This is a genomic window from Mucilaginibacter yixingensis, from assembly GCF_041080815.1.
Taxonomy (GTDB): Bacteria; Bacteroidota; Bacteroidia; order Sphingobacteriales; family Sphingobacteriaceae; genus Mucilaginibacter; species Mucilaginibacter yixingensis.
On record NZ_CP160205.1, the window covers coordinates 4037005 to 4094675 of the forward strand.

Here is a 57671-nt window from a genome sequence, read left to right on the forward strand (position 1 = left end):
ATACTCAGTTTACGATCTGCCACGTGCAGCATATTGCCCTCTACCGCTTTTACATGGTCTACGTTAACAATGCTGCTTTTATGTACCTGCATAAAGTTTTTAATGGGCAATTGCTCCAGCAGGGCCTTAATGGTAAGATAGACGATGTGCTTGCTCTGGGCAGTATAAAGCACCACGTAATTGGCCATCCCTTCGGCATACAATAAATCGCGATAGCAGATCTTTTCAATGATGCCATCGGCCTTTACAAAAAAGTGATCGACGGCAGTGGATGGCAGTGCGGCCGGTTTTTGTCGCAACGTTTTTAGCTCCAGAGCTTTCTGGCTGGCTTTCAGGAACCGCTCTAAAGAGAACGGTTTTACCAGATAATCTACCACCGACAATTCAAAGCCGTCCAACGCGTATTGTCCGTAGGCGGTAGTCATAATAACCATTGGCAAGTTGACAGACGAGCGCAGAAAATCCATCCCGTTAATGCGCGGCATGTTAATATCCAGAAAGATGAGGTCGACCGTGTTTTCGCTCAACAGCTTACCCACCTTAAGCGGATTTTCGGCCGTGCCGGCCAGCTCCAGGAAATCTATCTCTTCAATATATTCCTGCAGCAGTTTGCGCGCCATCGGCTCGTCGTCAATTATGATACAATTCAGTTTCATAAGCCCCAAAGGGTTAAGTTTACGGTAAAGGCGGCGCCGTCATCATTGATCTTTAAATTGTGCCGATCTGGATACAGCAGTTCCAATCTACGCTTTACATTGGCAATGCCCAATCCACTGGCATCTTCCGGCAGCTTGGACAGAAAGCCGTCTTTGGTATTAAAAATAGCAAATTCCAATCGCGCCTCACTGTATTTTAGTTGTATGGTGATGCGGTTATCCTGCTGCTCATCAAAACCTACATACTTAAACGCATTTTCTATAAAAGTGATAAGCATCAACGGAGCAATGCAAACATGGCCGTCAATCTGATGGCTAAACTGTACGTTGATGCGGTCATCCATCCGGCTTTTTTGCAAGGCAATATAGTTGCTGATGTAGGCTATTTCTTTATCCAGCTCAATCTGCTCTACATTGCACTCATATAGCTGGTAACGCAGCATTTCTGAGAACACCAGCAGCATGTTGCGCGCTGTTTTGTTAGAGCGGTCAATATGCGCGTAAATGGAGTTGATGGAGTTAAACAAAAAATGTGGGTTAAACTGCGCACGCAGAAAATTCAGCTCGTTGGCAGCACGTTCGTTCTCAATCTGCTCAATGTAGCGTTGCGAGCGGATACGGTCGGCAATTAACTTAGCAGCCAGGATCAGCACCGTCCAAAACAGGATATTAATGAACGATTCCAGGAATACGCCCGTTATATTGAAGTGCGCCACATTGCTTTTAAACACAAAACGGTTAACCCAGTAAGATACCGGCACCCGTAGCGCCGCCCCCACTATTACACCGGCCAGAAACGCGGCCCCAAAAGCCACATAACGCTTACGGCTCAGCAACCGAGGCACCGTATACAACTCATTGAAGTAATAATTGCTCGCTATAAACACCAGGTAACAAAACTGCACGGTAATGGCGTGGCTAAGCACCAGCGTAGTGTTCCGGAAAATAAAGATCCAGAAAACGTAGGCCAGCAGCCAAAAAAGGAGATGGTATGTATAGCGGTGCGGTTTCAAAAGATGTTTATAAATTTATAATATCCAGTTGGAATAAAGTAATCACCTCATATGTCATTCTGAGCGATAGCGAAGAACTATCTCTTGAGCGCAGGCGAAAAACTATCTCTTGAGCGTAAGCGAAAAATCCAGGATGACAAGCTAACAGGATCGTCTTCAGAGAGGCTTCGTTCCTCGCAATGACGTGGTGAGTAATCTGCCCTACTCCGGAAAAGCCTGCCCTTTATGGCACGTGTTACAACTCACCACCAAGGCACTCCCTGTCAGCATGGGATGCCTCACCTTCAGGTACTTTTTGTTGAGGCCGAGCGTCATGCGCATCATCTGGCGGGTAATTTCCTTTTCGGGCTTGGCGTCACTGGCATAATCCAAACCGTGGCCGTCGGCATTTTGCGCGTGGCAAAAGCTACAGGTTACGCCCAGCGCATCCTGAAAATCGTCGGCCATTAAACTGTTCAACTCTTTTGAGCTGATGTTTTTAGGCAGCACTTTCAGGTTTTTATACCGTACATCGGGCGCTTTGAAAGACATAGCCGCCAGGCCCCCGCAACAAACCGAAAGCAATAGCACAATGGTTAATTTCTTATTCATCTCTGCTTAATCAAGCTTTGGTTACAGGTATATTGAGCGTAATTTCTACCTCATTTGAGATAGTACTGGTACCGCCAATGTCAAAATCTTTACGGTTGATCTTAAACGAACCTTTAAACAGCCAGCCATCGCCAGAGGCCAAGGCTGTGAACGGAAAACTGATCTTTTGCGACTTGCCTTTCATCGTCAGCGTTCCCATAAAAACGTAGGTATTCTTTCCATTCCCCGTTATCGAACTGGAAACTAACTTGATGCGCGGATAGGTTTTCACACTAAAATATCCGTCTTCCTTCAAGTGGGCATCGCGCAAGTTATTATCGGTGTTTACTGTAGCCGCGTCAATACTGGTATCAAAATTACTTTTGGCTGGCGCCGATGGGTCAAAAATGATGACGCCTTCCACCCCGGTAAATGATCCATTTACGCCAAACCCCAGGTTAGTTACCTTAAACTGAACGGTGCTACCCACCGCTGGTTTATAGTTTTGTGCCGATGCGCGGAAACCTATACAGGTTATAAGCAGCGCTATTATTGTTGTTTTCATGACCTCTCCTAAATCCTCTCCAAAGGAGAGGACTTTATATAAGTTTATTAATGTTAATTGATCGGCGCTCCCTCTCCTTTGTCCGAAGGACTCCTTTGGAGGAGGGGGCTGGGGTGAGGTAAAAGCGGGAATCGCACAAAGCCCCTCGCAAACCACACCTTTCCGGCTTGTTATTTACTAGCGTCAGCTTTTATTAGAGGGATGTCTGTTATGGCCAGGCTATGGTTGTGCTCCACATAATTTACGCTGGTTAATCCCAGCATGGTACGCAATTGCTCGGCCGGCACTTTCATTGGCCCTAGTGCCGGGGCTGTGCCGGGCGCAGGCTGCGGAAACGCCGTTGATGTGGCCGTATGAAAAGTAATGTTACCCTCTACTTTTTGAATAGTTTGATGGATATGCCCGTTTAGTACCGACACCGAACCAAACCTGCGCAACATGGCCAGCGCCTGCTCGCTATCCTGCGTACCCCAACCCCATTGCGGGTAAATAGCCCACAGTGGTATGTGTGCAAATACCACTATCGGGGTGCTGTTGCTCAGGCTTTTCAGATCATCGGCCAGCCATTTCAATTGATCGGGACCAAGATAGCCCAGGCCGCCATCAACCTGGTTGGTTACATTCACCAAACCAATGAAGTGCACCCCGTTACTGTCAAAACTGTACCAGCCGCCCCCCTTTGTGTCTTTACCAAAACACTCATGATAAAGTTTACCCCCATCAGTTACGTCGTGCTCGCCAGGCACGTAAAATATATTGCCGGTTTTCACACTTTTGAGCGATTGCTCCAGTGTGTCAAACTCATCGGCCTGGGCAAGATGGGTAAGGTCGCCGGTGTGCAACACAAACGACGGCGCTTTGGCCATAGCATTAATTTTATCTATAGTAGCCTGCAGGGTGGCCGTAACATCAGGGTTGGCGGGTTTGCTGAAACCGATGTGGCTATCGCTGATCTGCACAAAACTGAAATCAGCGGCGGGCATCACCAGTCCATCTTTCAACTTGCCGGATGCATGATCAATGAGCTGACTCATACCGTATGATTTCAGGATCCCGCCAGACATCATCCACAGCACGCCGGTACCGGCCCAGGCCATACATTGCAGAAATCCGCGGCGATCGATGCCGTCTTCGCCTGGCTGATGATCGTGATCGTGGTGGTGGTGAAAAGGATGTTTCATGTTCTTTCTTTTTTGTTGATACGAAGAAAGCCAATGGGCACCGCCCCTGCCATTTTTTTACACCAACACCAGGAAACACTTGACGAAAAGCTCGAATACGTCAAACGTCGTGTTTGATCTGAGGCCGTTAAACCCCTCCCGGCCTCCCCAAAAGGGGCGGGACTAAAACAGGTCTATCGTATTCCTTACCTACCGTTTGGGGAGGCCGGGAGGGGCTGAGTTAATCCGGTTACAAAATCTGTTATCAACCCAAACAAATGCTTGTACTCATTCAAAGGGAGGGTTTTACTAACGTCGAACACATCATGATAGGCTTTGATGCCGCCCATGGTATAGATAAAAAATGCCGGTACGCCTTTCTCGGTAAACCAGTAATGATCGCTATTGGCGGCCTTCCCGCGGGATGCCACCTTACTTAGATAATGGCCTTTGGCGTTGGCTTGCTGCAACAGGGCAAACTCTTTGGGGTAAACCGTAGCATTAACAGCGGTGATGCCTTCTTCGCCCGTCCCCATGATATCCATATTGAGCAGAAAGTGGATGCTGCTGAGCGGTAGTTCGGGATGTTCGGTAAAATACTTTGAACCTAAAATGCCGGCCTCCTCCCCGCCGAAACATACAAAGGCCATGGTATAGCGCTGCGGATGCGTGGCATAGTACCGCGCCAGACTAAGCAGCATGGCCATGCCGCTGGCATTATCATTTGCACCGGGGAAATATGTCTGGCTCCCCATCCCACCCAAATGATCATAATGCGCGGTGATCATAATCACAGAATCGGGATGATCGGTGCCCTGCACCGTGGCACAAACGTTATTGGCTTTAAAGTTTTTGACGAATTTATTATCTACGTTAATGTCGATAGTTGCAGGCTCGGCAGTAAGTGCTTTCTTATCAATAATCACACGAGTAAAATCAGCCTCCTCCTGCGCGGCAGACCAGGTTAGCTTTTTATCCAGCGACACCATCAGCCGGTGATCTGGATCGATATACGTAACACTGTCTTTTTTGAACAATTTGCCCGATGCTCTCAATCCCCGGCTTTCCTCGCCAATGATAAAATCCTTACCGGGTGCAAGCTTAACGCCATTAATGCTCACCTCCATATTACCCGGAAAAGTGTTGACATTGTAGGTGAACGGCTGTTGAAAATCCTTGCCATCCATCGGTTTCAAGCCAAATTCTTTAAACTCACTACTAATGAAACGCGCGGCCTTGCCCATACCATCATTAGTATAGCCGCGCCCCCAGAAATAAGGAGATGTCAACGTATCAACCATACGCCGGGCAAAAACAGAGTCCTGCGCATGGGCGGTAATTGCAAATAGAAGGAGGATGAAGGTTAGGCGGATTTTCATGATGGGAAGTTAAGGAAAGTTATAGCCAATATAAAAAATCCCTTGCTGTCATTACGAGGAGGAACGACGAAGCAATCTCGTCGTAGGACTATAACATGCGACGAGATTGCTTCGCGCTCAACTCACCCCACACCCCTGCTCGCAATGACAAAACTTTAAATAAGACATCATAACCCAATGCTATTATCATTAAATTAGTAAACCAACCCTAATCAATCCCAACATGAAAAAGATACTGTTCCTGGCTGCACTGCTAACGGCCACTATTACTTCCCACGCGCAAACCCAAAAAGATTTCGGCAAGCTGCACTGGCTGGCAGGCACCTGGCAAAGCACTAATAACAAACCCGGCGAAATAGATACGGAGACCTGGCAAATAGCATCAACAACCACAATGACGGGTACCGGCATCACCCTAAAAGGTAAAGACACCGTTTTTGTAGAGCACTTACAATTGGTGGTTAACGGTAATGCTATTTACTACATGGCCCGAGTGGGTAAAAGCCTCAAAGCCGTACCTTTTAAGTTGACGCAGATCACCGCCGACAGCTTTACCTGCGAAAACCCTGAGCATGATTTCCCTAAAAAGATCACTTATCAATTGGAGGGCAACCGTATAAAAGCTGCTATCTCGGGCGATGGAAAAGCAATTAACTATGAGTTTGTAAAGCTGCCTGCGCACAAACAATAACGCCTAAAGCCGTTCCTGGTAATTGATAATAAAATTGGCTACTTGTTCCTGCTCAGTCACGCTGAGCAAGTCGCCGTCATAGATCCAGTAGCCTTTGACATCAAACAGTATACTGCCCAGAAAATCATGTGTCTGATCATAGGCTGTGTACAAATGATAGGCGGTTACCGGTCCGTGGTTTTCCAGCGAAGGCACCACGCGGATCACCTCGTCTGGCCCATGCTTTCTCTTTAACCAGGCTTTGGCCTCCTGCAGCAAGCGGATATTTTTGGCAATCATCCTTCAAAGTTGAAAAATATTTTACAAAAGTACTAATATTATTAGCAGTATATTTAATTGTTAAATTATCTGCCATGACATCTTTTTCTTAAAGAGAAAGTTTACATTAGCTATCATGTATTGATTACGGCTCAGCCATCGTTGCAAAACAGCCGCCTAAACCACTGCCTAAACATTATGCTAGTTGCCATCAACAAAATTGCCGACTACGTCCAGGAAAATCCCGAAGCAAAATCAGAGTTGCTTACCTGGCTAAAAAATCATCCTTACAGACGCCATCAAATAACTTCTGATCCGGAGAGGCCTTATGACGAAACCGGAATTAGTCCGGGAATAGGTGATTTTAGCATCAGGTATATTAGTAATTATGCGGCCGGTATTGAGTTAATTACTTGGGTAGGTACACCTGCTGAATACGAGGCCATGGTATTGCTGCAATATCCCAATTCTGTAAAACGGGTGAAGGTTATAGAAAAAGTAATAGCACCACCACCTGTAATGGCCTATAAAACAAAAGAAATTAGTCGGCCACCTGTTGCTAAAGAAACCATCGGGCGTACAGAACAAGTTGACCTAATACCTGATGGAGAGCCTTTCAAAACAACAGCAGCATATGAGCAAGCCTTGACTAAAGCAGAAACGCTGATGAGATCAAAATCAGGCACTCCCGAGTATGAGGAGTTGATACAGCTGCTACCGTCAATAAAAGCTTACGAAAAGCAAAAGCTGTCATTCCCCAAAATCACGCCTGCGGAGATAATCAGAGAACGTATGCGGATTTTTAAAATAGAACCGCATGAGTTGCCATTAATCACTCGCTTTGAGTTTAAGGCTGATGATTTTTTTGCAGGTCAATTAGAATTACCAACCGATGTGCTGGCACATTTATACAAAAGCTTAAGCCTTTGGTTCCCGGTAACTGATTATAGTTACATGTAGTTAACAACGCTTTGCTCTTATAAACTCCATCCTGCTATCAAAATATCATGACCTTTATTGCTACTAATAAAATAGCCGCTTATTTAGAAAGAAACCCGGCCGCTAAAACAGAACTATTGGTCTGGCTTAAAAGTTACCCTTACTTTCATTTTAAAATGCAGCCGCCGGTTATAGAAAAGCCCTACAGTATCAATTTAATGGCGCAACCAGGTCACAGCAACTATGCTATTAGATATGACATCAATTTTGCGGCAGATGTTAAGCTGATAACCTGGGTAGGCACCAAAACCGAACATGATGAATTAAGGGCGCGCGAAATGCAGGAACAATATCCCGAAGGCGCACAAAGAAAAATAAAAGTGGTTTCGGTTACCCTAAAGGCCGGAGCAGGACAAGTACGCACCATCAAAAAGTCTGAAATAATTGGTCCGGAGCCTGACGGGGCATTGGCCATGGCCGAACCCTTTGCCAACACCATAGCTTATGAAGATGCCGTCGGTAAGGCAACCCTACTACTCCAGTCAAAACCAGGTACAAATGAATACAATGAATTTATGCAGCTACTACCCCGTATTAAGCGCTATGAGCGCTTTGATCTGCAATTTCCCAAACTGAGCGTTGCCGATATAGTTAAGCGACAGATGCAGGTATTAGACCTTATGCCTGATGACCTGCCCTCATTTGCCAAAGCAGACTTTGACCCGCAGGCCTTTCTTGCCGGACAGGTTGACCTACCCGGAAAAACACTGACACTTTTATACAAACACCTTGGTTTGGGATTTCCGGCGAAAGATAAACGCTTTATGTAGCCGTAACCACATTGGTGGATCTGATGCGATACAAAAAATCCCCGTCAGCATGATTACCTGACGGGGATTTCTATTGGACGCGATTGACTGCTATTGATGCACATCAAACCTGTCCAGGTTCATCACTTTTGTCCAGGCCGATACAAAGTCTTTTACAAACTTCTCTTTCGAGTCTGCACAGGCGTAAACCTCGGCCAAAGCACGTAATTCTGAATTAGAGCCGAAGATCAGGTCGGTACGGGTGCCGGTCCATTTCAGGGCGCCGGTTGCGCGGTCGCGACCTTCAAACAGATCCTGCACATCAGAGGTTGATGCCCATTTGGTACTCAGATCAAGCAAGTTGACAAAAAAATCATTAGTCAGCGATTCTGGATTATGCGTAAACACGCCGTGTTGCGAGTGATCATAATTGGTATTCAGCACCCGCAGGCCACCAACCAGCACGGTCATCTCCGGTGCAGTGAGGGTGAGCAGTTGCGCTTTATCTACCAGCAGATTCTCGGCCTTATGCGCATAGCGTGGCTGCGAGTAATTGCGGAAGCCATCGGCAACAGGCGTCAACGCATCAAATGATTCTACATCGGTTTGCTCTTGCGAGGCATCTGCACGACCTGGAGTAAACGGTACCGAGATGTTAAAGCCTGCATTTTTAGCAGCCTGCTCAACACCGGCATTACCCGCCAGCACAATCAGATCGGCCAGGGAGACGGTTTTGCCACCCGAGTTGAATGCTTGCTGGATGCCTTCCAGTTTCTCCAAAACTTTAGCCAGCTGGGCAGGGTTGTTGGCTTCCCAATCCTTCTGCGGAGCCAGGCGGATGCGTGCACCATTGGCGCCACCACGCTTATCAGAACCACGGAACGTTGATGCCGATGCCCAGGCGGTTGATACCAGCTGAGACACACTCAGGCCTGATGCCAGGATCTGCTGTTTCAAAGCAGCAGCATCTTGCTCACCAATCAATGGCTGATTAACCGCTGGGATAGGATCTTGCCAGATCAATTCTTCAGCAGGCACCTCACTTCCCAAATAGCGCGCCCGCGGACCCATATCACGGTGTGTCAGTTTAAACCAGGCACGTGCAAAAGCATCAGCAAACTCATCTGGGTTTTCATAAAAGCGTTTGGAGATAGCCTCATAAGCAGGATCGGCTTTTAAGGCCAAATCAGTTGTCAGCATAGTTGGGGCGTGGCTTTTTTCAGCGTCGTGCGCATCGGGTACGGTACCTGCGCCTGCGCCATTGGCTGGTTTCCATTGGTAAGCGCCAGCCGGGCTTTTGGTTAGCTCCCATTCAAAGCTAAACAGGTTTTCAAAAAAGTTATTACTCCATTGGGTTGGGGTGGTTGTCCATGCACCTTCTAAACCGCTGGTAATGGTATGGCCCGCGTTACCGCTGCCATAAGTATTTTTCCAACCCAGGCCCTGCTCTTCAATACCGGCACCGGCAGGCTCATGCCCTACATATTTACCGGCTTCGGCAGCGCCGTGGGTTTTGCCAAAAGTGTGTCCGCCGGCAATCAGTGCTACGGTTTCCTCATCATTCATCGCCATACGGCCAAAAGTTTCGCGGATGTCGCGTGCAGAAGCTATGGGGTCAGGCACACCGTTAGGGCCTTCCGGGTTAACGTAGATCAAGCCCATTTGTACGGCACCAAGCGGGTTTTCCAATTGACGATCGCCCTCGTAGCGTTTATCACCCAGCCATTCTTTTTCAGGGCCCCAATACACATCTTCGGCAGGCTCCCATACGTCTTTACGACCACCGGCATATCCAAAAGTTTTAAAGCCCATTGATTCCAACGCGCAGTTGCCAGCCAGTATGAGCAGATCTGCCCATGACAGCTTGCGGCCATATTTTTGTTTTACCGGCCACAACAGCAATCGGGCCTTATCCAGGTTGGCATTATCAGGCCAGCTATTGAGCGGGGCAAAACGTTGCATGCCCATGCCGGCACCGCCACGACCATCGCCAATGCGGTAGGTACCCGCACTATGCCAGGCCATACGGATCATAAACGGACCGTAATGCCCATAATCTGCCGGCCACCAATCCTGCGAGGTAGTGATGGCCTCGGTAACATCTTTCTTAACTTCATTCAAATCAAGCGATTTAAACTCCCTGGCATAATCAAAATCTGCGTCCATCGGGTCCGTCAGTGCTGAGTTTTGCCTCAATATACTCAGGTTTAACTGATTGGGCCACCAGTCGCGGTTACGGGCGCCACCGCCTGCACTTTGCTTCAGCATTCCGCTGGTAAAAGGGCATTTTCCCGGAGCGCCGGGATGGTGCTCATTAGAGTAATGAAGGGTGTTATTTTCCATGATGTTTCAGATTTTTTAACGGTTTATACCCAAAGATATCGAAGTTTTTCCGTTGATGCAGATCGATTTTTTTGATGAGATATCAATGCAATTAATAACAGAACTGAATTACAAAACAACCCATACAGGTGTTAATGTTTTGGTTAAATAGCTTATGGTTGTATGAAACTTTAACGGCATAAATAACTCATTTATAGTTCAGCTAACTAAAACCATAGTATTGTTTTAACTGTTGAGCTAATTAATGTTAAGGTATTTTAAATTATTCATCCTATTGTTAAGCATCGGCAGTTTAAACGCAGCTGCGCAGAACGCCAGCTCTATTATTCCAGATAGTGTTTCCCGGAAAGATACCGCCCGACAGACTGACCTGATTGATATTGGCAAAACCATTGTCACCATCAAAAAGAAGCCGATGAAAGTCGATCCCGATAAAAACGTTTATTTTTCTATCCTGCCATCCAGTACCGTACCCGGCGGGACAGGTCGCGCCTTGGTAACCAGCACCACCGCAGGCATGTACCTGGGGCCCAAGGAAACCACCAACCTGAGCACCGCCACCTTTGCACCGTACTGGAATTTTAAAAACCGCTATGGGTTGCCGTTACATACCTCTGTCTGGTTTCCTGATAATACATGGACCATCCAGGGCGATACCCGTTTTCTGCATTATCCGCAGTTTACCTGGGGGCTGGGGACCTCTAATGATTATTCACATAGCGTGCTGGTAGATTATAACTACATCCGTTTTTATCAGAACGTACTGAAGCGCATACAACCCTTTCTGTTTGTGGGTGTTGGCTACGCACTTGACTTCCACACCAGTATTCATGCCGATGATCCGACTATTGATCTGAAACAGTATACGCAGTATGAGCACGGCACGGCAGGCAACTCGTTCTCGTCAGGCATTACTTTAAATTTGTTGTATGATAGCCGCAACACCGAGCAGGCCTCGTTACCAGGCGCTTACACCAACATTATTTATCGTGTTAACCCTCCATTTTTAGGCAGTAACAACCTGTGGAGCTCTATTTATATTGATCTGCGCAAATACCTTTCGCTTAACCCGGCAAAGCCAACACAGCAAAATACGCTGGCCTTCTGGACCTACCTTTGGTCGGCCTTTAATAAAAGTACCCCCTACCTTGATTTGCCCAACATAGGCTGGGATCCGTACAACCGCTCAGGCCGCGGCATTGACCAAAGCCGTTACCGCGGACAAAGCCTGTTCTATTTTGAAACCGAATACCGCCGCGATATCACCAACAACGGTTTGCTGGGCTTTGTGCTATTCAGTAACATCAATACGGTAAGTGGTTCAGGCACCATGTTTAAAGCCTGGCACCCGGCGGCAGGTGGCGGTTTACGTGTTAAATTCAACAAGGGCTCACGCACTAATGTGGGCGCTGATTATGGCTTCAGCAATAACTACCGTGCCATATTGTTTAGTGTTGGAGAGGCATTTTAGGAGTGCAACAGACAATGCATCCGCGTAAATCATTGCACCATCTACAAAAGTTTTATTCTAAAATAAATGGCATAAAAAAACACCTGCCGGTTGAGACAGGTGTTGTACGGTAAATTTTATCGTGATAATTAAATAACTTTAACGTTTACTGCGCTAGGGCCTTTTTTGCCGTTCTCCACTTCAAAACGCACTTTGTCGTTTTCGCGGATCTGGTCAATCAGACCGGTTGAATGTACAAAAACATCAGCTCCTGTACCATCTTGTGAAATAAATCCAAAACCTTTCAGGTTATTGAAGAACTTCACTGTTCCTTCTTGTTGCATTATATTATATTTTGATAAGTTGGCAAGGTAGGCTTAATAATCGGCATATTTTTACTTTTGGTAAAAAAATTAAAAATAAATTTAACAAACATAACAAAAGATAAAATATTTTCACCTTTATGCAAAAAACTAGGACTATTTGCCTACCTTGTACTCCATACCTCCTACGCTTCACTACTTAGACATTGCCGTCAACTGATTCAGGTGATCTTTAAGCTTCTTAGTTTCTGAATCCGAATCAGCTGAAATCAAAATGAGTAACCAACAGGCCCATGTGGGCAGCGCAGATGCGCAAGAACAAGCCATGAACAGCCAGGTCAATCTTTTTTTATTCGACCTAAAGAACGAGGCCACTGAACATGGTTTTAAAGACGGCGAATCATGGAATCTGGAATTAGTTACTGAAACCGAAATGATAGATCTGAAAAGGCATCATTATCCAATAATTTCTGTCAGGTTGCTGCCACATGCCTTGTTGAAAGTTTATCAGCAGGTAAAAAGCAAGTTACAGCAATCCCTCACCCCGGCCGAGGCCTCGTTAACGGCAGGAGATTTGGCCAACACCGAAAAGCGGCACCTGGCCGCTTATCCTGCAAGGTCTAACCGTAAATAGCCATCATTAACATTATTTAATTCATGCCTTTTTTAGACTATGTATTGCAGTCTCCATCTTATGGCTGGCAATGTGAAAACGGAAAACTTGTGCGGCCTGGTAAAGGCGTCCTCCTGAAGGAGTTTTTGAACCGGTTGAATGTATTTAATGACCGTAAGAACTGGCTGCCTTTTTTTAGCTGGTTAAAGGTTATTTGTTTAGTGCCGTTTCTTTTTTTATTCCTCTTTAAATATTTAAGCCCTGTAACTTTTGGTGCTGCATTTATTTATAGTATGATGATTATGGGTACACATGGTACCATCTGGCATCACCGGTATTGTACGCATGGAGCTTATAAGTTTAAAAATGCTTTCTGGCGCTTTGTAACCCAGCAGCTTACCCTCAATATCATCCCGGAGGAGATCTATGTTATATCTCATCATGTACACCACGCAAAGTCAGACCAGCCCGGCGATCCTTACAACGCACAGGGTGGTTTTTGGTACTGCTTTTTAGCAGATGTTAACCACCAGCCCATAGCCAAAGACCTTGCTGAAGCTGATTACCAACGCGTTCAACGCTTAATGGCGCATACGGGTATTAAAGCAAATACTTATCAGCAATATCAGCACTGGGGCTCTTATGCCAATCCGGTTCGTTCTGTAGCGGCCTGGCTGCTCAACTGGGGGTTTTGGTATATGGCCTTTTACCTGATGGGCGGCCATGCACTGGCCTGCTCTTTATTTGCGGCAGCTGGCATTTGGGCCGTTGGTGTGCGTACTTTTAATTATGATGGGCACGGCCATGGTAAAGATAAGCAACGCGAAGGGGTTGATTATAACCGTAATGATCGGTCTATCAATCAGCTATGGCCAGGGTATGTAGCCGGCGAATGGCACAACAACCATCATTTATACCCCAAAAGCGCCCGTAGTGGTTTTAAAGCCCATCAGTTAGATATGGCCTGGCTATATATCAGGTTATTATACCGACTGGGGGCCGTAAGCAGCTACAGGGATGATAAACGTACTTTTCTGGCCAAGTATATCCAAACGGCACATGTAACACAGCATGAGACAACTTAAAATTACGCCGTCTATTACTGTTCGCGAGAGCCATTCATTGGAAAAGTACCTGAATGAGATTAGCAAGATCAGTATGGTGACAGCAGATGAAGAAGTTAAGCTAACCCAACTGATCCGTAACGGAGATCAGGCGGCATTGCATAAACTAACGCGGGCCAACCTGCGTTTTGTAGTCTCAGTCTCAAAAAAATTTCAAAATCAGGGGCTTTCGCTCAACGATCTGATTAACGAGGGGAATTTAGGGCTCATTAAAGCAGCACATCGTTTTGATGAAACCAAGGGGTTTAAGTTTATATCCTATGCGGTATGGTGGATCAGGCAGTGTATTTTACAGGCCATTGCAGATCAATCGCGCATGGTGCGGCTGCCGCTTAACCAGATTGGGGCGCTATCCAGGTTAAACAAAACCTTTTCTAAACTGGAACAGGAGTACGAGCGCGAACCATCGGTAGAAGAACTGGCTGATGCATTAGAGCAAACGGCAGAAAATATTGCCGACATGATGAGCAAGTCGCGCCGGCAGATATCACTGGATGCCCCGATTGGAGAAGATGGCGAAAACTCGCTATTAGATGTCGTTAGCCTGAACGACAGTACTACGGATGAGCTGCTTTTAAAAGAGTCGGTATCTATCACCATTCAGGAAATATTGATCAGTCTGCCAGAGCGGGACAGAAATATTTTAGTGCTTTTTTTCGGCATAGGTCTAAGTCAGCCTTACACCTTAGAACAAATAGGCGAACGGTACGAGCTATCACCCGAACGGGTGCGGCAAATTAAAGACAAGGCGCTGATGTATTTAAGACGATACTTGAAAAACAGCGATCTGGCCAGGGCCCTTGAAAATTAAATAAACCTTACAGCCTGTTTATAAAAATCCACCTAAAACAAATACGATATGAGCAAAGACAGAGGCAGTAAAAATGTTAAAAAAGCCCCGGCAGAAGGCGGCAAAAAAGCCGAATCAGATTACCAGTCCGGTAAAAAATCAATAGGGGGCAATGATCTGAAGCCCATTAAGAAAAAGTAGGCGCCAGTTGGCCTGTATCTTACCTGTTGTTATGGCTTGGGCGATAATTGTTATGCAGTGTTCCTTGCCTTTCCGGAGGCATGCGGCGCTTCGCGTTAGCTAAAAATGAAATTATATGTACAAATATATGTAGTTAACTACATATATTTGTACATATAACGAAGTGATATGGAAGATACGTTAACCATCAAACCCATTTTTAACAATTATTGCGACCAGGTAATAGACATTGTACGAACCATACAGCAAGTGGAGTTTAACTTGCCCATTACTATTGACCAGCAACCAGATTTAAAAGATATTGAAACCAACTACCACCAGGGCGGGGGCAATTTCTGGGGCGCTTTTTGGGGCGATGAACTTATTGGTACCATAGCCCTGATTAATTGCGGGCACAATACCGGCTGTGTGCGCAAAATGTTTGTTAAGAAAGAATACCGCGGCCGGGCCACAGGTGCGGCGCAGCAGCTGCTTAATGTAATGCTGGATTATTGCCGCAGTAAGCAAATTGTGCATGTATACTTAGGTACGGTGCATCAACTCAAAGCCGCACACCGCTTCTATGAACGCAATGGCTTCTCGGCTATTGAGGTTGACGATCTGCCTGATTATTTCCCGCTCATGAAAACCGACAATATGTTTTTTCAACTGCACTTAGTTTAATAGAAAACAGACGATGAACATAGTAAATGATTTAGGCCTGCTGGCTATTGCAACACGTTTACAACGCCTGGCCGAGCAACTGCGTAAAGATGGCCTGCTGATCTATAAGGCTCATGGCATTGACTTTGAGCCCAAGTGGTTCCCGGTGATGTATACGCTGCACGTTAAGCATGTTTTAAGCGTGGTTGAACTATCTGCCGAAATAGGGTACTCGCATCCTTCAACTATCACTTTGCTGAAAGAGCTGGAAACGCAGAAGCTGATCAAATCAAAAAAAGATAAAGCCGATGAAAGAAAGCGCCTTGTTCTGTTAACCGAAAAAGGCAGCGCGCTTATTAACCAGATGGAACCCGTTTGGCAGGTAATGATTGCCGCAACAGCCCAGTTAACCGAAACAAAAAACAACCTGCTGAAAGCACTGGAAGAGGTAGAACAGCAAATGGAGGTACAAAGCTTTTATCAGCGCGCAAAGGTTATTATGGATAGTAAGCGGGCGGGTGGGTAAAGTATTACGGAGAAAGATGCTGGAATAAGAGTAAGATAATCGAAGCTTCACAGAAAATGTGAGGCTTTTTCTTTTTGACTCCCGAAGCGAAAATCAAACTATCGACACTCTGATTAACAGGCAGCTATCTGAATATTAATAAGGATAAGCAAACCATGTATTGATTATTTTTTTATATATTGCTTATATACCTCCCCTTTTTAAAAAAATTGATATGAACCTGTCAACCGAATCAGAGAACCAACTTACGCCTTCCCGTATCATGGAAACCGGATTGGCGTTCTTTGCATCAAAAACACTGCTCACTGCAGTTAAGCTTGGCGTTTTTACAGCACTTTCCGGTAATCAATCACGATCGGGTAACGAACTTCAGAAAGCACTGGGTTTGCATGAGCGAGGTGTTTATGATTTCCTTGATGCCCTGGTGTCACTCGGATTTTTAAACCGTGAGGGTTTGCTGGAAACAGCCAAATACTCAAATGCGCCCGAGACCGAATTATTTCTTGATAAGAACAAACCGTCTTATATCGGTGGGTTTATAGAAATGGCCAATGACCGCCTGTATCGCTTTTGGGCAGATCTGGACCTAGCCCTGCTTACCGGTAAACCACAGAACGAGATAAAGAGCACCGGCCATTCGATGTTTGAAGAACTTTATTCTGAACCGGCCAGGTTAAAGCAATTTATGAATGCGATGTCGGGAATCTCAACCGGTAATTTTGTGGCTCTAGCACAGAAATTTGATTTTTCGGCCTATTCAAGTCTTTGTGACGTGGGTGGCGCAGCAGCTGTATTGGCGGTTGAGGTGGCTAAACAGCATTCGAACATATCGTGCATCTCGGCCGATTTGCCACAGGTTGAGCCTATTGCGAAGGAATATATAGCCGCACGTGGTATGACAGACCGGGTGAAGACCGCAAACCTGGATTTCTTTACGGATGAATTCCCGAAAGCCGATGTAATTACGATGGGTATGATATTGCATGACTGGGACCTTCCGAATAAAATGATGCTGATAAAAAAAGCCTACAATGCCCTCCCCCAAGGTGGCGCATTTATAGTGGTGGAAGCGCTTATAGATGATGAACGGAGGGAAAATACGTTCGGATTAATGATGTCACTTAATATGCTGATTGAATTTGGCGTAGCTTTTGATTATACCGGGGCCGATTTTGCACGATGGACGAAAGAAGCAGGTTTCCGCAAAGTTGAAGTGATACCGTTAGCAGGCCCATCAAGTGCCGCTGTGGCCTATAAGTGATCAGGTATTCTTAGCCTGTAAAATATAAAGCATAAAAAAAAGCCTCACATTTCTGTGAGGCTTTTTGCTCCTGAAGCTGGACTCGAACCAGCGACCCTCTGATTAACAGTCAGATGCTCTAACCGGCTGAGCTATTCAGGAGTGCGTTTCCGGTTTGGAGTGGGGCAAAAGTAGGTTTTTTATCTTAACTGCACAATTTTTCTGCAAAAAAATTTCAAATATTTTGTTTTGGCTTGATAACCAATTCATTAATTTTTTGCTTGATTTTAACTTTTTTCAGTTTGTTGGCCGCCGGCACAGTAAGTACAGCTTAAAATCGCAATATTTGCCGAAAATTAATACCACTCAACATACATGAGCTTAGTAGTTATTGGCACCGTAGCGTTCGACGCAATTGAAACTCCTTTCGGCAAAACCGATAAAATTGTAGGCGGCGCAGCCACTTATGCCGGTCTGGCGGCTTCATATTTTTATGATAAAACCAAAATTGTTGCCGTTGTTGGCGATGACTTCCCTAAAGAAGAGATTGAAGACTTTCATAACCACCGTATAGATACCGAAGGCCTGCAGATTAAACAGGGCGAGAAATCGTTTTTCTGGAGCGGCAAGTATCATAATGACATGAACAGCCGCGATACGCTGGTGACGGAACTGAACGTACTGGCCGATTTTGATCCTATCATCCCGGAAAACTACCAGGATTGCGAGTTTTTGATGCTGGGCAATCTTACCCCTCAAGTGCAGCAAACCGTGATTAAAAGACTTAAAAACCGCCCTAAACTGATTGTAATGGACACCATGAACTTCTGGATGGACATTGCACTGGATGATTTGCTGGAAACTCTGAAAATGGTAGACGTACTAACCATTAATGACGCCGAAGCACGCCAGCTATCAGGCGAGCACTCGCTGGTAAAAGCCGCGAACAAAATCCTGACCATGGGCCCAAAATACCTGATCATTAAAAAAGGTGAGCACGGCGCATTGTTGTTTGGCGAGGGCCAAATCTTCTCTGCCCCCGCCCTGCCACTGGCTGATGTATTTGATCCAACCGGTGCTGGCGATAGCTTTGCAGGTGGCTTCATCGGTTACCTGGCCCAGGTAGGTACCGTAAACTTCAACAATATGAAGAATGCTATCATCTTCGGCTCTGCCCTGGCATCGTTCTGTGTAGAAAAATTTGGTACCGAGCGTCTGAAAAATCTGAGTGCGGAAGAGATTAACAACCGCGTACAGCAGTTTGTTAACCTTGCTCAATTTACTATTGCCGGTTAATACCTACTTGATATTGATATGAAACGAAGGACAATTCTGATTTTAGCCGGAATTGTCCTTCTTATTTTTGTGCTCGGCAATCCAGGAGAAGATGATTTTATGGGTTTTCTGGGTGAACGTGAATTTGTAAACACACATCGGGTTCACAACTATATTGTATGCAGCGTTTATGATGTAGATGGAGAAAAATATTTCGCCATCACCGGGAACTTTTATCCAATGAAATAAAACTAGTTCTGTTTAACCCTCTAAACAGGCACAACTCTCCCATCAGGCCAAGCGCCCAATCACCACAAACTTTTCAAAAACGCCGTCGGTATGCGGGGCGTCAGCCAGTTCATCGGTAAGATCTTGACCGGCCCAGTGCTCATAGTGTTTGCCGTTGCGCCATAGGCGACTCTCGGTAACGTCATAGATCAGCCCGCGGCAGGCTACCCAAATCTGGGGTTTATCCTGTCCATTACGCAAAGCCAGCTGGCTGCGGGTATATACCGGTAAATCACTCATCTGCAACAACAACTACTGGTTTAGCACGTTTGCTGAAATACTCAAAAAAAGCAATATTCATCAGCAGCAGGGCCATCATATAAAAAAGATCCTCTAAGGGGATAGTCCACAGGCGAACGCCCAGGTTACGGTGATCATTATATTCTACCACGGGGATGGCCGTGAGCAGTCCATTCACAATAAAAAAAGGCAGCAGGCACACAATATAGGCCCGGTAAAACTTACCCATCCATTTCACCGAACGAATGTATTGGATGTACAACAGCAGCACCATCAGAAAGCCAAAAGTCACCAGCGTATAAACCCGGTTAAAACAAAGAATAATAACCCCCAATGATAGCAGGATCATTCCCCCGGTAAACGGTTTCGGGCTCAACTCCGGTATTTCTAACCGGATGTAGTGATTGAGGCAGGCGTAAACAAACACACAGGAGAATGGCACGGTAAGGAAAAACAAGATCTCCTCTACCGGCAAGTTGTTAATATTTATGCCGATGGTGTATTGATCGTTAAAACGCCAAACGCCCTCTACCACAAACACCATATCCCAACCCAAAAACACCAGACCGGTAATAAGCATACCCGGCCACAGAAAGCGCCATTTCTTATAGAACTGCACCCGCTTATCAAACGACAGGATGAGCGGGAACACTATAGTAAGTGCGTTAATAAATAAGTAGGTAAACTTGGCTGGTATCATTTCAGCAGGCTCAACTGTCTTTTTAAAAATTCGTCTTCTTGTACGGTGCAACGTTTGCTTTGCGCCAAAAACTCCATAATGGTTTTAACGGTTACCGCATCTGCCGTACCATGATGGCCGGCGCGCAATTGCGTTATTATCTCGACCTTATCAGCCTGCAAATTCTTGCTGAACCCCAAAAAACCAGGCACATAATGTTCCATAGAAAACCGCAAAAACCTGATCTCTATATTGTGCGGATCCTGCTGCACGGCGGTGCTAAAACATTGCTCAGCATCCCCCACATATTTTATTTTAAAGTAGGGGTTCCAGGTGTGCAAGGCCCGCATGGCGTTGGCAGAACCTGTGTAAGCCACCAGTATCGGACTTTTATCTTTCGCTTTGCTCAAACTGTTGTACAGCGAGTCGGTCACCTGCTTGCTGTTCAGCGCTCTAACAAAAGCCGCCCTAACCTTCGGTAAACTCTGGGCCGGTGCAACGAACGATAACAATAACAGCAACAACTGCAAAACCCCTGCTCTCATCACAGCAAATTTAGCTTTTGCCGCATAATGGCTTTAAAATACAATAACATTTTTATGGCATCAGGTATCCTGATGCGTTGTTGCAAAATTACTTCGGCCGGTATATCGCAGATCTTTTTAAACAATCTGAAGTAATACACATAAGCAATATACACCCCCAACCTGGCTCCTCTCGGTAATAATTTGATGCCGATGAGCGCCTTACGGAAATCCTCACGAATATCGGCCTCTATCTGCTGTTTATCGGCTTTGCAAAAATTGGCGAAGCTTACACCGGGGAAGTATACCCGTCCGCGGGATTGCAGGTCATCCTTTACATCGCGCAGAAAGTTTACCTTCTGAAAGGCTGCACCCAGACTGCGCGCATAAGGCAACAGTTTGTTGTACATGGCGTCGTCACCCTCACAAAACACCCGAAGGCACATCAGACCCACAACCTCTGCCGAACCATAGATGTATTGCTGATAACCTTCAGCGTCATAACTGGTTTGATGCAGGTCGCGCTCCATTGAACGTAAAAAGGCGTCAATAAGTTCGGTTTGAATGTGGTAACGGTTAACTACCTGCTGAAAGGCCTGTAATACTGGATTGATGCTGATGCCCGTATCAATAGCCTCAAAAGTGGCCTTGCGAAAATCGGCAATCAGCCGTTGCTTATCATGCTCGTGAAACGTGTCTACAATTTCATCGGCATAACGCACGTAGCCGTAAATGGCGTAAACGGGGTAACGAAAACGCTCGTCCAGCGCACGGATGCCGTTGCTGAAAGAGGTGCTGTACTGCCGGGTAATCACCTCGCTGCACTTAAAGCACGTTTCGTTAAACAGATTCACATCATTGGCAGACATCGGCTAAAAATACGAAAATACCCTGCCTATTGTTTTCAGAAACGGTCATTTTTAAAAACCTTTCTGTTGTAAGGGTAGAAAAATGCCTAAAGTTTTATGGCGATGTGTAGAAGCAGGCAGAATAAATGTGGTTAAACATGCCGCTCCTAGCGGAGCTCCATTTTATTAATTTACTCAGTGCTATTGACATATCGCTCCTCCGGAGCTGGAAGCAACGGGAAATAGTAGTCAGAAAAAATCCCATAGGGATGATATGTTAATAGCAATACCCTCCAAAACGAACAGAGCGCCGTGGGCGCGGCATGTAAATAGCATTATTCAGATCAATTACTCCCATTACATTTTTGCTATTTTGCGCCCCATGAACACACCCCGGCAGGTTATAGTTATTGGTTCTGGCTTTGCCGGCTTGGCGGCTGCATCATTACTGGCTAAAGAAGGCCATAAGGTGACCATTCTGGAAAAGAATGACCAGCCAGGCGGTCGCGCCCGGGTGTGGGAAAAGGAGGGTTTTAAGTTTGATATGGGCCCCAGTTGGTATTGGATGCCCGATGTTTTTGAAAACTATTTTGCCCTGTTTGGCAAACATCCGTCAGACTATTACCAACTGAAACGCCTCGACCCGGGTTACCGCATTTACTTTGGCAAAGATGATTTGCTGGATGTGCCTGCCGATATGACCCAACTGGAAGCCACCTTTGAGCTGCTGGAGCCAGGCAGTAGCCAACAGTTACGTAAGTTTTTAGATCAGGCCGCCTATAAATATCGCGTGGGTATGGGCGAGTACGTGTTCAAACCATCACACTCCATTACCGAGTACATGAGCTTGGATCTGCTGCGAAAATCCATCGGCATGCAATTGCTGACGGATATGAGCAAGCATGTGCGTGGCTATTTTAAAAATCCTAAACTCATTAAACTGCTGGAATTCCCTGTGCTGTTTTTGGGTGCCACACCGCAAAACACACCGGCCATGTACAGCATGATGAACTATGCCGACTTGTCCCTGGGTACCTGGTACCCGATGGGTGGTATGCATGAAATTGTGAAAGCCATGGTAGCGGTTGCCGAAGAACAGGGCGTAGAAATTAAACTGAATACCGAAGCTGTTAAAATAGAGGTTAACGGCAATCGAGCCAAAACCATCATTACCAGCAACGGTATTTTTGAGGCTGATGTGGTAATTGCCGGGGCAGATTACGAGCATGTAGATCAGCACCTGCTGGATGAACCTTATCACAATTATACGGCGGCGTATTGGGATAAACGGGTGATGTCGCCATCGAGCCTGTTATATTATATCGGGATCGACAAAAAGATTGGTGGTGTGCAGCATCATAACTTGTTTTTTGATGAAGATTTTAACGCACACGCACGCGATATCTACACCTCGCCCCAATGGCCGGAGCGCCCGTTGTTCTATGCCTCATGCCCTTCGCAAACAGACCCAGGCGTAGCCCCCGAAGGCTGCGAAAACCTATTTTTCCTGATGCCTATTGCTCCCGGACTACATGACGAAGAAAACATCCGCGAAAAATACTTTGACCTGATGCTAACGCGATTTGAGCAACTGACCGGCCAAAGCATTCGTCATAACATCGTTGTGAAACGTAGCTATGCGGTTAACGATTTTAAGGCCGATTACCACTCGTTTAAAGGCAATGCCTATGGACTGGCTAATACGCTCAGTCAGACAGCGTTTCTGAAACCGGCTATGCGCGCTAAAAAAGTGAAGAATTTACTATACACCGGCCAACTCACCGTGCCGGGGCCGGGTGTGCCGCCTGCCATCATCTCGGGGCTAGTTGTGGCCAAGGAGGCTATTATATTGCTGAAAGGGTTATAAAAAAATCGCCCGCTTGTTGGTACAAGCGGGCGACTCCACATTTATATATTGAGTTTAAAAGATGATTGTGTAGTTAGTCTTCGTCGTTATAATAAACCGGACGTTTGATGCCGTTATCGTAAGCTTTCAGGCTCTTTTTCAAAATTTTACGAGCTACGTGAATGCGGGTTTTAACGGTACCGATTGGGATAGCCAGATGATCGGCAATCTCATGGTATTTATGTCCCTCAAAATACATAGTGAATGGTACGTAGTAATCTTCTGGCAGACGGTCAAGCGCTTTCTTGATATCGTCCATCACAAATTTAGATTCGCCCTGATTTTTGGTTGAACTGAAAACCAGGTTTGCTGATGAAATTTCTTCAGATTTTGTTACAAAAGTGCTCATCTTAACAAAGCGGCGGTAATTGTTTATGAAAGTATTTTTCATAATGGTATATAACCAGCCCTTAAGATTTGTGCCCTCTTTAAACTTATTGTAATAAGTAATGGCCTTTAACATAGTATCCTGTACAAGGTCATTTGCGTCATCCGCATCGTGCGTGAAATGTAAGGCATAAGAACGTAGCGAACTTGCCTGGCGCAATACTAATGTGTTAAACTCAATCTTTGTCATTTCGGTTGGTGTTTGTGTATAAATGAATAGACAAACGTCATACCGATAATTTTTTCATCTCAATTTCATGTAAGGAAACCGGGCCAATGGGCCTCTGTCATCCAATTGTCAATACCCGTATATTGAAATGGACAAATGGTTCAAAAACCGCATTTATACCTGTTTTTGAACCATTTGCAAAATAAAAACAGCCGCTGGGCGGTGGCTGTTTTTCCTATTAAGAAAATTTATATTAATTTTTTGTTAGAAAAACATCACTGTATCATATTTACTTCACGTTCTAACATAACGCCAAATTTACTGTACACACTGTCTATGATTTGCGACGACAGTGCATACACTTCGGTACCAGTGGCCCCTCCATGGTTCACTAAAACCAGCGCCTGATTTTTCCACGTACCGGTGTTGCCAACCACTTTTCCTTTCCAGCCGCACTGCTCAATGAGCCAGCCTGCGGCCAATTTTACCCTGTTTTCTCCTGCGGGATAGTTCACCACTTCCGGGTACAGGCTATGCAACTTTTCAAATTGATCTGCACCTATCACCGGATTTTTAAAGAAGCTGCCCGCATTACCAATGGTAGACGGATCGGGCAATTTAGACACGCGGATGTGTGATACCACGTCTGACACATCTTTAATAGAAGGCTGCGCAATACCACGATTAGTCAGTTCCTGACTGATGGCTCCATAATGCAAACTCAAATTAGGTGTAAGTGATAGCTTGAATTTTACCGACGTAATAATATACTGCCCTTTCAGCTCTCCTTTAAATACACTCTCACGATAGCCGAAGCCGCAATCAGCCTTATTAAACTTTTTAACGGTACGTGAGGCAATCTCAAATGCGCAGCAGCTTTCAAACACATCTTTCAGCTCCACACCATAGGCACCTATGTTCTGAATAGGTGATGCACCCACCGAGCCGGGAATCAAACTCAGGTTTTCCAAACCGGCATAGCCATGCTGCACGGCATATTGCACCAGCCCGTTCCAAACTTCGCCTGCTCCGGCCTCCACAAAAACATCGGTATGGCTGATGCGATGCTCAATCCCGCGGATGTTCATGCGGATCACCAAGCCATCAAAATCGCTGATAAAAAGCATATTACTACCCCCGCCCAGGATCAGGCGCGGAACGGTTTGCCACATCGGGTCAAGAAAGAGCTCGGCCAGTTCATCCTCGTGACTAATCTCTACAAAGTATCGGGCCTTAGCCTCAACGCCAAAGGTGTTAAAGTTTTTTAACGAAACATTCTCCTGTATTTGCAGCATGAGGGCGAATGTCGGAAATTTTCTGATGTGTTTATTTATTGTGCGAATTATCAGCCTGCTCATAATAATGATTTTACTGATTCTGCTAATCCTGCTAATAATTCTATTGATTATAATCCTGCTGGTAATTGTAATTTTGCTAATCCCGCTAATTATGATCCTGTTAATTATAATTCTATTGATTAGATTTGTATATGGACACCCTCAGAATAGACATTTTAAATCCCAAAGCAAAAAAGCTTTTAAAAGATTTGGCTGATCTTGATCTGATTGCTATCAGGAAAGAGAAACCGAAAGAAGATTTAAAGGCTTTCCTTAAGCGCTTAAGGGCAAATGAAGAAACGGCACCATCTCTTGAAGAAATAACAGCGGAAGTAGAAGCTGTACGCGCGGAGCGATATGCCAAATCTAAATAAATCGCTTCTTCTAATTTTAGATACCAATCTTTGGATAAGTTTTTTGATTAAGAATGATATCTCAAAGATTGAGAGAATCTTGTATTCGGGTAACATTACTCTTTTATTTAGTAATGAATTGATTGAAGAGATTGCATCCGTTACCAAACGAGCCAAATTTTCGAAGTTTTTTAAACCAAAGGATGTTGAAAGCTTTTTTCACTTGATAAGCCCTTATATGAAGGTGATAGAAGTTAAGAGCGTTATAACCCAATGCCGCGATATTAAGGACAATTTTCTTTTAGCTCTAGCAATAGATGGTAGTGCAGATTATTTATTAACCGGCGATAATGATTTACTCAGCGTGAAAACCATTGGCAATACGAAAATAATAACGATAACCGATTTTCTGTCATCGCTATAACCTAACTCCCCCTAAACCATTTCCTTCCCACCACCAGTAACCCAAATTCTTCTGATGGCCATTTCTTCATCGACTTATGATGGATTTTATGCGCCCTGCGGATAGCCAGCAAGTAGCGGTTATTGGACCGGAAGGCTTTGAAGCGATTATGAATAAACCAATCATGAAAAATGAAGTAGATGATACCATAAATGCTGATGCCGGTGCCCAGCCAAAAGCGGTGATCTAAACTAAGATGCCCCAGCCACATTAGCCACAGGGCAATACCGGCAAATAGGATGCTGAACAGATCATTTAGCTCAAACCAACCTTTACCATGCCCATGATGAGTTTTATGGATAAACCACAACGGCCCGTGGAACAGGTATTTGTGCATAGCCCAGGAAATAGCTTCCATGCCTGCGATGGTAGCTATTATTATTGCTATGTTGATGAGGACTAGCATCTGGTAAAAACTATCTTCTACGGCGTTAAATAACATTTGTCATTGCGAGGAACGTGAGGGGAATGTGATAAAGGGTGACGAAGCAATCTCGTCATATTACCATCAACGATGCAAATCCGCATGTTCTGCGACGAGATTGCTTCGCGCACAGTCAGCCCACAACCCTGCTCGCAATGACAAAATTTTCAATCTCGCTCTATTTAAATGAAAAGGTGCCACCCAACATATTGTTTGAATGGCACCTCTGTATTAATAAGTCCGAATTCGAAACTCCGAACTCCGATATTAAATATGGATCGGGCGTTTGTCAGTTGCTGCCAAACAAGCCTCACGCATTGCTTCAGTGAAGGTTGGGTGAGCGTGGCTGGCGCGGGTAACATCCTCTGCACTGGCGCGGAACTCCATGGCAATAACCGCCTCGGCAATCATGTCTGCAGCACGCGGGCCAATCATGTGTACGCCCAGTATCTCGTCGGTAGTGGCATCAGCCAGAACTTTTACAAAGCCGTCCAGATCGCCGCTTGCACGGGCACGACCGCTTGCTTTAAACGGAAACTGACCTGATTTATAGGCGGTGCCTTTTTCTTTCAACTGCTCTTCGGTATAGCCTACGCTGGCAACCTCTGGCCAAGTGTAAACTACGCCTGGGATCAGGTTGTAGTTAATGTGTGGTTTCTGACCGGCAAGAAGCTCGGCCACCAAAGTACCCTCCTCTTCTGCTTTGTGAGCCAGCATTGCGCCACGCACCACGTCGCCAATGGCGTAAACGCCTTTAACGCTGGTTTCCATGTGCTCGTCAACCGTAATTTTACGACCGCGTTCTTCAACGGTCAGGCCAATGTTTTCCAGACCCAAACCATCAGTATAAGCCACACGGCCAACGGCTACCAGGCAGTAATCGCCTTTCAGCTCGCCTTTCTCGCCTTTTGGAGTATCAAAAGTAACGGTCACTTCTTTACCTTTTACAGTAGCGCCGGTTACTTTGTGGCCCAGGTAAAAATCCATACCCAGTTTAGTCAATACTTTCTGCAGCTCGCGACCCAGACCTTTATCCATAGTAGGGATAATTGAATCCATATACTCAATCACCGATACTTTAGCACCCAGGCGAGCGTAAACAGAACCCAGCTCCAAACCGATAACGCCACCGCCAATCAGCACCAGGTGCTTAGGCACTTCGCCCAGGGTTAAAGCCTCGGTTGAAGTGATGATGCGTTTTTTGTCGATCGGCAGGAACGGCAGCGACGATGGTTTTGAACCGGTAGCAATGATTACGTTTTTGGTGGTCAGCTCGGTTTTGGTGCCATCAGCTTTGGTTACGATGATGGTGTTTTTATCTTTAAAAGAACCCACGCCCTGATGAACGTCGATCTTGTTTTTCTTCATCAAGAAGGTGATACCGCTGGTATTGGCGTCAACTACTTCCTGCTTGCGTTTGATCATCTGTTTCCAGTCAATCTTCAGGTTGCTCAGTTGGATGCCGTGGTCTGCAAAAGCATGTGCAGCGTTATGGAAGTGTTCAGATGAGTCTAACAGCGCCTTAGATGGAATACAACCTACGTTAAGGCAGGTACCGCCCAGGGTTGAATACTTCTCAATAATGGCTGTTTTTAAACCCAATTGGGCGCAACGGATAGCGCCTACATAGCCGCCCGGGCCCGAACCTATAACGATGACATCGTATTGCATAGCAGTGTATTTTATTTTTTGACGGCTAAAGTAAGGAAAACTGAAAATTAAAAAGTAAAAATCAGGGAGTAATTCAAAAGTTAAGATTAAAAAGCAGAAAAAACGACATTAAAAACAGCAAGGGCGGTCTAAATCTCAAGAAACCGCCCCTTTTTAATTCTTAATTTTAATTTTTGATTTAAAATCAATCTACCAATACACCTATATAATAATTAAAGGTATCTACTTCTACATTATCCTTAGTTATACCATTAATTTTAACAGGGCTAAAAGTAGTGGTGGGCGTAATCATCTGATACTCCCCACCTTTGGTGCGAACCTGCACCGGCATGCTGAAGCCGTCTACATCAGCTATCCAGCGGCAGGTAGGGGTGCCGTTCTCAAACCGAAACTCCAGTGTTGGGATGTTTTTATAGCGCAGGTATTGGTCAAACACCGGGGTTAAGTTGATACCTGCCTGCGTACTCATATAATCTACTATTTGTTTGGCGGTCACTGTTTGGTGATAGAACGTTTTGTTGAGGCCGCGCAAAATGCCGCGCCATTTAGCATCATCATTAACAATAGTGCGCACCATGTTAAGCAGGTTGCCGCCTTTAGGATACATATCGCCCGAGCCTTCGTTATTCACCCCGTATTGCCCAATGATGGGTTCATCATTTAAAATGCCGCGACGGGTGCCATGGATATATTCCTGTCCTTTTAGTTTGCTGCCGGTTTTGTGCTCAATAAACAGCGACTCTGAGTAATTGGTAAAGCTCTCGTGAATCCACATATCGGCATTGTCTTTATCGGTAATGTTGTTGCCGAACCATTCGTGCCCGCTCTCGTGCACCACAATAAAGTCCCAATCCAGGCCCAGGCCGGTGCCTGACAGGTCGCGACCGAGGTAGCCGTTTCTGTATTTGTTTCCATAGGCAACCCCGCTTTGGTGTTCCATACCCAGGTGTGGGGTTTCCACCAGTTTGTAACCATCTTCATAAAAAGGATACGGGCCGAACCAGTATTCAAAAGCTTTGAGCATCGGCATCACGTTCGCGTCCCATTGTTTTTTGGCTTTAGCCAGGTTATAGCTCAGTGGCCAGAAGTCCAGATCGAGTTTACCTTTTTCGCCCGGATAGGTTTCGCTGTAATGGGCATAGTCGCCAATATTGGCTTCTATGTCATAATTATTAATGGGGTTAGCCACAAACCAATCGAAGCGGGTGTAGCCATCTTTTAAGTCAGTCACCTTACGCAAGCGGCCATTAGATACATCTTTTAAACCTTTGGGTGCACTGATGCTGATCATGACGCTATCCACCTCGTCGTCCAGCTGATCTTTATTAGGCCACCAGATGCTGGCGCCGACGCCTTCGCATGCGGTTGCTACCCAGGGTTTGCCCAGCGAATCTGTAGTGAACACCACACCGCCATCCCAGGGCGCGCGTTTGGCAATAGTGGGGTTACCAGAGTAATAAACAGTAAACTCGTCTTTACTGCCCTTGCTAATGGTTTGCGGAAAAGTAATAAACACGGCATTAAACTCGCGCTCAAACGGCAGGTCTTTACCTTTATATACAATGCGCTGGATATTGAGGTTGGCAAAAAGATCAAACTGCAGTTTGTCAAAGTCGCGAGTAGCGGTAAACTTAAACTGATTGCTGCCGCTGATGAATTTCTTATCGATATCAAACTTCACATCCAGGTGGTAATAATTGATATCATAACAGGTACGCAACGGCGAGTAGATGTTACCACGCAACGAATCGGCACGGGTAAAGGTTTTTTGCTGGGCGTAGATCGTAGCTGTTAACAACATAAATGTAAGAAGTAGCCAGCTCGATTTGTTAATTCTCATCAGGTTCATCTTTTCTTCCGTCTACGTAAATATTTACTGAATATATTAATGTACCGAGAGTCAAATGTCACTTTAGAAATGGAGGCATAATCTATTGATGTTTCCTCTTCGTCTATCAGGCCTGTGGCATCAAAGTGTTTAACATAAACATATGTGGTACCAACTTTTGTAATGCTTCCTATAGTAAAAGTATCAAGAGCAGATGACTCGCACTCTACTATAACTTTCAAATTATTTTCTTTTAATGAAGAAAAAGCCGCTCGCCAATTATTAAGCCTTATCTGGTAATTAATATTAATGGTGTCTGATAGTTTTTCCCATTGCATCATTTTGTTAAAGTATTTATCCGACCGATTGAAACGAATTTTATCAATCTGATTAGTGGGAAAAACAGAATAGCCGTCTATATCAAAATCAATGACATTCTGTATTAGTATTAAATCATCTGAGAAACCAAGAATATAGCCATTACTGCCTTCGATATTATTATCTATTTTACGGATAAGTTTTACCAGATCTTTGTTCTCTTGATGAAGTTTAAGTATATCAGTCATAACTGCTAATACAATTATAGTGGTTTACGGCGATAAACTGCAAGTGGTACATCTCTGAATGTCAATCTCACCCATGAGAGGTACATCACAAACATCCACATAGCATGCGGGGTACTGAAACAAGTGCAGCATGACCTACTGTTGTGCGAAGAATTCCGGCAATTACTTAATTCCATTAATTCATCTTCAGGCAATCGGCATATTTTTTACTTTTTAATTTTAACTTTTTACTTCCTCCAACGCCTATATTTGGCAACAAAAAACACCAGGCATGTACACTTTTCTTTTTTACTTCCACTCGGGGCTGCGCTTTGTAGTATTGCTGCTCCTGCTGTTATCAATTATACAGTCGCTTACCGGCTGGTTAGGTAACAAACCATATACCGAATCAAACCGCAAAGGCAATATGTTTACCATGATTAGCATGCACGTGCAGTTACTGGTAGGCCTGGCTTTATATTTTGTGAGCCCGCTGGTACAGTTTGGAGCCAACACCATGAAACAGGCCGACACCCGTTACTGGACCGTTGAACACATTACCATGATGATTGCTGCCATTGCAATAGTAACCATTGGCCACAGCCGTTCAAAAAAAGCCGCTACCGCACAGGCTAAGCATAAAAACATTGCCATTTTTTACGTACTGGCTGTACTTGTGATAGTTGCAGCACTGGCCGGTCACCGTCCGTTGTTAGCCATGAGCCGCTAAAACTTTTTTTAGAAAAAATTGGCTGATTGATTATTATTTATATTTTTGCTTCACAATGATCAGGATGGGCAATATTTTTAGCTGGTGGCACCAAAATAATTTGGCAGCCGGCTATACCTCGATCTAAAGATTTAATGTTATAAACCTAATTATGAGCCCGGCGTCACCAACGCCGGGTTTTTCTTTTTTAGGTCATCGCATACACAAATGGAAAAGATTAAAATTAAAACACATTACAAAAAACTACTGGCCGATACCACTACGCCGGTAAGCATTTACCTGCGCCTGCGCGACGTGTTCCCCAACTCGCTGCTGCTGGAAAGCTCAGACTACCATAGTCGCGAGAACAGCATGAGCTACGTTTGTTGCGACCCTATTGGCGGCCTGGTACTGGAAAGTGGCGAGCTGACCATCAACTATCCTGGCAAACCAAAGGAAACTTATGCCCAGGGTAGCTTTGAGCTGATTAACAGTATAGACAACTTTCTGGCAAACTTTGAGACCGAAGCCATCCAGCTAAAGATGATCTCTAACGGCTTGTTTGGCTATTTTACCCATGAGGCGGTGGAGCACTTTGAAACCATCAGGCTCAAAGTAACCGAAGAAAACCCGCGCCGCATCCCTGAGATGCAGTATCATATTTACCGCTACATTATTGCTATAGATCACTTTAAAAATGAGCTCTATATTTTTGAGAACGGATTGGAACTGACCGATACCAGCGGGCTGGAAAAGATCGAGTACCTGATCCAGAACAAAAACTTCCCGGAGTATCGTTTCCAGAGTGATTTTGAAGAAAAATCAAACCTGACCGACGAGGGCTTTATAGCCATTGTTGAAAAGATGAAACAGCACGTTTACCGTGGTGATGTGTTCCAGATTGTGCCATCGCGCGCCTTCTCGCGCCAATTCACCGGTGATGAGTTTAACGTGTACCGTGCGCTGCGCTCTATTAACCCGTCACCATATTTGTTCTATTTTGATTACGGCGATTTCCGCATTTTCGGCTCATCGCCTGAAGCGCAGATCACCGTGAAAAATCGCGTGGCCAGCATCTTCCCTATTGCCGGTACGTTTAAACGTAGTGGTGATGATGAGAAAGATGCCGAAATTGCCCGCGCGCTGGAAAACGACCCCAAAGAATCTGCCGAGCACGTGATGCTGGTAGACCTGGCCCGTAATGACCTGAGCCGCCACTGTACACAGGTAGAGGTTAAAGCGTTTAAAGAAGTGCAATATTATTCGCATCTTATCCACCTGGTATCGCATGTGAGCGGTAAGCTGCGCGAGGGCGTATCATCATTCAAAGTGGTAGGCGATACGTATCCGGCCGGTACGCTGAGTGGTGCACCCAAATACAGGGCCATGGAGATTATTGACGAGAACGAGAACATTAAACGCAGTTTTTACAGCGGCGCTATTGGTTATTTGGGTTTCAATGGCGATTTTAACCATGCCATTATGATCCGCTCTTTCCTGAGTAAGAACAACGTATTACATTACCAGGCCGGCGCCGGCATTGTGGCCGACTCGGTACCGGTAAACGAACTGAACGAGGTAAGCAACAAAATTGCCGCACTACGCAAAGCGCTGGAACTGGCGCAGGAGTTGTAAGCGGCGATTAGAGATCAGTTAACAGAGATTAGTAAGACCTGCTGATGCAGGAAAGAGATAAGACAATGAACAACAATATTTTAATCATCGACAACTACGACTCCTTCACCTATAACCTGGTGCATCTGGTAAATGAACTGGGACTGGAGTGTACCGTTTGGCGCAATGATCAATTTGCTTTGGAGGATGTAGACGCGTTTGACCGGATCCTGCTCTCACCTGGGCCGGGTATCCCGTCTGAGGCTGGTTTGCTGCAGCCGGTAATTGAAAAGTATGCGCCCACCAAAAGCATTTTTGGGGTATGTTTGGGTCAGCAGGCCATAGCGGAAGTTTTTGGCGGTAAGCTGCACAATCTGAGCCGCCCGATGCACGGTATTGCCACGCCAATTGAGGTAACCGACGCTACCGAGCAACTATTTGCCGGTTTGCCGCAAAGCTTTAAAGTGGGCCGCTACCACTCGTGGGTAGTATCTCGCGAGGGACTACCGGATAGCCTGGAAGTAACCGCTATTGATGCGGCCGACGATTCAATCATGGCCCTGCGCCATAAGGAATATGATGTACGCGGCGTACAGTTTCACCCGGAATCGGTACTGACCGAGTTTGGAAAAGAGATGATGCGCAACTGGTTATTGCCGGAGGGCAAATAGTTAACAGGCTAACCCAGCGTTATTCCGTTTTGTCATTTCGATGGAACGAAACAGTGGACCAAGGGAAAGCGTGACGGAGAAATCTTAGACGCAAAACATTGCAATCGTATAAGACTTCTCCCGTTGGGAGAAATGACAAACGGGTTTTAATAAACACATAAAAAACAAAATTCCCCTTCAGGGGGTAAGAGGGCATGACCATCTTAGATAAAATAGTAGTTCGTAAAAAGGAAGAAGTAAAAGAGGCCAAAGCACGTGTAAGCGTGGCCGAGCTGGAAAAATCAGAGTTCTTCAACCGCCATGTATATTCTTTCCGCGATTTTCTGCTCAATCCGGCACGTACCGGCATCATTGCCGAGTTTAAGCGTAAATCGCCATCAAAAGGCATTATTAATGACCAGGTTTCTGTAGAGGATGTAACCACTGCTTATGCCGCGGCCGGTGCATCTGCCCTATCGGTACTAACCGATACCGACTTTTTTATGGGTAAAACCGAGGACGTGATTGCCGCCCGTCGCGTAAATGGCATTCCTATCCTGCGCAAAGAGTTTATCATTGATGAATACCAATTGCTGGAAGCCCGCGCCATGGGTGCAGACGTTATCCTGCTCATTGCGGCCATCCTCACCCCTGCCGAGGTGAGTCACCTGGCTGCATTTGCCAAAAGTTTGGGATTGAATGTACTGCTGGAAGTACACAACCTGGAAGAACTGAAACGCAGCATTGATCCGCATGTAGATGCCATCGGTGTAAACAACCGTAATCTGGCCGATTTTACTGTATCGGTAGATACCTCGTTCCAGCTGGTAGAACAGATCCCGAATGAGTTTTTGAAGATCTCAGAAAGCGCTATCAGCAACACCAACGTCATCAAGCAACTGAAAGCTGCAGGCTTTAACGGCTTCCTGATCGGCGAGAATTTTATGCGCCAGGCAGATCCGGGCAAGGCTATGGCCGAGTTTGTGAAGGGATTGTAATTACCACTCGTCTTTCTTCTACTCGCATAATCGCCATAACGTCATTGCGAGGTACGAAGCAATCTCTGCTCAGGACAATACGGTTAACATACCGGCGCTGCAAGTACAGAGATTGCTTCGTACCTCGCAATGACGTATTTATCCCCTCTCGTCCCCTTTGCGTTTCTCTCAACTTTTTAAGATATTTGCGGCATGTTACTTATTTTCACATAGTTCTACGCTACACTGCCCGCAAAGCCTGTTTAGACTTATGCGCAAGCGACCTATATTTTCGCGGGCATCCCACTGTTAAAACAAAAGTTAATGCATGACCTTATTTGTTTAAGGTTTGCGTAATTTCATTTACAAATTTTAAGATTACTTAATGAAGAAAAAATATTATGATACCGCCGAGGAGCAGGAACGTGTGGTTCTGGTTGGTATTATTACACCCGGCGAAACCGAGGAACAAACCAAAGAGTACCTCGAAGAGCTGGAATTTCTGGTAATGACTGCCGGTGGAAGAACCGAACGGGTATTTACCCAACGACTGCAAAAGCCAGACCGTGCCACCTTTGTGCAATCGGGTAAACTGGAGGAGATTCGCGATTATGTTAAAAGTGAAGAGATTGATATTGTGGTATTTGATGACGAGCTCTCGCCATCGCAACTGCGTAACATAGAGAACGAACTACAGGTAAAGATTCTGGATCGCAGTAACCTGATCCTTGACATATTTGCCAAACGTGCGCAGACCGCACAGGCCAAAACGCAGGTAGAACTGGCCCAGCTGCAATACCTGCTACCGCGACTAACCCGCCTCTGGACTCACTTGGAGCGCCAGAAGGGTGGTATTGGTATGCGCGGACCGGGTGAGTCGCAGATTGAGACTGACCGTCGTTTGATCCTGAACAAGATCTCGTTACTGAAAGAGAAACTGAGACATATCGATCGACAGAACGAAACGCAGCGTAAAAACCGCCATCAACTGGTGCGCGTAGCGTTGGTTGGTTATACCAACGTAGGCAAATCAACCATCATGAACATGATCTCCAAATCTGAAGTATTTGCCGAGAACAAACTGTTTGCAACGCTGGATACCACGGTGCGCAAGGTGGTAGTTGAAAATCTGCCGTTCCTGCTGTCAGATACTGTAGGTTTCATCCGCAAGCTGCCTCACCATTTGGTGGAGTGTTTTAAATCTACACTGGATGAGGTGCGCGAAGCTGATATTTTGATCCACGTGGTTGATATCTCACACCCGAACTTTGAGGACCAGATCAACACCGTGAACGAAACACTGAAAGACCTGGGCGCTATTGACAAGCCAATGATTACTGTGTTTAACAAGATTGACGCTTACAAGCCAGTGCCCTATCACGAGGATGACGAGGTAAAACCGCTCACCCTGGAGGATTTTGAGCAAAGCTGGATGGGTAGGCATAACAGCCCGGCGATATTTATCTCGGCCTTGAAAAAAGAGAACGTAGATAATTTCAGGAAGCTGCTTTATGATAAAGTAATTGCTATACACACGGAAAGGTACCCGTATGATCAGTTATTGTATTGAGACCCACTTAGCCTCTTAAAGGCTGAATGATTATTCATAATAAAAGAGTAAAGCCGCGGGGAATCCCGCGGCTTTACTCTTTTATCCCCAATGTCATTTCGAGCGAGCGAAGGGCGGGAATTGTGCGGGAGGGCGACGAGAAATCTTAGACGCTAGCCAGGCCATCGGATACCAACATGGGGGCTAAGATTTCTCTCTGCGCTACGCTACGTTCGAAATGACAAAATTATTAAACAAGAAATGCGGCTTTGGCCGCATTTCTTGTTTAAATATAAAATCCGAAATTGAACATTCGAAATCCCAAATAACGGACTAAAGCGTCAAAAATATCTCCTCCTTAATCTCCGGAATAATCTTTTTCTCTAACGCGGTATCAAATAATAGTTTGATTGCCTTACGCCCCTCCTCGCCCAGTTCAACCGAGTATTTATTTACGTAGAGGTCAATGTGTTTGTACATCACCTCTTCGCTCATCTCCTGTGCATGACTGCGGATAAAATCCAGCCCCGATTTAGGGTTGGCAAACGCAAACTCTACCGAGCGGCGCAGCACGCGGTTAATCTTATGCTGCACATCTTCAGGTAAACGACGATTGGCTACGATGCCGCCCAGCGGGATAGCACAACCGGTTTGCTGCTCCCAATAATCGCCCAGATCTAGGATCTTTTTTAGGCCCTTATCCTGATAAGTAAAACGATTCTCGTGGATGATTAGGCCTGCATCAATTTTTTCATTTAGTAATGCATCTTCAATCTCAGAGAAAACGAGCTCCTGCTTATTGCTTAGCTCCGGAAAAGCGTAGCCCAAAAGAAAATTTGCAGTGGTGTACTTACCGGGAATAGCAACGCTCAAATCAGGCCTTTCTTTTAAATCCGAAATTGAATATTCGAATTTCGAAATTAACATCGGCCCAACTCCAAAACCCAGCGCGCTGCCGGCATCCAGCAACACATATTTATCAACCACGTAGGCAAAAGCATGATAGCTCAGTTTGGTAATATCCAGCTCGCCGCGAAAGGCTTTCTGGTTCAGCGTTTCTACATCATCATAAAACACATCGAACTCTAAACCTTCGGTGTCTATCTTATGATGAATGAGGGCATCAAATATAAAAGTGTCGTTTGGGCAGGGCGAAAAGCCAAGGGTCAGTTTCATAGGTAGTAATACATTTTTCGCGCTCAACGCATCAGCTAACGGCCGGTGGCAACGCCTCCAGGTGCTTGAGCAGGTTGTTGGCAAATGTATTCAGATTTTTAATGGCCAGGCCTATCTGCCACTGCTCGCGATTACGTTTTTCTACATAATTTGACACTGCCCTGATTTGCAACGCAGGCACCCCAGCCTGTTTACAGGCGTAGAAAAATGCAGCCCCCTCCATACTCTCCACCTGCGGGTGCAGCCGGTCGGCAGTTTTGCTGATGGTGCGCTCGTTGCCATGCACCCGGTTAACGGTAATGCCAGTCACCTGTTTCAATCGCGGCTTATGGTCTTCAATGCTGCCCATAAATTGCGGGATGGAAGCACCTGCAGTATAAATGCTCTCACCAAATCCCAATTGATCTATGCTGATAAAGTCTTCATCGTCCTGCGCGCCCAGTTCGGCAAAAATATCGGTGGTTATTTCTACTACCTCGCCCAAAGCCAGGCCGCGGTCAAATGCGCCGCAAATGCCCAGATTTATGGCCAGGTCATACTGGTTAAGCGCCAGTTGACGGCCCAGGGCAAAGGCGGTGGCCGTCATGCCCACACCGGTTACCAGCACAGATGTTTGTACAGAGGTAAGATCAGACGAGATGGCACCGGCACTGGCCAATACATCGTCAACCAATGCATCAACCTCTGTTTCAGGGCCATCCAACTCAAACAATGGTGCAATTTCTTGCTGGGTTGCAGCTACAATAAGTATTTTCATAGTGATGTGATAGGATACGAATATATAAAAACAATAGCCTGATTTTTTGTTTTGTATATTTGCACCCAATTACCTTTATGATGATTTATATAACGCGCAGAGAACAATTCAACGCCGCCCACCGCATGTACCGTGAAGACTGGAGCGAAGAGAAGAATGCCGAGGTATTTGGTAAGTGCGCAAACCCCAACTGGCACGGTCATAACTACAACCTCTTTGTTACCGTAAAAGGTAACCTGAGCTACGAAACCGGTTACCTGATTGATCTGAAAGATCTGAAGCAGATTATTAAAGACTATGTTGTTGAAAAGCTTGACCATAAAAATCTGAACAGAGATGTTGATTTTATGGAAGGCAAAATGGCATCGACAGAACTGCTTTGCATTGAGATCTTTAAACAGCTGAAAGCACCAATCGAAGCCTACGAGGGTGTATTTTTACACTCTGTTAAATTATTTGAGACCGAAAACAACTCTGCCGAGTACTTTGGCGAGTAACAACCTGCAATGAATAACCAAGGACCGTTCAACGACGACGATGAAGACATCGACGGATACGTTAAAATAGACCGCTACAACCCCGAGCTGATCAAAAGCATTTCGGGCCATTACGAGCACATCCTGAAAGCCCTGGGCGAAGACCCATCCCGCGAAGGTATATTAAAAACTCCCGAGCGTGTGGCCAAAGCCCTGCTGTATTTAACACATGGCTATGACCAGGATGCCAAAGCTGTGCTTACCTCGGCCATGTTTAAGGAAGATTACAGCCAGATGGTAGTGGTAAAGGATATTGAAGTTTATTCGATGTGCGAGCACCACATGCTGCCCTTCTTTGGCAAAGCGCACGTGGCCTATATCCCTAACGGGCACGTGGTGGGCTTGAGCAAGATCCCGCGTGTGGTAGATATCTTCGCCCGTCGCCTGCAGGTGCAGGAGCGTTTAACGAATGACATCCGCGATAGCATACAAGAAACCCTGAACCCTATTGGTGTAGGCGTAGTAATTGAATGCCGCCACCTGTGCATGTGTATGCGCGGCGTGCAAAAGCAAAACTCGGTAACCACCACCTCAGCCTTTACCGGCGCGTTTTTGGCAGAAAAGACGAGGACGGAGTTTTTGAATTTGATATCTTCGAGGTTGAGTTAAGCCCCCCAAGCCCCCTGAAGGGGGAGGCAAGAGGCATTAATAAAAGCAAACTATTAACTAATTTATAAACTACCAAACCAAAATTCCCCCTTTAGGGGGTTAGGGGGCAAAGAATGAAATCCTACATATTTCCCGGACAAGGCGCACAGTTTGTGGGCATGGGTAAAGACCTTTACGAACAATCTGAACAAGCACGTCAGCTTTTTGAGCAGGCTAATGATATTTTAGGTTTCCGCATTACCGATGTAATGTTTGAAGGCACCGTTGAAGACCTGAAAGAAACTAAGGTTACCCAACCGGCCATCTTTTTGCACTCGGTAATTCTGGCCAAAGTTTTGGGTCATGATTTTCAGCCTGATATGGTTGCCGGTCACTCGCTGGGCGAGTTTTCTGCCCTGGTAGCTGCCGGTGCCCTGAGCTTTGAAGACGGCCTGAAACTGGTAGCTGCCCGCGCTAACGCCATGCAAAAAGCCTGCGAACTGCAACCATCAACCATGGCCGCCATTTTAGGTCTGGATGATTTTACGGTTGAGGATGTTTGCCATCAGGTAACCGATGTAGTGGTTCCGGCCAATTATAACTGCCCGGGTCAGCTGGTTATTTCTGGCTCTATTGCAGGTATTGATGCCGCTTGCGAGAAACTGCTGGCTGCCGGTGCCAAACGCGCTATGAAACTGAACGTTGGCGGTGCCTTCCATTCGCCGCTAATGGAAGCTGCCCGTGTAGAACTGGAAGCTGCCATTGTACGCACAGAAATCAAAGCGCCGGTTTGTCCAATCTATCAGAACATCGACGCAAAACCATATACCGACCCTGAATTGATCAAGAAAAACCTGATTGCTCAGCTGACTGGACCGGTGCGTTGGACGCAAACCGTGATCCACATGCTGGAAGGCGGTGCCACCTCATTTACCGAAGTTGGCCCAGGCAACGTATTGCAAGGACTGGTTAAAAAAGTGAGCCGCGAAGTAGCTACTGCAAGCGCCACCATCCCGCAATAAGCCCTCCAAATAAAAAAAATTACAAAAAGCCGCAAACTAAAAGCGGCTTTTGTTTTTTAATGATAAATTTATAACTGGAAAACGCTTCTTTTGACCACTGCCGCTAAAATCCGTTTATGGCTTGCCTTGCTGTGTGCAGCCTTCCTGTTAACAGGAATTATTGTACAATGGACATTTACGCCCAAAGTTGATCTGACCCAAACAGCCGCCATCCTTGAAAAAAATCTGCACGGCAAAGAAAGTTACGTTAAACAGCTTACCGATAAAGATCATATAGACCGGCTGAAACGCTTGGCTTCTGATAATAAAGACGCAGTAGATTTTATTGAAGATGTAACGCTGGACAACCGCATACTTGCCTATACCTACGTAAATAACCAGTTAACGTTCTGGAGCTCGGTCAAGGTGATGCCCAAGGCAACCGGATATAAAGAGGGGGCACAGTTTATCAGGCTTAGTAATGGTTATTATGAGGTAATTAAGAAAACGGATGGCAGTTTTTCGTCGTTATTCTTCATCCCTGTAAAAGTTATTTACCCGTTTGAGAACCGGTACCTGCGTAATAACATTGATCGTGACCTACTGAATGATGACAATATTGACATAGCCGATTTTGCAGATAAAGCCATCTATGATATTCATAACATTGATGGTAAGTATATCTTCTCTATCGAGTTAAAGCCCAATTCTGTCAACCTTCGTTACTATGATCTGCAGATTACCCTTTGGTTGCTTAGTTTCCTTACGCTTTGCGTACTGGTGCACAACTTTTGTAACCTGATAGCACGCCGCATTGGCGTTGGTGCGGCGGTGGCGGCATTATTGCTGTTTTTGGGCTTGGTGCGGTTTATTAACCTGTATTATGGCTGGCCGGTGGTTAGTCACTTTCAGTTATTTAGTCCGCAGCTTTATCATTATAACGCCATCTTCCCCTCTCTGGGCGATTTTGGCCTGAACATTTTTGCGGCCTGCTGGCTGGCATCGTTCCTGTACCATAACCGGCACCGGCTGCTTAAAAACCCGCTGCCGCAACGGGCCAGCTACGTTGTAATGGTAGTTTACTCTCTGGTGCTTATTGCACTGGCTACCCTGTTGCTGCGTTTGTTCTACTCGCTGGTGCTCAACACCAACATCAGTTTTGATGTAACCAACGTATTTAACTTATCGGGCTCCAGTTTTATAGGCGTGCTGATACTCTGTTTCGGCTTTATGCTGTACTACCTGCTTAATGATACCTTTTTGGTGCTGGCCCGCCGGTTAGATATTCCGGCCTCGCACAAGGTGCTCATTCTGCTTGGATTTATGTGTGCGGCTACCTTCTATACCATTCTCCAACGCGATACCAGTTTGTTTTATATACTGGTTGGTGTGTTTACGGCCATCAGGGTGTTCCCTATCTGGTATGGCGATGGTAAACTTACGCCGGCAGCTTTCCTGGGTTTGCTGGCCACCTGCTCGCTTATCTCGGCCATCAAGCTCAATCATTTTCAGGAACTGAAGGAGCATAACGTACGCAAAGCACTCGTACAAAAACTGGTGGTTGCAGATGACCCGGATGCTGATATCAGTTTCCGAAATATTGAAAAACAGATCACTAATGATCCATTTTTACTAAAATATTTCCGCGATTCATCGCGCAATAACCAATACCTCAAAACACGTTTCCAGAAACTATACTTTGACGGGTACCTGTCTAAATACGATTTCCAGATCTATGCATTTGACGACAAGGGGCAACTTTTAACCGGCGACAAAAGCTATGACCTGAACGTATTTAAAGATCTGGTGGCTTACAGTTCGCTTAAAGTATCCAACTATTTTTATCGTGAAACTGAGGCTTTCGGCTTTCAGCGCTATTTTGCCATTCTGCCTATTTTTCAGCAAGATAATTACCGCGGAACTATTGTAGTATGGTTGCAGGCCAAACCGCTGGTAAGCAATCTGTCGTTCCCCGAGTTGCTGGTGCCGGGCGATGTAAAAAACAACGACGATTATGCCAACTACTCCTATGCCTATTATGATGATGGACACCTGGTAAACAAGGCTGGCACTTATGCCTACAATCTACGCAATTATGACCTTACCGGCCTGCCCAAAAGGTATCTGTTTAAGCAAAACAAGGCCGATAACTATAAGTGGTACAAGCCATTTGAGCATTACAGCCACCTGATCTATGAGCTTAACTCGCGCAATGTAATTATTGTAACCCATCAGGAAGATCCGCTGGCGCAGAGTGTAACCTCGCTTACCTTCTTCTTTGTTACGTTGCTGGCTTTCAGCATGATTATCATCTTCATTACCTGGTCATGGGCACGCATCAGGATTTTTAACATTAAAAATCAGCGCATCAGGCTCAGCTTCAGGATCAATCTGGATAAGATCCTGTACCGCAGCCGCATTCAGTTTTCGGTTATCATAACGGTGGTAATTACGTTGTTACTGGTAGGCGCTATTACCTTCCAGACCATTAGTACGCAATACCGTGAGCAGCAGGACGATATGATTCGCGAGAAGTTGCGCCGCATTGCCGAGGTGTTTGAAAATGGTCTGCAAAAAAACCTGTATACCACCACACAAGCCGGCTCTGTTAAGTTCAACGAGTTTGCCGATACTTACAACGCCGATCTTACCCTTTACAACCTGGACGGCGTAGTGCTACTAACCACCCAGCCCAAGCTGTACGATTACTCTATACTGATGCGCAAAATGAATGCGCGGGCATACATCACCATGCGCAGAATGCAACGGTCTGAATTTTTGAACGATGAAAAACTGGGCACACTGGATTATAAATCGGCCTATATACCTATCAAAAACATTAAACAGCAAACCATTGCCTTTTTGCAGCTGCCGTACTTTGCCAATGCTACAGATCATAATAACCGCATTGGTTCGCTGCTTAACGCCATGATAAATATTTATGCGCTGGTATTTATTGCCATTGGTTTGGTGGCCGTTATTATAGCCCGGCAGATTACGTCGCCGCTTACGTTTATTCAGTATAACCTTAGTAAAACCATTTACGGCCGCAAGAACGAGCCGATTGTTTGGCACCGCGATGACGAGATTGGCGCCCTGGTAAAAGAGTATAACAAGATGATTGCCGAACTGGAAAACAGCGCGGCCAAGCTGGCACAATCCGAAAGGGAAAGCGCGTGGCGCGAGATGGCTAAACAGGTAGCGCATGAGATTAAAAACCCGCTAACTCCACTTAAACTAGGGCTGCAACTGCTGGACAAAGCCTGGAAAGATAAAGACCCCAAATTTGATCAGAAGTTTGAGCGTTTCAGCAAATCATTTGTGGAACAGATAGAAAGCCTGTCGTCCATCGCGTCGGAGTTCTCTGCCTTTGCCAAGATGCCCGATACGCGCATAGAGCAACTGAACATTTTTGAGATGATTAACCAGGCGGTGATCATCTTCAGGCAGATGGATAACATTACCATTGATTATCAGCCCGGCACCGATTTCATTATCAGCGCCGACCGTGATCAGTTACTGCGCTGCTTTAACAACTTGCTCAAAAACGCCATTGAGGCCGTACCGCAAGATCGTGCAGGCCACATCAGGATCACCCATAAAACCAACGGACAGAACACGCTGATTATGCTGGCTGATAACGGCAACGGCATCCCCGAGCATCTGCGCGAACGCATCTTCGAACCCAACTTTACCACCAAAAGTTCGGGCACCGGTCTGGGGCTGGCCTTTGTTAAAAACTCTATAGAGAACGCCGGTGGCAAGATCTGGTTTGAAACCGAGATTGGCAAAGGGACTACGTTCTATCTGAGCCTGACAGGGGTATAATGCGCCGTTAAAAACTTATTCTGAAATATGCTGCGCAGATGTTTTACCGCCGGGGATAAAAATTAATAGAATAAAAAGGACTACCAGCATCAAAAACTCCAGTCCAGCGGCATAGCGGAAGGCCAGATGATAGTCTGGCATTGCTTTCCTCTCCGATAATTTATTGAAGAACACTCCGCCAATAATACTAACGCCCAAGGCGCCTGCGGCCTGCTGCACGGTAGCATATAAACCAGAGGCAGCACCGGCAAAATGATGTGGTACGCTTTTAAGGGTTACATTCAATATCGGTGGCATTACCCAGCCTGCGCTCAAACCATGCAACAAGATGAGCAGGAATACCACCTGCGGACTGATTGCCTCGGCCTGAAACAGGAAGATCTGCAGGCCTATAGACACCATCATCATAACGGTGCCAACCTGCAACACCGTCTTGCCAATCCTGGTAACCAATCGCATGGCAAAAAAGGATGAGAACGAAAAGCCAACGCCGAACATTACAAACATACAGCCGGTTAGCAAAGCATTAAAATGATACCCGTTTTGCAAAATCAGCGTGCTGATGAGCAGATATGAATTGTAAACCATGTAGCAAAACAGCACGCAGAGAAGACCGATGTTCAAATCTTTGATTTTGAATAAACTGAAGTTAACGAGCAATGCGTTACGGTTTTTCAGCTTATTCTTTTGATCGAACACAAACAGGCCAAAGAGTACAGCCGACAGCGCCAGCCCCAATATACACCACAACGGCCAGCCCAACTCGCGGCCCTGTATAATGGGGATAATTAAGGCAAAAAGCGCCAGGGTAAGGATAACGGCTCCGCTAACATCAAACCTGGCAGATTTATCCATAGGAGTTTCCTGAATAAAAATACCGCCCAAAGTCAAGGCAATTATTCCTACCGGCACATTAATAAAAAAGATGAGGCGCCAGCCGGCAATGGCAAAATGCTCATAAGTAAAAAAGCCTCCCAGAAACTGGCCGGCCATGCTGGCTAGTCCTAAAACCAAACCAAAAGTGCCTATGGCTTTGGCCCGGTCTTCAGGCTCGGTAAACAGCAACTGGATATAGGAGATGGTTTGAGGGACCATAAACGACGCACTTGCGCCTTGCAGAAAACGCGCAATGTTCAGCTCGATAGCAGAATGAGATAAACCGCACCAGGCTGAAGCCAGGGTAAATAAAGCCATCCCCCACAGAAATATCTTTTTGCGCCCAAAATGATCGCCAAAGCGGCCACCAGTAATCAGAAAAGCGGCATAACCCAGCAGGTATCCGGCAATAACTATCTGTAACTCGGCATCACTTGCGCCAATTCCTTTTTTAATGGCAGGTATAGCAATATTGACAATGAAAACATCCATCAGCGATAAGAATGGGGCTGTTAATACGATGATAAGTGCAAACCAGCGCGAATTTTTTAAGCGTTCCATAACGGTAATCTTTAGAAAACTTTTTGTTTCGGTCATCAGCCGACCTGTCGGGCAGGAATTTTAACTTCTGATTTCTTTTATTGCCCGATGACCATACAAAGTTGAGGAGATAAAATGAGGTGGGCGCGTGACCTACATCACATTTATCAGGCTTGCATTACTCCAATAAAAAAGCCCCGACGCTTATCGCTCCGGGGCTTTACTATTCAGTATTGAACTATCTTATTTCAGGGTGAAACTACCTTTACCCATGGTTGAGTTATCAGAGTACAGGAACACAGTGTAGGTGCCTTTCTGGAAACTGTTAGGGTTAACCCAATCAATCATGAACGGCGCGCCGTCATCTTTATAATCGATAGAGGTGCGGTAAGTGTATTGCAGATCCTGACCATCGGCAGTAAAGGTGCCGGTATCTGGCATGGTAATCAGGTTACCGGTTGGATCAATAATGCGGATATACACATCGTGCGATGATTTCTCGGCCACCGGGTTGCTGGCAATAGTAAAGTTGATCTTAATCTTTTTAGCCGGGCTGGCGCGGTTAACGTCAACCTCTTTACCGCTGCTTTTTACTTTATAGGCAGTGATAGAGATAGCGCCAACTTTAAGTGCCTGGGCTATTTTAACCTTAGTATTCAGCTCTTCATTTTTGCTGGTCAGATCGGTATTTTTCTGAGTAGCACTGGCCAGGTTAGTTTTCAGGGTATCACGTTCGGTAGCCAGCGTGGTATTTTGTTTTTTCAGCTCTTCAATGTCAGCTGTGTATTTGGTAACAAAATAGCGTAGTTGTTTTACGTCTTCCTGTGCTTTAGCCAGTTCTGCCTGGGTAAGTTTACCTTTGGCCAGTTCAGAACGTAGTACCTTGATCTTGCTGCGCAATGAGTCATTAGCAGCCTGCATTTCGGTAGTCATTTTGGTTTTCCCTGCGTTAACCTGCTCTATTTGAGCTTCTAAACTATCCAGCTCTGTTTGCAGACGGGTCTTTTCATCATTCTGCACTACTACGCGGCTGTCTGACTTATTTTTCTGCATGTACAGGTACACGTCAGTAACTAATAGGGCTAATACCACCACTATAAGGAAGTAAATTACGTTGGAGTTTTTCTTAGGCGTTTGCGTTGATTGGTTTTCCATTTCAGTTGATGTTTATGTTAGGCGGCATCAATAGTTATAGGTAAAGATGCATTGGATAGAGCTAAAAATTGATTTGGTCAACTTATCCTGATTGTTTATAACTAATTTTTTCAAATATGGTTTTCGCAAACCTATTTTAATTGTTTTAGCTATAAATAACTTTTAAATGTAACCACATTATGACTAAAAACACAAATTATTACTAATTATTGCGCGCCATACTAAAATTGCTAAAATGGGAGTTTATATCTTTGCAGCTCTTTAAATAATACCGCATGCCGTTAATACGACTGTTAATTACCACCTTCATCATATCTGTTTTTTGTTTAAATATGCAGGCCCAGCCCCTGCCTGATGGTGCGCCCCACATAGCCTCAAAACGCGAGTTTAGAGGTGTTTGGGTGGCTACCGTGGGTAATATTGACTGGCCCAGCACATCGCACCTGCCGGTTGACAGACAGAAAAAAGAACTGACTGACTTGCTGGAGTTTGACCGCCGTATGGGCATTAACGCCGTCATGTTTCAGGTGCGCCCCGCTGCCGATGCTTTTTATATAAAAGGCAAAGAACCATGGTCTAAATGGCTGAATGGCCGCCAGGGGCAGGCCCCAGATCCACTGTATGATCCGTTGGAAATGGCTATTACCGAGGCGCATAAGCGTGGTATTGAACTGCACGCCTGGTTTAACCCCTACCGCGCCAGTTTAGATGGCAACTTTAAGGCACTGGCCCCCCAACATATCACCAACATTCATCCTGATTGGTTTTTTATTTATGGTGGAATCAAGCTGTTTAACCCGGGCATTCCTGAAGTGCGCGAGTACATTGTTAAGGTGATACTGAACGTGGTTGATAACTACGATATTGATGGCGTGCACATGGACGATTATTTTTATCCATACCGCATAGCCGGTCAGAAACTTAACGACGCCGAGACCTTTAAAACATACGGCGGCGACTTTACCAATATTGACGACTGGCGCCGCGATAACGTAGATAAGCTGATTAAGATGCTGGGCGACAGCATACACAAACACAAGCCAACGATGAAGTTTGGTATTAGTCCGATGGGGATTTGGGCCAACAAAAGCCAAAACCCCGAGGGCTCTGACACCCACGGTGGAGACTCTTATTATGAATTGTATGCCGATTCGCGTAAATGGGTAAAAGAAGGCTGGGTTGATTACATTAATCCGCAACTGTACTGGCCATTCAAATACCGCCTGGCAGCGTTTGAAACCTTGCTGGATTGGTGGAGCAACAACACCTTTGGCAGGCACCTGTACATCGGTCAGGCGGCCTACCGGGTGAACGAGATTGCATCGCCGGGCTTTAAAATGCCATCGCAGATACCAGATCAGGTAAAATACCTGCGCAATAATCCACGCGTGCAGGGCAGCGTATACTTTAGCCAGAAATCGTTACAAAACAATCCGCTGGGCGTAAGCGATTCGCTACGCGATAACTATTACCATTTACCGGCCCTGCCACCGGTAATGCTTTGGCTTGATTCTATACCACCTAACCAGCCGCTGGCTTTGCAGGGCGTGGCAGGCATCAACAAGGTTACGCTCACCTGGACCAAACCAGAACCGGCCCGAGACAACGAGCCGGTGTACGGCTACGTAGTATATCGCTTTACCGGCGATGAGCAGGTAGATACAGATAACCCAGCCAACATCATCAGCATACAATACAATACCGATACCATTGCCGAGGATAACCATGTAGAGAAAGGCAAAAAGTACATCTACGTAGTGACAGCTTTAGACAGATTGAAGAATGAGAGCGATCACTCCGAACCGGTGACGGTGACAGTACGCTGATTTCGAATTTCGGATGTTCAATTTGGAATTTTATAGTACTCTAAAGATTAAAAATCCGAAATCGAACATCCGATATCCGAAATTCTACAACCTCACCTGATTCAGCACTAACTGCCAGTTGGGGTAGTTCTCGGTAGTTCCGCTAACTTTCTGGATGATGTTTATCGCATCCGGCGAGAAATAGGTAAGCAGATATAATACACCCAAGCCATTTTTAGGCTCGAAAAGCGTACCAGCTATATAACCTTTCTCGCCATTTCGGGCGCGTTTTTTATCAAACTCAACGCGGCTGTTTACAAATTCAGGGTGAGTTTTAGCGCCCTCTACAAATGGCAAAAACCACTCTACCGATTTTTTGACAGAGGTTTGCGCCGGCGATACGTAGTTATAATAATCAACACCGGTAGCCCGCTTCAAAATGATGGCCAGCGTTAACATCGGCTCCAAGTCATATGTATGATAGTGCAGGGCATCACGCTCCTTAAAATCAAAGCTCTGGCCGTCAGGCAACAGGTTAGTGGCTATTTGCTGCTGCAACCCATCTATGGCCCATTGCTGAAATTTCTGATCGCCAATGGCAAATCCAATCTCGCCCACCTCCTTTAAACGGTGCGAATGCCAGTTGTTGCTGGCCGTACCACTGCGGGCACGTAATTTGTTAATTTCCATCTGGGCAGTTGCGGAGAGCCATGCGCTGATCTTTGTTTTATCTGTGGCATTCAGATCGTTTTTAATCAGATCATATGCCTCAACGGCCGGATCGAGGTTGGTATCATCAATAGGATCGCCATTGGGTTTGTTTTTATCGGCCCAGGCCAGTAAAAATGTTGTGGCCTTGTCGAGGTAGTTTTTGCCGCCATCAACGCGGTACACCAGCGCGAGCGCATACATTTTGTGCAGGTCTTTAAATGCTTCCCACGACGCAATTTTTTTCGGATCGCCCTGCAAGCGGCCTTCGGTGTGGATGGTATCTATGGGGTTAGGCTGATCGTTTAAGGCGGCATCTGCCGCACGTTTCCATTCGGCATATCGCTTTTGAGCCGAGGTATCTGTTGCTGTGAGCTTTTTAAGTTTTTGCAGCTCGGCTTTATTCAAGCTTACCACCTGGGCGTCGGCATACATGGTTGTCGCCGCGAGGCACAACAAAAAGAAAATACGTTTCATGATCTTACAGGTTTATCAGACGTGAAATTATAAAATCCGGCGTATGCATGTAAGCAGTTGTTGGCTTTTTACTAAACATAATATGCCTTGTTAATTAAAAATTTCAAATTAAAAACACAAAACTTTAACTGCTGACTTAGAGTAATTTACATTAACTGCAGCTTTAAAAATTTCATCTAATTTTCATATTGATTCTATTTTTTTAACTATAGGTAATTTAAGTAAATGAGTCGCGTTATATTCGCATCATTTTAACTTAAACCAATGAAACATTCAACCATCCTAACCATCCTATCAGTTTTCCTGATTTCCTTATCCGTTAAAGCACAAACACCAGACAGTTTACATTACGGGCTCGGGCGCACCCTGATTCGTAAAGACATGACACAGGCGATTACCATTAAGGGCGAAGACCTGGAAAAACTGCCTTACAACACCCTATCTGACGCTCTGAGCGCCTGGCTTTTTGGGGTGTATGGCACCACCACAACTTATATTACTAATGTAAACGGTACGGTGCTGGTTAATGCCGATATGCTGAGCATTTATGATATTGACCAGATTACTTTGGTGCAAAACTCAGCTACGTTGGTTAATGGTATATCGCCCAACCAGGTAATGCTGTTAATTACCACTAAAAAGTATGCTAAGGGCAAATTTGGCATCAATGCAGCCGGGCAAACCAATCGCGTTAGTTCTAATCCGTCAATGTATCGGCCCGGAGGTTCCAAACACGATTATTACAGTCAGTATTACCTATCGGCCTATACCAATAGCGATAGGGTGAGCGTAAATATCTCTGCAGACTACCAGCGGTTTCTTCCTTTAAGTCTTGATCTTTCTTCTATCTCTCGTTATACCGAAGAAGATAAAATCAATCGTTACCGTTTCAATGGCAGTCTGCAAGCTAAATTGGGTAAATCTACACTTAATTTAATGGCAGGCTATGTGCCGCAAAATGTAGACGAAAACTTACAAAGCATATATACTTCGTCCTCTAATCTTTCAGAGAATAAATTGGACGGCCATGTTTGGTACGCAACAGGCAGCTTTACTACACCCTTGGGCAGTAAATGGCATAATGTTTTTAATGCAGGCTTACAGCGTAATAACATTGGAGTGGGCTATAGCAGCGTAACAACGGGCTCTTCACAATTAATACAGAGTACCTACTCTGCAGTAAACAATCAACGTTTTGTTAACTACTTATTTAATGACAACCTGAGCGGCAATCTATCAACCGGTGGATGGAGCTTTGAGCCTGCGGTAAACATTGCCTATCGCCACGCTAAAGACGATCACAATGTCGAAATCCGCAATTCTGATTCGCAAGGTCAGTTTTCATCAACCTCCTTTGGCTACAATTTTCAACAGAAAGGCATATTGCTTACACCGTCGCTCACTATTGGTTATAAAGATTTTTTTAACATTCAGGGAGGTGTAGAAACGCAGCTTTCAGGAGCAGGGGAACCCATTTTTAATTATTCCGCTAAAAAACTATTCCCGTTTGCACTTACATCGGTAAACCTAGGCAAACTTGCAGGTATAGATACCGCGTGTTTGGGCTGGCACTTTTATGCATCTTATGCCCGGACAGGCACATTTACGCAAGACCCGTATGCCTATATGCTTAGCCTACCTATTAATTTACCGCTCGGTACCATAAATGATCTTAACAGCTCCGCAATATCTGCGGTGCCAGTTAACCCCTACGCCATTTTTGATCAATGGCAGGCTGGCAGCAATTTTACGCTGATAAATGGCAAAATGGTATTAAGCTACGCTTTTATGCAGCGTAAATACCTCGTTCAGCAGATTTATTTTAGTCCAGATGCTAATAATAATATAAACGAAACTGGCTATCCGGTTAAGAAATGGCAGATCCACCGCGTAGGGATTGAATACGCCATAGTACAGAATAGCAAATTTTCGTGGCGCAGCAATTTAAATGCATCATACATCACTCTTAATATGGAGGACCTCACGCATACTGATTTTGCAGGCCTAATCTCGGGATATTCACCGCCGGGCCACCAGATTACAGGCGGCTTTGTCAATCGTTTTAATGTGGGTAAGGTAACTGCGGGCGCAGATATATTGTATACATTTTATTCTGCCCCCCAAAATGATGGTAGCAAGTTAAAGTCTTACTTCTTCTCGCTTTCAAATCTTTATGCTGGCTATCAATTTAGCGTTGGCAAAGTTAAACACCTGGAGGTTTTTGCCAACGGCCATAACATCTTCTCTAAAAAATATTACCAGATAGATAACTTGAGCTACTATGGCTTAGGCTTTAGAGCCAGCATATAATTAAGTAAAAATTAAAAAGTCAAAATTCAAAAGAGCGCTGCTTAATGCCGGCAGCCGCTTGTTTTGAATTTTGACGTTTTAATTTCTATTTCTCTTAACCACTCTTTTCAGAATCAGCAAATTCTGGGCGTTGTTGCTAAAGCCGCTGATATTGTTTTGATACAGGTTAACCAGCTTATCATAATACAGCACCACTACCGGTGATTCCTGCATAATTACATTGTCCATTTGCCGGTAAACAGCGTAGCGGGCGGCGGTATCTTTTAGCTGATAGGCCCGCTCAAACAGGGCATCAAACTGCTTATTGTTAAAGCCCGTGTAGTTAGGTCCGTAAGGAATTTTATTTTTTGAGTAGAATACAGACAGGTAATTCTCGCCGTCAGGATAATCGGCTATCCAGGTGCCATAGAAAAAGTTAACGCTGTTTTTGGCTACCAGTTCGCGCAGACTGGAACCCTGCACCACCTCTACCCGGGCATTGATGCCCACCCTGCTTAACTCACCCTGTACATATTCTATTAAATGGCGATAACCTACGGTGGTATGCAACACAATTTCGGGCATGTTATGCCCGTCGGGATAACCGGCCTCGGCCAGTAGCTGCCTTGCTTTTTCAGGATTATAAGGATAGCCTTTCACCGCCGTGCTATCAAACCCAGGCATGCCCTTGGGTATAAAGCCAGCATTGCCCGGCGTGCCCAAACTGTTGCGCAGGTATTTCACCATCTTTTGCCTGTCTATAGCATAGTTAATAGCCTGCCGCACTTTTTTATTTTTTAAGGGTGATGACCGCACAATGGATAAGGTGGTATCTACCAGCATACCCATATACAACGTATTAAGATACGGCCGACTGTTCAGAATAAACTTCCCCTTGTATTTACTGGTTACGCGGCCAGATTTGGTCAGAATATCATCGCGGTAGCTGCCATCTATATCGTTATAAAAATCAAGCTTGCCTTTAATAAATTCCATAAAGCCGGTTTGCTTATCGGCAATAAATGTGCTGCGGATGGCATCCAAATATGGCAGGCGATTGCCCTGTGCGTCGCGTTCAAAATAGTGTGGGTTTTTAATCAGCGCCAGCACCTCTCCTTCCTTCCAATACTTAAACTGGAACGGCCCGGTACCTACCGGGTGGCTACGAAAATCTTTCCCCCAATGATCAACCACCTCATGTGGTACTATCGAGCAATACTGTGCGGTAAGCATGCTGAGCAACGGCGGGAAAGGCTGCTTTAGCCTGATCTGAAAAGTAGTGTCATTCACCGCAATAAAATCCTGCTTGCCGTGCACCTTGTCGCTAAAGATCCATGAGCCAGACGAGGCTACTTTAGGGTCAATCAAACGGCTCAGACTATAAACCACGTCTGCCGCTACCACTTTGCGCCCTTTACCTCCCGGAAACAGCGGATCATCGTGAAAATAAACATCATTACGCAGATGGAAAGTATAAAGCGTGCCTGCGGCATCAGCCTCCCAGCTTTTGGCAATGCAGGGGCGGGTAATCAGGCTATCGTCTATCTGCACCAGTCCGTTGTAGAGCTGGTTATCAATCCACAGGGCGTTTTGGTTACGGGCAAAGGCCGGATCCATAGAGGTAAGGCCCTCATCCAAATTGATGTTGAAGATGGTTTTGCCAGACGCATTATCATCTCCGTTACAGGCAGACAACAGTATACCGAGCAACAGCAGGTAAAAGCAATACTTTATATGGCGGAGCCGGCGGATCATCAACTGCAAATTGCTGCTATTTATCTATTTATTTATAACACTATCGTAATATTGAAAAATGGCGATAGCACGCTGAACAGTAAGATCGGCATAATCGCCGGCAGAGATCAATTGCTGTATAGTTCCTCCGCCGCTGTATTCATCTTCACTCAATTTGTAGATGAGCTTTGCTTCGTTATCCCGATAGGTAATCCACGAGCGCTGGGCATTTATCAGTATGGCTTTATCCGCAGGTTTAAGTAGTTTGAGCAACTTGTTGTAATAGGTATTCAACAGTTTATCATAACCTTCTCTGCGTACGTTTGTGCCTTCCCGCATACCGGCAGTGGAGTAATCTATAGCCGAGGTTTTCCTAAAAGTTTGCTCAATCCTGAAAGTATCAGCCATAAACGCTAGTTCATCAGCGTTCTTGTCTTTTCCTTTCCGCTGCTTGAGCACGGTTACTTCCTTTTCTATATTAGCCTTAATGGTCTGCAGCATTTGCGGTGTCACCTGTTTGGGGCCATCATTTTGACAGAAGGCCACTTTAACGAACATTATTAAGCAAAGCAGGATCAAAAATTTCTTCATATTAATAAGGTTTAGGTTGATAGGCGGATTAGCCCATGGCCGCCCGTTTTACCAGGTAGGCTTTAAGGATCTGGTTATACCCATCGTGAATATTGGCATCAACCAGATCGATTTTATATTGGGCGCATTTCAGTTCTAACTCGCGGCGATAGCCATCAATGGTGTTACGATAAGTTTCGCGGATACGACTGGGATGTACTTTGATTTCCTCACCGCTTTCTATATCGATAAAATGGTGCGGACGGTTATCGAAATCAAAATCAACCTCGCGCTTTTTATCGCTCACGTTAAAAATCACCACTTCATGTTTTTTATATTTCAGGTGCTGAATGGCCGCAAAAAGCGATTGCATTTTATCGGCATTCAGGTTATTCTCCAGCATATCGCTAAACAGGATGATCAGGCTACGCTGGTGCACCTCCTCGGCTATATGATGCAGCACATCGCTAATGTTGGTGAGCGTGTTAGCGCGTGGCCGCTGCCATGCTTTCTCCAACTCGGCAAACAGGTAAAACAAGTGCGATGTGGTGGAGCGTGCGGCAGTAAGCTGATCTATCTTGTCTGAAAACAAACAAAGCCCGAAAGCGTCACGTTGCTTTTTAAACAGGTACATGAGCGAGGCGATAGCATAAACCGAAAACTCCAGTTTGCTCATGCCCTTATCAGGAAAGTTCATGGACGACGAGGTATCCAGCAGCAAATAACTGCGCAGGTTGGTTTCCTCTTCAAACTGTTTTACAAACAACTTATCAGTACGGGCAAACAACTTCCAGTCGATATTTTTGACAGACTCGCCATTGTTATACAACCGGTGCTCGGCAAACTCTACCGAAAACCCATGGAACGGACTCTGATGCAAACCGGTAATAAAGCCTTCTACCACCTGCCGCGCCAGCAATTCCAAGTTAGCCAGATGCCGTATTTCCTGATTGCTGCTTAACATAAGCACAAGATAAGATTAATGAGTGAAGGAATGAATTTTGAATCAGTGAGTATTTACTCTTTGATCCATCGCTCATTTGCGCTTTCAAGGTCATGCCGAACTTGTTTCGGTACCCCATATGCTAAGTGTCAGTTTGCAGCCCTTCTTGTGGGTTCCCGAAACAAGTTCGGGATGACATTTATTTGATCACTCATTGACTAAAAACAGAAAGGCCGTTTTTTGAATCGCTCAAAAACGGCCTTCTTTTGAATAATAGGGGTAACTCGAAACTAAAACTTGTTCACGAAGTAAGCCATCTTATATGAAGATTTAGTGAAGTTATCTATTGAACGTGAGCAGAAAGGTAGTGCCCCGGCCTTTGTCAGACTTTATGCTGATATCAATATTGTGAAAGGCTGCAATACTTTTTACAATAGCCAAACCCAGGCCAAAGCTTTCAGGTTCTTCTGTTTCCAGCTTCTCAAATCGGTTAAAGGCTTTCTCAATTTCGGCAGCGTCCATACCAACCCCGGTATCGGCAATCTGCAGGGTATAATTGTGATTCACCAAATCGTCTGAAATAACAATGTTGCCTTTGGGCAGGTTATATTTTATGGCGTTATTGATGATGTTAAACAGCAGCGTATGGATAAGTGCCCGGTTAGCCTGCATAAAATGGCGATAGATCATCCGGTTATAAAGGGTGATGTTACGCGCTTCCAGCCGATCCTCTAATTCCTCAGAAATCTCATCGATCACTTCCCCAATACTTACCTGATCGTTCTTATCAAACTGATTGTTCTCTACCTTAGAGATCAGGAGCAAACTGTTAATAATGGCTTTCAGGCGATTCAATGTTTTTAACGAAGCAAAGATCTTGTTCTCGCCGCCCTCGCTCATCTCCTCTTGCAGCATCACGTTTTCCAGCCGGGTGCTGATGATGGAAATGGGCGTCAACAGTTCATGTGATACATTGGCTATAAATTGTTTCTCGAGCACAAACATCGCGGTGATCTTCCGCATCATCAGGCTAATACTATCATCCAGTAACTTAAAATCCTGCGTAGTGGTGTCAACCTTTTTATAATCAAAGTTCATCGGATCATTCACGCGGATCAGCTTCCGGTCAATAATCTTGTAAAATGGAGCCAGCAGATATTTAGTGAAGATCAAATCGCTCACCAGCGTCAAAGCCAGCGCAGCCATCAATACAATGAGGGTAAACTGCTTGATGATGGATTTGAGCTCCTGTATAGATTCAATGCTCTCGCCAATCTCCAGCAAATATGTGTGGCCTTTAAAATTAAAACGCGTGCTCAGGATGCGATAAGTTTCGCGCGTGTTGGCAACCAGGCGGGATGCCGTGCGGTATGTTAAACTATCGTCAACCTCCTGCATGTAGTCTACCGGCTTAATGAGTACATACTCCTGGTTCAGGATGTTATAATCGGTATAAATGCGCTGGTTAACCAAAAAAGTATTGATCTCTGTAGATGACAGGTTTTTGATCAATTGTTGATGGCTTTTCTCCAAGCGCTCTTCAATATGGTTAACAGAGATGCGCTCAATGGCCAATAGCGTAATAATAGCCGTAAACAACACCACCGCCAGTTTGGTAAGTGTATTATAGAGCGCCAGTTTTACCTGTAGTTTCATACACCCCTCCCAACCCTCCCCGAGGGGGAGGCCTTTTTAAAGCCGATTGCATAGTACCTTTTTTTCATCCTATAAGCTCCCTCTTCTTTGTCCGAAGGACTCCTTTGGAGGAGAGGGCTGGGGAGAGGTTTTATATATTTATTCTGTACCCAATGCTTCGTACCGTTTCAAACCAATCAACCGGCGAGAATTGCGACAGCTTTTTGCGTAGATTTTTTACGTGCACATCTACAAAATTAGAGTCGGAGTTGATCTCCAATACATCACCCCAAACGTGCTCGGTAAGGTTGGTGCGACTAATTACCCTATTTTTATTCAGCACCAGGTAGTTAAAAATCTCAAACTCTTTTTTGGTAAGGTTGATGCGCTCCTCGCCATGGTGTACCGTTCGGTTTTGTATGTTGATGCGAAACCCTTTAATGTTGATATCATTACTCTCCAGCTTATGCTTGCGGCGGGTAATGGCGTGCATGCGGGCCAATAGTTCATTAAGCGAGAAAGGTTTGGGCAGATAATCATCGGCACCAGCCTCGAGGCCATGTATCCGGTCATCTACTGCACCACGTGCTGTGAGGACAATTACCGCGTCCTGACGCTCGGTAAGCTTTTTGAATGCTTTAAGTAAATCAAAGCCGTCGCCATCGGGCAGGCCCAGGTCCAGCAGGATAAAATCGTAGTTGTTTACAAATATCTTTTCCTCGGCAGATTTGCGGCTGCGCGCATGCTCAACCGTAAACCCTTCGCGGCTCAGAAACTGGTCTATCTCCAGCGCCAGGCTTTTTTCATCTTCTACAATCAGTACGTTCATTGGGTGCAATTTACAAAAAGCAGTTGCTTTGATCTAAAAACTTTGTCATTGCGAGCAGGGTGGCGAGAATGGATTGAGCGCGAAGCAATCTCGTTGCATGCAATTAGTCCTGCGACGAGATTGCGTCGTCACCCTACCCCACTATCCCGACCGTTCCTCGCAATGACAAATTCTATTTATATTCTTAGATCTCTTTAGAAAGCGGATTTGGGCAAGGCTTTTCAAAAAGATCAAATCAATTTACAATCGTTGTTGTTACTTGTTAAAACGTGTTTTCTGTATGAGACTTTCCATAGAACGCAAACCTGTAAGGGTTAACCCTGATTCAAAACGAGTAATAGCCCGGTTTTTTTTTAACGGTAATGATCGTGCCAAAGAGGTGATACAACGTGTTATGGAGGTAAGCGAAGATGTGGCCTTTTCTATCGTTTCGCCCATTTTGCAAGAGTACTCTAAACGCCACCGCAATATTACCCGCGTGCTTAACCGCCATTGC

General features: G+C 45.4%; 57 protein-coding genes and 1 tRNA gene (2 of these 58 only partly in view). 28 read left to right on the forward strand and 30 right to left on the reverse strand.

Going from position 1 to position 57671, the window contains the following annotated elements; translation table 11 throughout:
* From ABZR88_RS16410 to ABZR88_RS16435, 6 genes are all read right to left on the reverse strand, one after another.
* Positions 1 to 656: the 5' portion of a LytTR family DNA-binding domain-containing protein gene (locus ABZR88_RS16410; RefSeq protein ID WP_107826296.1), read on the reverse strand. Its footprint begins 64 nt before the window's first position; the window shows 656 of its 720 coding nt (coding positions 1–656); it begins with the start codon at positions 654 to 656; its stop codon lies beyond the left edge, outside the window.
* Positions 653 to 1669: a sensor histidine kinase gene (locus ABZR88_RS16415; protein WP_170113509.1), complete on the reverse strand. Its 1017-nt coding sequence runs from the start codon at positions 1667 to 1669 to the stop codon at positions 653 to 655. The genes ABZR88_RS16410 and ABZR88_RS16415 overlap by 4 nt, the downstream gene beginning before the upstream one ends.
* Before the next feature lie 201 nt (positions 1670 to 1870).
* On the reverse strand, positions 1871 to 2260 hold the full coding sequence (locus tag ABZR88_RS16420; protein WP_107826294.1) for a c-type cytochrome: 390 nt from the start codon (positions 2258 to 2260) through the stop codon (positions 1871 to 1873).
* Between the two features lie 10 nt (positions 2261 to 2270).
* Positions 2271 to 2804 carry a YceI family protein gene (locus ABZR88_RS16425; protein ID WP_107826293.1) on the reverse strand — a complete coding sequence of 178 codons (534 nt, stop codon included), beginning with the start codon at positions 2802 to 2804 and terminating at the stop codon, positions 2271 to 2273.
* 170 nt (positions 2805 to 2974) lie between these two features.
* Positions 2975 to 3985, reverse strand: a complete 1011-nt coding sequence (locus tag ABZR88_RS16430; protein WP_107826292.1) for a metallophosphoesterase — start codon at positions 3983 to 3985, stop codon at positions 2975 to 2977.
* Between the two features lie 185 nt (positions 3986 to 4170).
* Entirely contained in the window at positions 4171 to 5343 is a 1173-nt protein-coding gene (locus ABZR88_RS16435; protein ID WP_107826291.1) for a M28 family metallopeptidase, read from the reverse strand.
* A gap of 223 nt (positions 5344 to 5566) precedes the next feature.
* Here ABZR88_RS16435 and ABZR88_RS16440 point away from each other — a divergent pair, with 223 nt between their 5' ends.
* Positions 5567 to 6034 (forward strand): DUF6265 family protein, encoded by a 468-nt coding sequence (locus tag ABZR88_RS16440; RefSeq protein WP_107826290.1) that lies wholly within the window; start codon positions 5567 to 5569, stop codon positions 6032 to 6034.
* Positions 6035 to 6037: 3 nt separating this feature from the next.
* Here the strand turns inward: ABZR88_RS16440 and ABZR88_RS16445 are convergent, their stop codons facing one another.
* On the reverse strand, positions 6038 to 6313 hold the full coding sequence (locus tag ABZR88_RS16445) for a hypothetical protein (RefSeq protein WP_107826289.1): 276 nt from the start codon (positions 6311 to 6313) through the stop codon (positions 6038 to 6040).
* A gap of 177 nt (positions 6314 to 6490) precedes the next feature.
* Between ABZR88_RS16445 and ABZR88_RS16450 the strand changes: the two genes are divergently transcribed.
* Both ABZR88_RS16450 and ABZR88_RS16455 read left to right on the forward strand, forming a co-directional pair.
* Positions 6491 to 7252 carry a hypothetical protein gene (locus tag ABZR88_RS16450; protein WP_146166434.1) on the forward strand — a complete coding sequence of 254 codons (762 nt, stop codon included), beginning with the start codon at positions 6491 to 6493 and terminating at the stop codon, positions 7250 to 7252.
* 47 nt (positions 7253 to 7299) lie between these two features.
* Entirely contained in the window at positions 7300 to 8061 is a 762-nt protein-coding gene (locus ABZR88_RS16455; RefSeq protein WP_107826287.1) for a hypothetical protein, read from the forward strand.
* 90 nt (positions 8062 to 8151) lie between these two features.
* Here ABZR88_RS16455 and katG read toward each other — a convergent pair whose 3' ends face one another.
* Complete coding sequence (gene katG, locus ABZR88_RS16460; RefSeq protein ID WP_107826286.1) at positions 8152 to 10383, reverse strand: catalase/peroxidase HPI; 2232 nt, start codon at positions 10381 to 10383, stop codon at positions 8152 to 8154.
* Between the two features lie 244 nt (positions 10384 to 10627).
* Between katG and ABZR88_RS16465 the strand changes: the two genes are divergently transcribed.
* A complete protein-coding gene (locus ABZR88_RS16465; RefSeq protein WP_107826285.1) occupies positions 10628 to 11854 on the forward strand; it encodes a hypothetical protein in 1227 nt (408 codons plus the stop codon).
* Between the two features lie 128 nt (positions 11855 to 11982).
* On the opposite strand, the gene ABZR88_RS16470 is transcribed toward ABZR88_RS16465, so the two are convergent.
* Positions 11983 to 12177 carry a cold-shock protein gene (locus ABZR88_RS16470; RefSeq protein WP_107826284.1) on the reverse strand — a complete coding sequence of 65 codons (195 nt, stop codon included), beginning with the start codon at positions 12175 to 12177 and terminating at the stop codon, positions 11983 to 11985.
* Between the two features lie 253 nt (positions 12178 to 12430).
* On the opposite strand from ABZR88_RS16470, the gene ABZR88_RS16475 reads away from it, so the two are divergent.
* From ABZR88_RS16475 to ABZR88_RS16505, 7 genes are all read left to right on the forward strand, one after another.
* Positions 12431 to 12790, forward strand: coding sequence for a hypothetical protein (locus ABZR88_RS16475; RefSeq protein ID WP_107826283.1), 360 nt, complete (start codon positions 12431 to 12433; stop codon positions 12788 to 12790).
* A 23-nt stretch (positions 12791 to 12813) separates the two neighbouring features.
* The gene (locus tag ABZR88_RS16480; RefSeq protein ID WP_107826282.1) at positions 12814 to 13854 is read left to right on the forward strand and encodes a fatty acid desaturase; all 1041 of its coding nucleotides are present in this window, start codon (positions 12814 to 12816) and stop codon (positions 13852 to 13854) included.
* Complete coding sequence (locus tag ABZR88_RS16485; RefSeq protein WP_107826281.1) at positions 13841 to 14704, forward strand: RNA polymerase sigma factor RpoD/SigA; 864 nt, start codon at positions 13841 to 13843, stop codon at positions 14702 to 14704. Before ABZR88_RS16480 ends, ABZR88_RS16485 begins: the two co-directional genes overlap by 14 nt.
* 48 nt (positions 14705 to 14752) lie before the next feature.
* Complete coding sequence (locus ABZR88_RS16490; RefSeq protein WP_281260174.1) at positions 14753 to 14884, forward strand: hypothetical protein; 132 nt, start codon at positions 14753 to 14755, stop codon at positions 14882 to 14884.
* 168 nt (positions 14885 to 15052) lie between these two features.
* Positions 15053 to 15547: a GNAT family N-acetyltransferase gene (locus ABZR88_RS16495; RefSeq protein WP_107826280.1), complete on the forward strand. Its 495-nt coding sequence runs from the start codon at positions 15053 to 15055 to the stop codon at positions 15545 to 15547.
* 13 nt (positions 15548 to 15560) lie between these two features.
* Entirely contained in the window at positions 15561 to 16052 is a 492-nt protein-coding gene (locus ABZR88_RS16500; protein ID WP_107826279.1) for a MarR family winged helix-turn-helix transcriptional regulator, read from the forward strand.
* Positions 16053 to 16266: 214 nt separating this feature from the next.
* Entirely contained in the window at positions 16267 to 17313 is a 1047-nt protein-coding gene (locus ABZR88_RS16505; protein WP_107827076.1) for a methyltransferase, read from the forward strand.
* Between the two features lie 67 nt (positions 17314 to 17380).
* Here the strand turns inward: ABZR88_RS16505 and ABZR88_RS16510 are convergent.
* Positions 17381 to 17454, reverse strand: a tRNA-Asn gene (locus ABZR88_RS16510).
* A gap of 213 nt (positions 17455 to 17667) precedes the next feature.
* Between ABZR88_RS16510 and ABZR88_RS16515 the strand changes: the two genes are divergently transcribed.
* Together ABZR88_RS16515 and ABZR88_RS16520 are read left to right on the forward strand one after the other, a co-directional pair.
* Positions 17668 to 18588, forward strand: a complete 921-nt coding sequence (locus ABZR88_RS16515; protein WP_107826277.1) for a PfkB family carbohydrate kinase — start codon at positions 17668 to 17670, stop codon at positions 18586 to 18588.
* An 18-nt stretch (positions 18589 to 18606) separates the two neighbouring features.
* Positions 18607 to 18816, forward strand: a complete 210-nt coding sequence (locus ABZR88_RS16520) for a hypothetical protein (RefSeq protein ID WP_107826276.1) — start codon at positions 18607 to 18609, stop codon at positions 18814 to 18816.
* Positions 18817 to 18858: 42 nt separating this feature from the next.
* On the opposite strand, the gene ABZR88_RS16525 is transcribed toward ABZR88_RS16520, so the two are convergent.
* The 4 genes from ABZR88_RS16525 to ABZR88_RS16540 are packed head-to-tail and all read right to left on the reverse strand — an operon-like array spanning position 18859 to position 21167.
* A complete protein-coding gene (locus tag ABZR88_RS16525) occupies positions 18859 to 19095 on the reverse strand; it encodes a cytochrome b5 domain-containing protein (protein ID WP_107827075.1) in 237 nt (78 codons plus the stop codon).
* The gene (locus tag ABZR88_RS16530) at positions 19088 to 19795 is read right to left on the reverse strand and encodes a lycopene cyclase domain-containing protein (RefSeq protein WP_107826275.1); all 708 of its coding nucleotides are present in this window, start codon (positions 19793 to 19795) and stop codon (positions 19088 to 19090) included. Before ABZR88_RS16530 ends, ABZR88_RS16525 begins: the two co-directional genes overlap by 8 nt.
* A complete protein-coding gene (locus ABZR88_RS16535) occupies positions 19792 to 20319 on the reverse strand; it encodes a hypothetical protein (RefSeq protein ID WP_107826274.1) in 528 nt (175 codons plus the stop codon). The genes ABZR88_RS16530 and ABZR88_RS16535 overlap by 4 nt, the downstream gene beginning before the upstream one ends.
* Positions 20319 to 21167, reverse strand: a complete 849-nt coding sequence (locus ABZR88_RS16540; RefSeq protein WP_107826273.1) for a phytoene/squalene synthase family protein — start codon at positions 21165 to 21167, stop codon at positions 20319 to 20321. Before ABZR88_RS16540 ends, ABZR88_RS16535 begins: the two co-directional genes overlap by 1 nt.
* A gap of 361 nt (positions 21168 to 21528) precedes the next feature.
* Between ABZR88_RS16540 and ABZR88_RS16545 the strand changes: the two genes are divergently transcribed.
* Positions 21529 to 23013, forward strand: coding sequence for an NAD(P)/FAD-dependent oxidoreductase (locus ABZR88_RS16545; protein ID WP_107826272.1), 1485 nt, complete (start codon positions 21529 to 21531; stop codon positions 23011 to 23013).
* A gap of 73 nt (positions 23014 to 23086) precedes the next feature.
* Here the strand turns inward: ABZR88_RS16545 and ABZR88_RS16550 are convergent, their stop codons facing one another.
* Positions 23087 to 23629: an RNA polymerase sigma factor gene (locus ABZR88_RS16550; protein ID WP_107826271.1), complete on the reverse strand. Its 543-nt coding sequence runs from the start codon at positions 23627 to 23629 to the stop codon at positions 23087 to 23089.
* A 254-nt stretch (positions 23630 to 23883) separates the two neighbouring features.
* Positions 23884 to 24903, reverse strand: coding sequence for a UDP-N-acetylmuramate dehydrogenase (gene murB / locus ABZR88_RS16555; RefSeq protein ID WP_107826270.1), 1020 nt, complete (start codon positions 24901 to 24903; stop codon positions 23884 to 23886).
* 194 nt (positions 24904 to 25097) lie between these two features.
* On the opposite strand from murB, the gene ABZR88_RS16560 reads away from it, so the two are divergent.
* Both ABZR88_RS16560 and ABZR88_RS16565 read left to right on the forward strand, forming a co-directional pair.
* The gene (locus ABZR88_RS16560) at positions 25098 to 25319 is read left to right on the forward strand and encodes a hypothetical protein (protein WP_107826268.1); all 222 of its coding nucleotides are present in this window, start codon (positions 25098 to 25100) and stop codon (positions 25317 to 25319) included.
* Positions 25303 to 25722 (forward strand): putative toxin-antitoxin system toxin component, PIN family, encoded by a 420-nt coding sequence (locus ABZR88_RS16565; RefSeq protein WP_107826267.1) that lies wholly within the window; start codon positions 25303 to 25305, stop codon positions 25720 to 25722. The genes ABZR88_RS16560 and ABZR88_RS16565 overlap by 17 nt, the downstream gene beginning before the upstream one ends.
* Before the next feature lies 1 nt (position 25723).
* On the opposite strand, the gene ABZR88_RS16570 is transcribed toward ABZR88_RS16565, so the two are convergent.
* The 4 genes from ABZR88_RS16570 to ABZR88_RS16585 all read right to left on the reverse strand — a co-directional run bounded on the left by ABZR88_RS16570 (position 25724) and on the right by ABZR88_RS16585 (position 30250).
* Positions 25724 to 26203, reverse strand: coding sequence for a sterol desaturase family protein (locus ABZR88_RS16570; protein ID WP_245916950.1), 480 nt, complete (start codon positions 26201 to 26203; stop codon positions 25724 to 25726).
* A gap of 249 nt (positions 26204 to 26452) precedes the next feature.
* Entirely contained in the window at positions 26453 to 27856 is a 1404-nt protein-coding gene (gene lpdA, locus ABZR88_RS16575; RefSeq protein ID WP_107826266.1) for a dihydrolipoyl dehydrogenase, read from the reverse strand.
* A gap of 184 nt (positions 27857 to 28040) precedes the next feature.
* The gene (locus ABZR88_RS16580; RefSeq protein WP_107827073.1) at positions 28041 to 29696 is read right to left on the reverse strand and encodes a M1 family metallopeptidase; all 1656 of its coding nucleotides are present in this window, start codon (positions 29694 to 29696) and stop codon (positions 28041 to 28043) included.
* Positions 29697 to 29701: 5 nt separating this feature from the next.
* The gene (locus ABZR88_RS16585; protein ID WP_107826265.1) at positions 29702 to 30250 is read right to left on the reverse strand and encodes a hypothetical protein; all 549 of its coding nucleotides are present in this window, start codon (positions 30248 to 30250) and stop codon (positions 29702 to 29704) included.
* A gap of 271 nt (positions 30251 to 30521) precedes the next feature.
* Between ABZR88_RS16585 and ABZR88_RS16590 the strand changes: the two genes are divergently transcribed.
* The 5 genes from ABZR88_RS16590 to hflX all read left to right on the forward strand — a co-directional run bounded on the left by ABZR88_RS16590 (position 30522) and on the right by hflX (position 35749).
* Positions 30522 to 30959, forward strand: a complete 438-nt coding sequence (locus ABZR88_RS16590) for a cytochrome B (RefSeq protein WP_107826264.1) — start codon at positions 30522 to 30524, stop codon at positions 30957 to 30959.
* 207 nt (positions 30960 to 31166) lie between these two features.
* Positions 31167 to 32573, forward strand: a complete 1407-nt coding sequence (locus ABZR88_RS16595; protein ID WP_107826263.1) for an anthranilate synthase component I family protein — start codon at positions 31167 to 31169, stop codon at positions 32571 to 32573.
* Positions 32574 to 32638: 65 nt separating this feature from the next.
* Positions 32639 to 33223: an aminodeoxychorismate/anthranilate synthase component II gene (locus ABZR88_RS16600; RefSeq protein ID WP_107826262.1), complete on the forward strand. Its 585-nt coding sequence runs from the start codon at positions 32639 to 32641 to the stop codon at positions 33221 to 33223.
* Positions 33224 to 33417: 194 nt separating this feature from the next.
* The gene (trpC, locus tag ABZR88_RS16605; RefSeq protein ID WP_107826261.1) at positions 33418 to 34200 is read left to right on the forward strand and encodes an indole-3-glycerol phosphate synthase TrpC; all 783 of its coding nucleotides are present in this window, start codon (positions 33418 to 33420) and stop codon (positions 34198 to 34200) included.
* Positions 34201 to 34564: 364 nt separating this feature from the next.
* Positions 34565 to 35749 (forward strand): GTPase HflX, encoded by a 1185-nt coding sequence (gene hflX / locus ABZR88_RS16610; RefSeq protein WP_107826260.1) that lies wholly within the window; start codon positions 34565 to 34567, stop codon positions 35747 to 35749.
* A gap of 312 nt (positions 35750 to 36061) precedes the next feature.
* Here the strand turns inward: hflX and ABZR88_RS16615 are convergent, their stop codons facing one another.
* Entirely contained in the window at positions 36062 to 36904 is an 843-nt protein-coding gene (locus ABZR88_RS16615; protein WP_107826259.1) for a menaquinone biosynthesis family protein, read from the reverse strand.
* Positions 36905 to 36935: 31 nt separating this feature from the next.
* A complete protein-coding gene (gene mqnB, locus ABZR88_RS16620; RefSeq protein WP_107826258.1) occupies positions 36936 to 37661 on the reverse strand; it encodes a futalosine hydrolase in 726 nt (241 codons plus the stop codon).
* 80 nt (positions 37662 to 37741) lie between these two features.
* On the opposite strand from mqnB, the gene ABZR88_RS16625 reads away from it, so the two are divergent.
* The 4 genes from ABZR88_RS16625 (at position 37742) to ABZR88_RS16640 (ending at position 43614) form a co-directional block, all read left to right on the forward strand.
* Positions 37742 to 38158 carry a 6-carboxytetrahydropterin synthase gene (locus tag ABZR88_RS16625; RefSeq protein WP_107827072.1) on the forward strand — a complete coding sequence of 139 codons (417 nt, stop codon included), beginning with the start codon at positions 37742 to 37744 and terminating at the stop codon, positions 38156 to 38158.
* A gap of 9 nt (positions 38159 to 38167) precedes the next feature.
* Complete coding sequence (gene folE, locus ABZR88_RS16630; protein WP_107826257.1) at positions 38168 to 38806, forward strand: GTP cyclohydrolase I FolE; 639 nt, start codon at positions 38168 to 38170, stop codon at positions 38804 to 38806.
* Positions 38807 to 38919: 113 nt separating this feature from the next.
* Positions 38920 to 39807 carry an ACP S-malonyltransferase gene (gene fabD / locus ABZR88_RS16635; protein ID WP_107826256.1) on the forward strand — a complete coding sequence of 296 codons (888 nt, stop codon included), beginning with the start codon at positions 38920 to 38922 and terminating at the stop codon, positions 39805 to 39807.
* Between the two features lie 90 nt (positions 39808 to 39897).
* On the forward strand, positions 39898 to 43614 hold the full coding sequence (locus ABZR88_RS16640) for an ATP-binding protein (RefSeq protein ID WP_107826255.1): 3717 nt from the start codon (positions 39898 to 39900) through the stop codon (positions 43612 to 43614).
* A gap of 15 nt (positions 43615 to 43629) precedes the next feature.
* Here ABZR88_RS16640 and ABZR88_RS16645 read toward each other — a convergent pair whose 3' ends face one another.
* Positions 43630 to 45051, reverse strand: a complete 1422-nt coding sequence (locus ABZR88_RS16645; protein WP_170113508.1) for an MFS transporter — start codon at positions 45049 to 45051, stop codon at positions 43630 to 43632.
* Between the two features lie 222 nt (positions 45052 to 45273).
* Positions 45274 to 46185, reverse strand: coding sequence for a hypothetical protein (locus ABZR88_RS16650; RefSeq protein ID WP_107826253.1), 912 nt, complete (start codon positions 46183 to 46185; stop codon positions 45274 to 45276).
* A gap of 275 nt (positions 46186 to 46460) precedes the next feature.
* Here ABZR88_RS16650 and ABZR88_RS16655 point away from each other — a divergent pair, with 275 nt between their 5' ends.
* Entirely contained in the window at positions 46461 to 48011 is a 1551-nt protein-coding gene (locus ABZR88_RS16655; protein WP_245916949.1) for a glycoside hydrolase family 10 protein, read from the forward strand.
* An 84-nt stretch (positions 48012 to 48095) separates the two neighbouring features.
* On the opposite strand, the gene ABZR88_RS16660 is transcribed toward ABZR88_RS16655, so the two are convergent.
* Entirely contained in the window at positions 48096 to 49175 is a 1080-nt protein-coding gene (locus tag ABZR88_RS16660; protein WP_107826252.1) for an alginate lyase family protein, read from the reverse strand.
* 264 nt (positions 49176 to 49439) lie between these two features.
* On the opposite strand from ABZR88_RS16660, the gene ABZR88_RS16665 reads away from it, so the two are divergent.
* Positions 49440 to 51485, forward strand: a complete 2046-nt coding sequence (locus ABZR88_RS16665) for a hypothetical protein (protein WP_107826251.1) — start codon at positions 49440 to 49442, stop codon at positions 51483 to 51485.
* A 78-nt stretch (positions 51486 to 51563) separates the two neighbouring features.
* Here ABZR88_RS16665 and ABZR88_RS16670 read toward each other — a convergent pair whose 3' ends face one another.
* The 5 genes from ABZR88_RS16670 to ABZR88_RS16690 form a co-directional block, all read right to left on the reverse strand.
* Positions 51564 to 53219, reverse strand: a complete 1656-nt coding sequence (locus tag ABZR88_RS16670) for an ABC transporter substrate-binding protein (protein ID WP_107826250.1) — start codon at positions 53217 to 53219, stop codon at positions 51564 to 51566.
* A 24-nt stretch (positions 53220 to 53243) separates the two neighbouring features.
* Positions 53244 to 53789 carry a lysozyme inhibitor LprI family protein gene (locus tag ABZR88_RS16675; protein WP_107826249.1) on the reverse strand — a complete coding sequence of 182 codons (546 nt, stop codon included), beginning with the start codon at positions 53787 to 53789 and terminating at the stop codon, positions 53244 to 53246.
* 28 nt (positions 53790 to 53817) lie between these two features.
* Positions 53818 to 54732, reverse strand: a complete 915-nt coding sequence (locus ABZR88_RS16680) for a DUF58 domain-containing protein (protein ID WP_107826248.1) — start codon at positions 54730 to 54732, stop codon at positions 53818 to 53820.
* Positions 54733 to 55050: 318 nt separating this feature from the next.
* A complete protein-coding gene (locus ABZR88_RS16685) occupies positions 55051 to 56367 on the reverse strand; it encodes a HAMP domain-containing sensor histidine kinase (protein ID WP_107826247.1) in 1317 nt (438 codons plus the stop codon).
* Between the two features lie 130 nt (positions 56368 to 56497).
* Positions 56498 to 57175 (reverse strand): response regulator transcription factor, encoded by a 678-nt coding sequence (locus ABZR88_RS16690; RefSeq protein ID WP_107826246.1) that lies wholly within the window; start codon positions 57173 to 57175, stop codon positions 56498 to 56500.
* 280 nt (positions 57176 to 57455) lie between these two features.
* Here ABZR88_RS16690 and ABZR88_RS16695 point away from each other — a divergent pair, with 280 nt between their 5' ends.
* Positions 57456 to 57671: the 5' portion of a glycoside hydrolase family 130 protein gene (locus ABZR88_RS16695; protein WP_107826245.1), read on the forward strand. Its footprint extends 1257 nt past the window's final position; only the first 216 of its 1473 coding nucleotides appear in the window; it begins with the start codon at positions 57456 to 57458; its stop codon lies off the right edge, out of view.

Coding starts and splice junctions, on each gene's coding strand:
- ABZR88_RS16685 (WP_107826247.1), bottom strand. CDS start 56,367: ATGAAACTACAGGTAAAACTGGCGCTCTATAATACACTTACCAAACTG.
- katG (WP_107826286.1), bottom strand. CDS start 10,383: ATGGAAAATAACACCCTTCATTACTCTAATGAGCACCATCCCGGCGCT.
- ABZR88_RS16515 (WP_107826277.1), top strand. CDS start 17,668: ATGAGCTTAGTAGTTATTGGCACCGTAGCGTTCGACGCAATTGAAACT.
- ABZR88_RS16505 (WP_107827076.1), top strand. CDS start 16,267: ATGAACCTGTCAACCGAATCAGAGAACCAACTTACGCCTTCCCGTATC.
- mqnB (WP_107826258.1), bottom strand. CDS start 37,661: ATGAAAATACTTATTGTAGCTGCAACCCAGCAAGAAATTGCACCATTG.
- ABZR88_RS16490 (WP_281260174.1), top strand. CDS start 14,753: ATGAGCAAAGACAGAGGCAGTAAAAATGTTAAAAAAGCCCCGGCAGAA.
- ABZR88_RS16525 (WP_107827075.1), bottom strand. CDS start 19,095: ATGAGTGATTTACCGGTATATACCCGCAGCCAGCTGGCTTTGCGTAAT.
- ABZR88_RS16470 (WP_107826284.1), bottom strand. CDS start 12,177: ATGCAACAAGAAGGAACAGTGAAGTTCTTCAATAACCTGAAAGGTTTT.
- ABZR88_RS16690 (WP_107826246.1), bottom strand. CDS start 57,175: ATGAACGTACTGATTGTAGAAGATGAAAAAAGCCTGGCGCTGGAGATA.
- ABZR88_RS16645 (WP_170113508.1), bottom strand. CDS start 45,051: ATGGAACGCTTAAAAAATTCGCGCTGGTTTGCACTTATCATCGTATTA.
- ABZR88_RS16585 (WP_107826265.1), bottom strand. CDS start 30,250: ATGACTGATATACTTAAACTTCATCAAGAGAACAAAGATCTGGTAAAA.
- ABZR88_RS16590 (WP_107826264.1), top strand. CDS start 30,522: ATGTACACTTTTCTTTTTTACTTCCACTCGGGGCTGCGCTTTGTAGTA.
- ABZR88_RS16530 (WP_107826275.1), bottom strand. CDS start 19,795: ATGATACCAGCCAAGTTTACCTACTTATTTATTAACGCACTTACTATA.
- ABZR88_RS16565 (WP_107826267.1), top strand. CDS start 25,303: ATGCCAAATCTAAATAAATCGCTTCTTCTAATTTTAGATACCAATCTT.
- ABZR88_RS16570 (WP_245916950.1), bottom strand. CDS start 26,203: ATGTTATTTAACGCCGTAGAAGATAGTTTTTACCAGATGCTAGTCCTC.
- ABZR88_RS16680 (WP_107826248.1), bottom strand. CDS start 54,732: ATGTTAAGCAGCAATCAGGAAATACGGCATCTGGCTAACTTGGAATTG.
- ABZR88_RS16475 (WP_107826283.1), top strand. CDS start 12,431: ATGAGTAACCAACAGGCCCATGTGGGCAGCGCAGATGCGCAAGAACAA.
- ABZR88_RS16465 (WP_107826285.1), top strand. CDS start 10,628: ATGTTAAGGTATTTTAAATTATTCATCCTATTGTTAAGCATCGGCAGT.
- ABZR88_RS16600 (WP_107826262.1), top strand. CDS start 32,639: ATGAACAACAATATTTTAATCATCGACAACTACGACTCCTTCACCTAT.
- ABZR88_RS16540 (WP_107826273.1), bottom strand. CDS start 21,167: ATGTCTGCCAATGATGTGAATCTGTTTAACGAAACGTGCTTTAAGTGC.
- ABZR88_RS16420 (WP_107826294.1), bottom strand. CDS start 2,260: ATGAATAAGAAATTAACCATTGTGCTATTGCTTTCGGTTTGTTGCGGG.
- ABZR88_RS16675 (WP_107826249.1), bottom strand. CDS start 53,789: ATGAAGAAATTTTTGATCCTGCTTTGCTTAATAATGTTCGTTAAAGTG.
- folE (WP_107826257.1), top strand. CDS start 38,168: ATGAATAACCAAGGACCGTTCAACGACGACGATGAAGACATCGACGGA.
- ABZR88_RS16435 (WP_107826291.1), bottom strand. CDS start 5,343: ATGAAAATCCGCCTAACCTTCATCCTCCTTCTATTTGCAATTACCGCC.
- ABZR88_RS16485 (WP_107826281.1), top strand. CDS start 13,841: ATGAGACAACTTAAAATTACGCCGTCTATTACTGTTCGCGAGAGCCAT.
- ABZR88_RS16660 (WP_107826252.1), bottom strand. CDS start 49,175: ATGAAACGTATTTTCTTTTTGTTGTGCCTCGCGGCGACAACCATGTAT.
- ABZR88_RS16580 (WP_107827073.1), bottom strand. CDS start 29,696: ATGAGAATTAACAAATCGAGCTGGCTACTTCTTACATTTATGTTGTTA.
- ABZR88_RS16430 (WP_107826292.1), bottom strand. CDS start 3,985: ATGAAACATCCTTTTCACCACCACCACGATCACGATCATCAGCCAGGC.
- murB (WP_107826270.1), bottom strand. CDS start 24,903: ATGCTGCAAATACAGGAGAATGTTTCGTTAAAAAACTTTAACACCTTT.
- ABZR88_RS16670 (WP_107826250.1), bottom strand. CDS start 53,219: ATGATCCGCCGGCTCCGCCATATAAAGTATTGCTTTTACCTGCTGTTG.
- ABZR88_RS16650 (WP_107826253.1), bottom strand. CDS start 46,185: ATGGAAAACCAATCAACGCAAACGCCTAAGAAAAACTCCAACGTAATT.
- ABZR88_RS16625 (WP_107827072.1), top strand. CDS start 37,742: ATGATTTATATAACGCGCAGAGAACAATTCAACGCCGCCCACCGCATG.
- ABZR88_RS16440 (WP_107826290.1), top strand. CDS start 5,567: ATGAAAAAGATACTGTTCCTGGCTGCACTGCTAACGGCCACTATTACT.
- ABZR88_RS16450 (WP_146166434.1), top strand. CDS start 6,491: ATGCTAGTTGCCATCAACAAAATTGCCGACTACGTCCAGGAAAATCCC.
- ABZR88_RS16495 (WP_107826280.1), top strand. CDS start 15,053: ATGGAAGATACGTTAACCATCAAACCCATTTTTAACAATTATTGCGAC.
- fabD (WP_107826256.1), top strand. CDS start 38,920: ATGAAATCCTACATATTTCCCGGACAAGGCGCACAGTTTGTGGGCATG.
- ABZR88_RS16520 (WP_107826276.1), top strand. CDS start 18,607: ATGAAACGAAGGACAATTCTGATTTTAGCCGGAATTGTCCTTCTTATT.
- trpC (WP_107826261.1), top strand. CDS start 33,418: ATGACCATCTTAGATAAAATAGTAGTTCGTAAAAAGGAAGAAGTAAAA.
- ABZR88_RS16560 (WP_107826268.1), top strand. CDS start 25,098: ATGGACACCCTCAGAATAGACATTTTAAATCCCAAAGCAAAAAAGCTT.
- ABZR88_RS16480 (WP_107826282.1), top strand. CDS start 12,814: ATGCCTTTTTTAGACTATGTATTGCAGTCTCCATCTTATGGCTGGCAA.
- ABZR88_RS16550 (WP_107826271.1), bottom strand. CDS start 23,629: ATGACAAAGATTGAGTTTAACACATTAGTATTGCGCCAGGCAAGTTCG.
- ABZR88_RS16425 (WP_107826293.1), bottom strand. CDS start 2,804: ATGAAAACAACAATAATAGCGCTGCTTATAACCTGTATAGGTTTCCGC.
- ABZR88_RS16455 (WP_107826287.1), top strand. CDS start 7,300: ATGACCTTTATTGCTACTAATAAAATAGCCGCTTATTTAGAAAGAAAC.
- lpdA (WP_107826266.1), bottom strand. CDS start 27,856: ATGCAATACGATGTCATCGTTATAGGTTCGGGCCCGGGCGGCTATGTA.
- ABZR88_RS16655 (WP_245916949.1), top strand. CDS start 46,461: ATGCCGTTAATACGACTGTTAATTACCACCTTCATCATATCTGTTTTT.
- ABZR88_RS16665 (WP_107826251.1), top strand. CDS start 49,440: ATGAAACATTCAACCATCCTAACCATCCTATCAGTTTTCCTGATTTCC.
- ABZR88_RS16615 (WP_107826259.1), bottom strand. CDS start 36,904: ATGAAACTGACCCTTGGCTTTTCGCCCTGCCCAAACGACACTTTTATA.
- ABZR88_RS16595 (WP_107826263.1), top strand. CDS start 31,167: ATGGAAAAGATTAAAATTAAAACACATTACAAAAAACTACTGGCCGAT.
- ABZR88_RS16545 (WP_107826272.1), top strand. CDS start 21,529: ATGAACACACCCCGGCAGGTTATAGTTATTGGTTCTGGCTTTGCCGGC.
- hflX (WP_107826260.1), top strand. CDS start 34,565: ATGAAGAAAAAATATTATGATACCGCCGAGGAGCAGGAACGTGTGGTT.
- ABZR88_RS16500 (WP_107826279.1), top strand. CDS start 15,561: ATGAACATAGTAAATGATTTAGGCCTGCTGGCTATTGCAACACGTTTA.
- ABZR88_RS16445 (WP_107826289.1), bottom strand. CDS start 6,313: ATGATTGCCAAAAATATCCGCTTGCTGCAGGAGGCCAAAGCCTGGTTA.
- ABZR88_RS16535 (WP_107826274.1), bottom strand. CDS start 20,319: ATGAGAGCAGGGGTTTTGCAGTTGTTGCTGTTATTGTTATCGTTCGTT.